The organism is Enterococcus sp. DIV0660C, assembly GCF_017316125.1.
Lineage (GTDB): Bacteria > Bacillota > Bacilli > Lactobacillales > Enterococcaceae > Enterococcus_B.
On sequence record NZ_JAFLWA010000004.1, the window covers coordinates 1 to 57671 of the forward strand.

General features: G+C 35.6%; 56 protein-coding genes, 4 pseudogenes and 1 other annotated feature (1 of these 61 running past the window's edge). Of the genes and pseudogenes, 14 read left to right on the forward strand and 46 right to left on the reverse strand.

Annotated elements, in window-relative coordinates:
• Positions 1-188 precede the first annotated feature (188 nt).
• The gene (locus DOK81_RS00830) at positions 189-827 is read right to left on the reverse strand and encodes a TetR/AcrR family transcriptional regulator (RefSeq protein WP_206907211.1); all 639 of its coding nucleotides are present in this window, start codon (positions 825-827) and stop codon (positions 189-191) included.
• A gap of 143 nt (positions 828-970) precedes the next feature.
• Between DOK81_RS00830 and DOK81_RS00835 the strand changes: the two genes are divergently transcribed.
• Positions 971-2320, forward strand: a complete 1350-nt coding sequence (locus DOK81_RS00835) for an MATE family efflux transporter (protein ID WP_206907213.1) — start codon at positions 971-973, stop codon at positions 2318-2320.
• A 609-nt stretch (positions 2321-2929) separates the two neighbouring features.
• On the opposite strand, the gene DOK81_RS00840 is transcribed toward DOK81_RS00835, so the two are convergent.
• The 4 genes from DOK81_RS00840 to DOK81_RS00855 form a co-directional block, all read right to left on the reverse strand.
• Positions 2930-4240 (reverse strand): C39 family peptidase, encoded by a 1311-nt coding sequence (locus tag DOK81_RS00840; protein ID WP_242589829.1) that lies wholly within the window; start codon positions 4238-4240, stop codon positions 2930-2932.
• Between the two features lie 228 nt (positions 4241-4468).
• Positions 4469-5281 carry an amino acid ABC transporter substrate-binding protein gene (locus DOK81_RS00845; protein ID WP_206907214.1) on the reverse strand — a complete coding sequence of 271 codons (813 nt, stop codon included), beginning with the start codon at positions 5279-5281 and terminating at the stop codon, positions 4469-4471.
• Positions 5282-5301: 20 nt separating this feature from the next.
• Positions 5302-5937: an amino acid ABC transporter ATP-binding protein gene (locus tag DOK81_RS00850; RefSeq protein WP_206907217.1), complete on the reverse strand. Its 636-nt coding sequence runs from the start codon at positions 5935-5937 to the stop codon at positions 5302-5304.
• 11 nt (positions 5938-5948) lie between these two features.
• The gene (locus DOK81_RS00855; protein WP_206907220.1) at positions 5949-6590 is read right to left on the reverse strand and encodes an amino acid ABC transporter permease; all 642 of its coding nucleotides are present in this window, start codon (positions 6588-6590) and stop codon (positions 5949-5951) included.
• A 157-nt stretch (positions 6591-6747) separates the two neighbouring features.
• Positions 6748-6981 (reverse strand) — a binding site (T-box leader).
• A 93-nt stretch (positions 6982-7074) separates the two neighbouring features.
• On the opposite strand from DOK81_RS00855, the gene DOK81_RS00860 reads away from it, so the two are divergent.
• The gene (locus DOK81_RS00860) at positions 7075-7560 is read left to right on the forward strand and encodes a prolyl-tRNA synthetase associated domain-containing protein (protein WP_206907223.1); all 486 of its coding nucleotides are present in this window, start codon (positions 7075-7077) and stop codon (positions 7558-7560) included.
• Between the two features lie 342 nt (positions 7561-7902).
• Here DOK81_RS00860 and DOK81_RS00865 read toward each other — a convergent pair whose 3' ends face one another.
• From DOK81_RS00865 to DOK81_RS00875, 3 genes are all read right to left on the reverse strand, one after another.
• Positions 7903-9975, reverse strand: coding sequence for a DNA topoisomerase III (locus tag DOK81_RS00865; RefSeq protein WP_206907225.1), 2073 nt, complete (start codon positions 9973-9975; stop codon positions 7903-7905).
• The gene (locus DOK81_RS00870; protein ID WP_067482663.1) at positions 9908-10285 is read right to left on the reverse strand and encodes a DUF1033 family protein; all 378 of its coding nucleotides are present in this window, start codon (positions 10283-10285) and stop codon (positions 9908-9910) included. The genes DOK81_RS00865 and DOK81_RS00870 overlap by 68 nt, the downstream gene beginning before the upstream one ends.
• Before the next feature lie 129 nt (positions 10286-10414).
• Positions 10415-10996: a TetR/AcrR family transcriptional regulator gene (locus DOK81_RS00875; protein ID WP_206907227.1), complete on the reverse strand. Its 582-nt coding sequence runs from the start codon at positions 10994-10996 to the stop codon at positions 10415-10417.
• A 151-nt stretch (positions 10997-11147) separates the two neighbouring features.
• Between DOK81_RS00875 and DOK81_RS00880 the strand changes: the two genes are divergently transcribed.
• Positions 11148-12446, forward strand: a complete 1299-nt coding sequence (locus DOK81_RS00880) for a multidrug efflux MFS transporter (RefSeq protein ID WP_206907229.1) — start codon at positions 11148-11150, stop codon at positions 12444-12446.
• A 216-nt stretch (positions 12447-12662) separates the two neighbouring features.
• Here the strand turns inward: DOK81_RS00880 and mnmA are convergent, their stop codons facing one another.
• Together mnmA and DOK81_RS00890 are read right to left on the reverse strand one after the other, a co-directional pair.
• Positions 12663-13784, reverse strand: coding sequence for a tRNA 2-thiouridine(34) synthase MnmA (mnmA, locus tag DOK81_RS00885; RefSeq protein WP_067482668.1), 1122 nt, complete (start codon positions 13782-13784; stop codon positions 12663-12665).
• A gap of 185 nt (positions 13785-13969) precedes the next feature.
• Positions 13970-14581, reverse strand: coding sequence for a metallophosphoesterase family protein (locus tag DOK81_RS00890; protein WP_206907231.1), 612 nt, complete (start codon positions 14579-14581; stop codon positions 13970-13972).
• A gap of 157 nt (positions 14582-14738) precedes the next feature.
• Between DOK81_RS00890 and DOK81_RS00895 the strand changes: the two genes are divergently transcribed.
• Positions 14739-15509, forward strand: coding sequence for a hypothetical protein (locus DOK81_RS00895; protein WP_206907366.1), 771 nt, complete (start codon positions 14739-14741; stop codon positions 15507-15509).
• Between the two features lie 219 nt (positions 15510-15728).
• Here DOK81_RS00895 and DOK81_RS00900 read toward each other — a convergent pair whose 3' ends face one another.
• From DOK81_RS00900 to DOK81_RS00965, 14 genes are all read right to left on the reverse strand, one after another.
• On the reverse strand, positions 15729-16736 hold the full coding sequence (locus tag DOK81_RS00900) for a sugar kinase (RefSeq protein WP_206907368.1): 1008 nt from the start codon (positions 16734-16736) through the stop codon (positions 15729-15731).
• 10 nt (positions 16737-16746) lie between these two features.
• Entirely contained in the window at positions 16747-17487 is a 741-nt protein-coding gene (locus DOK81_RS00905; protein ID WP_206907233.1) for a KDGP aldolase family protein, read from the reverse strand.
• Between the two features lie 25 nt (positions 17488-17512).
• Positions 17513-18607, reverse strand: a complete 1095-nt coding sequence (locus DOK81_RS00910; protein ID WP_206907235.1) for a DgaE family pyridoxal phosphate-dependent ammonia lyase — start codon at positions 18605-18607, stop codon at positions 17513-17515.
• The gene (locus tag DOK81_RS00915; protein ID WP_206907238.1) at positions 18591-19703 is read right to left on the reverse strand and encodes an amidohydrolase/deacetylase family metallohydrolase; all 1113 of its coding nucleotides are present in this window, start codon (positions 19701-19703) and stop codon (positions 18591-18593) included. The genes DOK81_RS00910 and DOK81_RS00915 overlap by 17 nt, the downstream gene beginning before the upstream one ends.
• Before the next feature lie 9 nt (positions 19704-19712).
• Complete coding sequence (locus tag DOK81_RS00920) at positions 19713-20801, reverse strand: MupG family TIM beta-alpha barrel fold protein (protein WP_206907239.1); 1089 nt, start codon at positions 20799-20801, stop codon at positions 19713-19715.
• Complete coding sequence (locus DOK81_RS00925; protein WP_206907241.1) at positions 20798-21061, reverse strand: hypothetical protein; 264 nt, start codon at positions 21059-21061, stop codon at positions 20798-20800. The genes DOK81_RS00920 and DOK81_RS00925 overlap by 4 nt, the downstream gene beginning before the upstream one ends.
• A 70-nt stretch (positions 21062-21131) precedes the next feature.
• On the reverse strand, positions 21132-22475 hold the full coding sequence (locus tag DOK81_RS00930; RefSeq protein ID WP_206907244.1) for a PTS sugar transporter subunit IIC: 1344 nt from the start codon (positions 22473-22475) through the stop codon (positions 21132-21134).
• A gap of 181 nt (positions 22476-22656) precedes the next feature.
• A complete protein-coding gene (locus DOK81_RS00935) occupies positions 22657-23358 on the reverse strand; it encodes a GntR family transcriptional regulator (RefSeq protein WP_206907245.1) in 702 nt (233 codons plus the stop codon).
• A 201-nt stretch (positions 23359-23559) separates the two neighbouring features.
• Complete coding sequence (locus DOK81_RS00940) at positions 23560-25002, reverse strand: glycoside hydrolase family 1 protein (protein ID WP_206907370.1); 1443 nt, start codon at positions 25000-25002, stop codon at positions 23560-23562.
• A 22-nt stretch (positions 25003-25024) separates the two neighbouring features.
• The gene (locus tag DOK81_RS00945; protein ID WP_206907247.1) at positions 25025-26884 is read right to left on the reverse strand and encodes a beta-glucoside-specific PTS transporter subunit IIABC; all 1860 of its coding nucleotides are present in this window, start codon (positions 26882-26884) and stop codon (positions 25025-25027) included.
• 125 nt (positions 26885-27009) lie between these two features.
• Positions 27010-27858, reverse strand: a complete 849-nt coding sequence (locus DOK81_RS00950; RefSeq protein ID WP_206907249.1) for a PRD domain-containing protein — start codon at positions 27856-27858, stop codon at positions 27010-27012.
• Between the two features lie 280 nt (positions 27859-28138).
• Positions 28139-28885, reverse strand: coding sequence for a class A sortase (locus DOK81_RS00955; protein WP_206907251.1), 747 nt, complete (start codon positions 28883-28885; stop codon positions 28139-28141).
• Between the two features lie 95 nt (positions 28886-28980).
• Positions 28981-29307, reverse strand: coding sequence for a nucleotide pyrophosphohydrolase (locus DOK81_RS00960; protein ID WP_206907253.1), 327 nt, complete (start codon positions 29305-29307; stop codon positions 28981-28983).
• A 36-nt stretch (positions 29308-29343) separates the two neighbouring features.
• Positions 29344-29802 carry a MerR family transcriptional regulator gene (locus tag DOK81_RS00965; protein WP_206907255.1) on the reverse strand — a complete coding sequence of 153 codons (459 nt, stop codon included), beginning with the start codon at positions 29800-29802 and terminating at the stop codon, positions 29344-29346.
• Between the two features lie 74 nt (positions 29803-29876).
• Between DOK81_RS00965 and DOK81_RS00970 the strand changes: the two genes are divergently transcribed.
• Positions 29877-30608 carry an SDR family oxidoreductase gene (locus tag DOK81_RS00970; protein ID WP_206907257.1) on the forward strand — a complete coding sequence of 244 codons (732 nt, stop codon included), beginning with the start codon at positions 29877-29879 and terminating at the stop codon, positions 30606-30608.
• A gap of 320 nt (positions 30609-30928) precedes the next feature.
• Here the strand turns inward: DOK81_RS00970 and DOK81_RS12250 are convergent, their stop codons facing one another.
• The 4 genes and pseudogenes from DOK81_RS12250 to DOK81_RS00990 all read right to left on the reverse strand — a co-directional run.
• Positions 30929-31222 (reverse strand): hypothetical protein, encoded by a 294-nt coding sequence (locus DOK81_RS12250; RefSeq protein WP_242589831.1) that lies wholly within the window; start codon positions 31220-31222, stop codon positions 30929-30931.
• A 235-nt stretch (positions 31223-31457) separates the two neighbouring features.
• The gene (locus DOK81_RS00980; RefSeq protein WP_206907259.1) at positions 31458-32195 is read right to left on the reverse strand and encodes an SDR family oxidoreductase; all 738 of its coding nucleotides are present in this window, start codon (positions 32193-32195) and stop codon (positions 31458-31460) included.
• A 66-nt stretch (positions 32196-32261) separates the two neighbouring features.
• On the reverse strand, positions 32262-32831 hold the full coding sequence (locus tag DOK81_RS00985; RefSeq protein WP_206907261.1) for a DapH/DapD/GlmU-related protein: 570 nt from the start codon (positions 32829-32831) through the stop codon (positions 32262-32264).
• A 28-nt stretch (positions 32832-32859) separates the two neighbouring features.
• A pseudogene (locus DOK81_RS00990) lies at positions 32860-32997 on the reverse strand (aldo/keto reductase); the annotation flags it as partial.
• 142 nt (positions 32998-33139) lie between these two features.
• On the opposite strand from DOK81_RS00990, the gene DOK81_RS00995 reads away from it, so the two are divergent.
• Together DOK81_RS00995 and DOK81_RS01000 are read left to right on the forward strand one after the other, a co-directional pair.
• The gene (locus DOK81_RS00995) at positions 33140-33586 is read left to right on the forward strand and encodes a MerR family transcriptional regulator (protein WP_206907265.1); all 447 of its coding nucleotides are present in this window, start codon (positions 33140-33142) and stop codon (positions 33584-33586) included.
• Positions 33587-33674: 88 nt separating this feature from the next.
• Positions 33675-34043: pseudogene (locus DOK81_RS01000) on the forward strand (helix-turn-helix domain-containing protein); the annotation flags it as partial.
• A 71-nt stretch (positions 34044-34114) separates the two neighbouring features.
• On the opposite strand, the gene DOK81_RS01005 reads toward DOK81_RS01000, so the two are convergent.
• Entirely contained in the window at positions 34115-34585 is a 471-nt protein-coding gene (locus DOK81_RS01005) for a hypothetical protein (protein WP_242589832.1), read from the reverse strand.
• Between the two features lie 15 nt (positions 34586-34600).
• On the reverse strand, positions 34601-35197 hold the full coding sequence (locus DOK81_RS01010; RefSeq protein WP_206907267.1) for a hypothetical protein: 597 nt from the start codon (positions 35195-35197) through the stop codon (positions 34601-34603).
• Positions 35198-35582: 385 nt separating this feature from the next.
• Here DOK81_RS01010 and DOK81_RS01015 point away from each other — a divergent pair, with 385 nt between their 5' ends.
• The 3 genes from DOK81_RS01015 (at position 35583) to DOK81_RS01025 (ending at position 38885) form a co-directional block, all read left to right on the forward strand.
• Positions 35583-35678, forward strand: a complete 96-nt coding sequence (locus DOK81_RS01015; protein ID WP_206907268.1) for a type I toxin-antitoxin system Fst family toxin — start codon at positions 35583-35585, stop codon at positions 35676-35678.
• A 971-nt stretch (positions 35679-36649) separates the two neighbouring features.
• Entirely contained in the window at positions 36650-37624 is a 975-nt protein-coding gene (gene bsh / locus DOK81_RS01020; protein ID WP_206907270.1) for a choloylglycine hydrolase, read from the forward strand.
• A 199-nt stretch (positions 37625-37823) separates the two neighbouring features.
• Positions 37824-38885 carry an FUSC family protein gene (locus tag DOK81_RS01025; protein ID WP_206907272.1) on the forward strand — a complete coding sequence of 354 codons (1062 nt, stop codon included), beginning with the start codon at positions 37824-37826 and terminating at the stop codon, positions 38883-38885.
• Between the two features lie 357 nt (positions 38886-39242).
• Here the strand turns inward: DOK81_RS01025 and DOK81_RS01030 are convergent, their stop codons facing one another.
• From DOK81_RS01030 to DOK81_RS01045, 4 genes are all read right to left on the reverse strand, one after another.
• Positions 39243-40265, reverse strand: a complete 1023-nt coding sequence (locus tag DOK81_RS01030) for an acyltransferase family protein (RefSeq protein WP_206907274.1) — start codon at positions 40263-40265, stop codon at positions 39243-39245.
• Positions 40266-40618: 353 nt separating this feature from the next.
• Entirely contained in the window at positions 40619-42016 is a 1398-nt protein-coding gene (locus DOK81_RS01035; protein ID WP_206907275.1) for a hypothetical protein, read from the reverse strand.
• A gap of 1217 nt (positions 42017-43233) precedes the next feature.
• Positions 43234-43428 carry a hypothetical protein gene (locus DOK81_RS01040; protein ID WP_206907277.1) on the reverse strand — a complete coding sequence of 65 codons (195 nt, stop codon included), beginning with the start codon at positions 43426-43428 and terminating at the stop codon, positions 43234-43236.
• A gap of 121 nt (positions 43429-43549) precedes the next feature.
• Entirely contained in the window at positions 43550-44005 is a 456-nt protein-coding gene (locus DOK81_RS01045) for a hypothetical protein (protein ID WP_206907278.1), read from the reverse strand.
• 141 nt (positions 44006-44146) lie between these two features.
• Here DOK81_RS01045 and DOK81_RS01050 point away from each other — a divergent pair.
• Positions 44147-44509, forward strand: a pseudogene (locus DOK81_RS01050) (hypothetical protein); the annotation flags it as partial.
• Here the strand turns inward: DOK81_RS01050 and DOK81_RS01055 are convergent.
• Positions 44441-44769 (reverse strand): annotated as a pseudogene (locus tag DOK81_RS01055) (nucleotidyl transferase AbiEii/AbiGii toxin family protein); the annotation flags it as partial. The pseudogenes DOK81_RS01050 and DOK81_RS01055 overlap by 69 nt on opposite strands.
• Before the next feature lie 435 nt (positions 44770-45204).
• On the opposite strand from DOK81_RS01055, the gene DOK81_RS01060 reads away from it, so the two are divergent.
• A complete protein-coding gene (locus tag DOK81_RS01060) occupies positions 45205-46413 on the forward strand; it encodes an MFS transporter (RefSeq protein WP_206907280.1) in 1209 nt (402 codons plus the stop codon).
• A 110-nt stretch (positions 46414-46523) separates the two neighbouring features.
• Here the strand turns inward: DOK81_RS01060 and DOK81_RS01065 are convergent, their stop codons facing one another.
• Positions 46524-47342, reverse strand: a complete 819-nt coding sequence (locus DOK81_RS01065; RefSeq protein WP_206907282.1) for a MurR/RpiR family transcriptional regulator — start codon at positions 47340-47342, stop codon at positions 46524-46526.
• A gap of 165 nt (positions 47343-47507) precedes the next feature.
• On the opposite strand from DOK81_RS01065, the gene DOK81_RS01070 reads away from it, so the two are divergent.
• Positions 47508-48197, forward strand: a complete 690-nt coding sequence (locus DOK81_RS01070) for an N-acetylmannosamine-6-phosphate 2-epimerase (RefSeq protein WP_206907284.1) — start codon at positions 47508-47510, stop codon at positions 48195-48197.
• An 11-nt stretch (positions 48198-48208) separates the two neighbouring features.
• Positions 48209-49723 carry a PTS transporter subunit EIIC gene (locus tag DOK81_RS01075; RefSeq protein ID WP_206907286.1) on the forward strand — a complete coding sequence of 505 codons (1515 nt, stop codon included), beginning with the start codon at positions 48209-48211 and terminating at the stop codon, positions 49721-49723.
• Between the two features lie 85 nt (positions 49724-49808).
• Here the strand turns inward: DOK81_RS01075 and DOK81_RS01080 are convergent, their stop codons facing one another.
• The 10 genes from DOK81_RS01080 to gnd form a co-directional block, all read right to left on the reverse strand.
• Positions 49809-50528 (reverse strand): HAD family phosphatase, encoded by a 720-nt coding sequence (locus DOK81_RS01080; RefSeq protein WP_206907288.1) that lies wholly within the window; start codon positions 50526-50528, stop codon positions 49809-49811.
• A gap of 216 nt (positions 50529-50744) precedes the next feature.
• On the reverse strand, positions 50745-51404 hold the full coding sequence (eda, locus tag DOK81_RS01085; RefSeq protein WP_206907290.1) for a bifunctional 4-hydroxy-2-oxoglutarate aldolase/2-dehydro-3-deoxy-phosphogluconate aldolase: 660 nt from the start codon (positions 51402-51404) through the stop codon (positions 50745-50747).
• Between the two features lie 30 nt (positions 51405-51434).
• Entirely contained in the window at positions 51435-52499 is a 1065-nt protein-coding gene (gene uxuA / locus DOK81_RS01090) for a mannonate dehydratase (RefSeq protein WP_206907292.1), read from the reverse strand.
• A 17-nt stretch (positions 52500-52516) separates the two neighbouring features.
• Positions 52517-52960: a PTS fructose transporter subunit IIA gene (locus DOK81_RS01095; protein WP_206907294.1), complete on the reverse strand. Its 444-nt coding sequence runs from the start codon at positions 52958-52960 to the stop codon at positions 52517-52519.
• On the reverse strand, positions 52954-53880 hold the full coding sequence (locus DOK81_RS01100; protein WP_206907296.1) for a hypothetical protein: 927 nt from the start codon (positions 53878-53880) through the stop codon (positions 52954-52956). The genes DOK81_RS01095 and DOK81_RS01100 overlap by 7 nt, the downstream gene beginning before the upstream one ends.
• Positions 53881-53965: 85 nt before the next feature.
• Complete coding sequence (locus DOK81_RS01105) at positions 53966-54472, reverse strand: PTS sugar transporter subunit IIB (protein WP_206898171.1); 507 nt, start codon at positions 54470-54472, stop codon at positions 53966-53968.
• 21 nt (positions 54473-54493) lie between these two features.
• Complete coding sequence (locus DOK81_RS01110) at positions 54494-55360, reverse strand: PTS system mannose/fructose/sorbose family transporter subunit IID (RefSeq protein ID WP_206907298.1); 867 nt, start codon at positions 55358-55360, stop codon at positions 54494-54496.
• 21 nt (positions 55361-55381) lie between these two features.
• Complete coding sequence (locus DOK81_RS01115; RefSeq protein WP_206907300.1) at positions 55382-56224, reverse strand: PTS sugar transporter subunit IIC; 843 nt, start codon at positions 56222-56224, stop codon at positions 55382-55384.
• A 77-nt stretch (positions 56225-56301) separates the two neighbouring features.
• Positions 56302-57300: a D-isomer specific 2-hydroxyacid dehydrogenase family protein gene (locus tag DOK81_RS01120; RefSeq protein WP_206907302.1), complete on the reverse strand. Its 999-nt coding sequence runs from the start codon at positions 57298-57300 to the stop codon at positions 56302-56304.
• Between the two features lie 13 nt (positions 57301-57313).
• Positions 57314-57671: the 3' portion of a phosphogluconate dehydrogenase (NAD(+)-dependent, decarboxylating) gene (gene gnd / locus DOK81_RS01125; RefSeq protein ID WP_206907304.1), read on the reverse strand. The gene runs 554 nt beyond the window's last position; 358 of the gene's 912 nt are visible here — the last part of the coding sequence; its start codon lies beyond the right edge, outside the window — the gene reads right to left on this strand; the stop codon is at positions 57314-57316.

The following is a 57671-nucleotide window of genomic DNA, read 5'->3' on the forward strand; positions in this document are numbered from 1 at the left end:
GAATAGTGGACGTTCTTTTTAGAAAATAGCTCATTTGAAAAAAAAGTGATAGTTTACACTCTCACTAACTACTTGATTTTTATTAAAATGTACCTAAATCACAATACGCACCTTAATTCTTGAGTAAGGTAGTTACTTTCAGGTAATGTTTCAGTTGTCATTTGCTCTTTTCCAATATTGATTTTTGTCTATTTTATCTTTTTTATCAACTCTCCTAGGCCTTCCACAAAAATCGTCAACCCCCACTCAAACGCTTCTTTACTTCCTAATGTATCTAAGACATTGCCTTGCAAAATTTGAAAAATTGGTTCATCAGATGCCATTCCAAACAACGATTGTTCTTCACCTTCGACCCTTTTGTTTTGATTTTCCTTTTGAGCAAGATAATCAATTTCAAAAGAAATGATGTAATTCATAAATGCATTGATACTAGTAAATTTTTGACTATATGTTAATGGTTGACTATCGATGATTTTTAATAATTCATTGTTTAATCTCAATAGCTCTGGATTATTCGGAGTAGTCCGTAAAAGTAAGTAAGCAGAATAAGGATATTTCCGTAATTTCTGAAAAAGTAGCTCACCGTAAAAGATTAATTGCTGTTGCCATTGATCTGCTATTTTGACTTCGTCTAACACTTCTCTTATAACTTGTGAAGCGAGTTTATCAAAAATTTGCTCTTTGCTTTTTACATACCAATACAAAGAAGGCGCTTTGATATTCAATAATTGGGATAACTTTCGCATACTAAAATTATTGAGTCCTTCCGTTGCCAATAATTTCCACGCTGCACCTAAGATTTCGTCTTCATTCATTTTATTTCTCAAAATACCTTCACACTCCTCGTATTCATTATATCAGAAAATCTACCAGTGTTAGTTTGTTCTTGCATTTTTTATTAAGAAGTGATAATCTAACACCGTTAGTTTAACTAACAGTGTTAGATTTATATTGAAAAGAGGTTTTTTAAATGGAACAAATGATGGAAAATTCAAATGAATACTTGTTAAAAGATGCTCCGATAAAAAAGGCAGTATTAAGTTTATCGGTCCCTATGATGATTGGAACTTCGGTCGGTGCAATCTACAGTGTAATAAATGCTTACTTTATTGGTTTGCTTCACAATACGCAGATGATATCAGCGATTACAATCGGAATGCCTGTGTTTATCGCATTGATGGCCATTGGGAATATGTTTGGGGTAGGCACGAGTACATACATTACTCGCTTGATTGCTGTTAAAAACACAGAAAAAGCAAAGAAAGTGGCTGGTTATGGCTTTTATATGAGTTTGATCGTAGCACTTTTATTAGGTGTAATCGGAGTAGTCGCAATCAATCCTTTATTAAAATTATTAGGTGTTGATATGCCAATGTACAATTATGCGATGCAATATGTCGTGACACTTTTAATCACCGGTTTTACTACAACGATCAATTTCACCTTAGAACAAATCATACGTTCAGAAGGGGCTGCGAAAGAATCAATGTATGGCATGATTATCAATGTTGTAGTGAATCTGATTTTTGATCCGCTATTGATTTTAGTTTTGCATTTTCATGTAATTGGGGCTGCTTTGGCGATCGCGGTGGCTAATCTGGCTTCGATGCTTTATTATCTTTATTATTTATCTAACAAAAGCGACCACTTAAAGGGTTTTGCTAGACACATTTTTTTATCTGTAAAAGATCAAATCGAAGTATTGAAAATCGGAGTTTCTGAATTAATGAATTCTGGTTTTATGATTATTTCAACATTATTATTAAATGTGTATGCTGTCCATTATGGTGATGATATTGTGGCTGGCTTTGGAATTGCGACGCGCTTAGTTCAAGTTCCACAATTTTTGGTAATGGGGATTTTCTTTGGAGTGATTCCTTTATTTGCTTACAACTATTCAAGTAAAAATAAAAAACGTTTAAATGCTAGTTTCAAAACAGCTTGTGCGTTTATTGCCTTGATTGTCTTCGTATTTGTATCCTTGACTTATCTTCTCCGTTATCCGATTTTGGGATTGTTCACGGACAGTCCAAGTCTAATCAAAGTAGGAGAATATATTTTGATAGCATCACTTGTAACCACAGTTTTTAATGGATTTACAGGATTGATTTTAGGTTTGTTCCAAGGTACTGGTAAAGGTCTACCTACAATTATTATTTCCATCATCCAAAGTTTATTGATTATTCCAATCATCCTTTATATGAATGCCAACTTTGGTTTGCATGGGCTTGTTTGGGCTTCTACAGTAACTGAATTCATCGCTTTTTGCATTGGTATTGGCTGTTACTTCTATTATCGCAAAGACTTTCACGCTGCTTGAATAGACTCAACTCAGTGGAGGGACTTATTGATTAGCTACTCAAAAAGTTTTAGAATGCTCTTCAACTATCCTAAAGTAGGAGCCTGCTAGTCATCATTACTATACGAAAAAACCTCTAAAGTGTTCTCTTTAGAGGTCATCTATATATATTATTACTTTTGACAGCAAAAGGTGGTCTATCTAATTGAAATTTAAGTAGTGATTATGCTCGCACTTCTGAAATCTGATGAAAGATAATACCATTTATCCATGTACGCGATAATTCAAACTCTTCTCATTTTTAGTATGTTTTCCCTTGCTTTGATTTATTTGATTGTGAATATCCTTAAAAAGAAATACGCGTCTACTTTAAGAAGAAATTGTCACAGCAGTCAAGCAGTCGTTTCGATACTTCTAATTTATCGTCGTCTTTAACGATGTGTCTAAGAGGACATAGTGACACTTTCCTCTTTTCATCTTCATTAGGACATGTTGTTTGACAATCAGAAGGGAAGTTCATCAAATTTATATCCATTTGCCACATAAACTCCGCGAACTATTTTTAGTTGGAATCTACTCCTGAATGAATTTGTTCTCAAAGTCCAGAAAAAACTAATTTTTTCTGGACTTTTATCTTACAACTACCGCGTATTTTCTTGCATTGTAAATATTCTCAAATGTTGTTCGGTTTAACCAATATGAACCACTGATTGGATCAGAAACATGAACTTGATTACTGCCTTTATTGTATCCGTCGAGAGTTACTGCATGATTATTATTGGCAGCTAGACCAAAGTTCCAATTTCCCCAGCGAATTGGTTGAAAATTGATTGTTACCCAAGCAACTACTGGGTTACCGCTTTTCACTTCATTTAAAAGAGTATTCATCGAACTTCCAGAAATATTTTGTACATTACCATACTTTTGTCCCCAAGTTGTTAATGGTGCAGGATAGATTGCGGAATAGGTCCAAGAATTTTCCACAAAGGGGCTACCAACAAAACCTGTATTTGGATTTCCATTTGTGGATTTAGGAATCGTATTTAAAAATTGAGTTAACCCCCAGTTAGTGATTTTCCCTTTGTATTGTAAAGCTTGCAGTAGTGAAGCACCTTCACAACCACTGGGTGCGCCTAAAGCATATTGGTTGTAATTTTTTACACCAAGAAGCTTATAGTCATCATTCGTTGGTTGGCCATTTCCTACCGCGTACCAGCCTACACCTTCATATGCCCAACCTTGTTTGCTAATCACATTTTTCTCATTTTCGTCTAGCGTGTAGTGATGCCAATTGACTTGTTTACTATACAGACGACTAACAGGAATCCCATTTGCACCTGTGTAAGAATACCAGCCAATGCCTTCATATTTCCAACCATACTTCGTGATATTATCGCGTTCTTTTGCATTTAACGTGTAAAAATGTTCCCCGTTGTAACGGTTATACAAACGATAGACAGGTGCACCCGTTGTTGGCGCTTGCCAACCAATTCCTTCATAATTCCAACCAATTTTTCTCAGTTTATCACGCTCACCAGTATCTCTTGTGTAGAAATGCTCACCACTATAGGGATTGAACAAACGATACATTGGAAATGTTTTAACTGAACTACGTGCATAAAGACTTGGTCCACCTTCTTGCAGCTCTTCTTTGGGTGCCTCCGTTTTCTCTGCCTCAGATTGACCTTCTTTGACTGGTGGTTCAACAGTTACTTGTTCTCCACTGACAATGGTTGTCTGCAATTCTTCATCCAGTGGGTCATTCTCTGTAACTGTACTACTTGTCGCCTGTTCCTCCACATAAGTAGACATTACCGTCTGCTCATCTGTTCCTGTATTCATTGTCGTATCAATTGTTTCTTCAGCAAAAACACTTGTCGTTGCTAGCATCATTGTCGACAATAATGTCACACATGCGAAATACCCTACACTCTTTTTCATTAAACCGTTCCTCCGTAAAAGATATGTTTCATTTATGATAACATTCTTTTTTATATTTATAAAAAAAGACATAAGTGACTCAAACAGGCATGTATCTATCACATCTTCCTAGGTGAATATATTCTAGTCACTTTATATAGTGAAAACTTGTCTTTCTTTTATTTACTTAAATATAAAAATAGCTTAAGAAACCCACCTTCCTGATTTCTTAAGCTATCCTTCATTTAGTCATTTTGGCGTCACATCTTCCCCAAACCATCGCTTCGACAGTTTTTGAAATTCACCTGACGCTTCCAACTGGTCAAAAGCCTGATTTATTTTGGTCACTAATGTCCGATCTGCCTTTCTTGCACCTACAGCAAAGTCCTCACTTGCATAATTCCCAGTTAAAATGTGATAGTCTTGCAATTGATTTTTTTGTTTCAAATAATAATTTGCATACACGCGATCCATCAATAGCCCATCAATTCGACCGCTTCTTAAATCAATCAATGCTTCATTAAAGCTATCATATAGCACAGCTTCCTGGTCTTTTACATAATCTTTTAAAACTTCTGGTTGTTTCGTAAAGACATCATAACCTGATGAACCATTCTGAGCACCTAAGATTTTCCCCTTCATATCTGCAAAGCTTGCGATTTCAGAACTTTTAGGGGTTATCAAGACTTGCGTATTTTCCATGTATGGCTGCGTGAACTGCACTTTTTTTTCACGTGCTGGGGTTTTCGAATAGCCATTCCAAATCAGATCAATCGTTCCATTGGTCAACTCAAATTCCTTCATTGACCAGTCAATCGGCTGAAAGTTGACTTTGATGCCATATTCTTTGAATACAGCTTTAGCTAACTCAATATCAAAACCAGTTAACTTACCCTCTTTATCACGAAACCCCATAGGGACAAACGTATCATCTAAACCGATTGTGATTTCTTTTTCTCGATCAATCGTTGTCCAACTATCTTCTGTTGGCTTTCTTCCACAACCAGAAAGTCCGAGTAAAATAAAAAGAACTAAAAATAATGCCCGAGTAATTTTTTTCATCTATTTTTTCTCCCTTTCTTTTACTGGTTTGGTGTTACCTTTAATAACTGATCACTCACATTTTCTGCAAAAACTAAATCATGGGTCACGATAATTTGAGTCACGCCTTCTTCTTTCAAAGATACAATCAGTTTTTCAACTTGTTGACGCAACTCGGGATCAAGTGCACTAGTTGGTTCATCGTAAGCCAAAACTCTTGGATTCATAGCTAACGCACGGGCAATTGCCACACGTTGTTTTTGTCCACCTGATAATTGGAAAGGATAACTATCTAATAAATCACTGATACCTAAAGATTTTGCCAGCTCTTTTGCCTTTTTGGTATACACTTCTTTCGACTGCTTTAATACATTCTTAGGTGCTAAAGTGATGTTATCAAAAATACTTAAGTGTGGAAATAATTGAAAGTCTTGAAACACCACCCCCACTACTTGCTCTCGATTTTTTAGTTCTGCTGGATTAAATGGTTCGTGATCTAAATAAAACTCACCACTATCTGCTTTTTCAAGACCAGCTAATACGCGAAGAAGCGTTGTCTTCCCACCACCTGAAGGACCAACGATAGCGAGTGTCTTACCATCAGGAATGACTAAATCTAACTCTTTGATTACTTGCTTTTTACCAAATGTTTTACTTACTTTTTTTAACTCGATCATCTTTTTTCCTCCTAGCGATAATAGTTCAACTTCTCTTCCACTTGTTTCATCACCAAAGTCAAGATTCCAGTTAGCGCAAGATAAATTCCTGCTACACCAAGTAATGGGAATAAACTAGCATCACGTTCCATAGCAATCTTCCCTGCACGCATAACGTCTCCCAAACCTAGAATATAAACTAACGAAGAATCTTTCACTAAGTTGATAATTTCATTCCCTACTGAAGGAAGAACAATTTTTATTACCTGTGGAATAACGATTTTCGTTACTGTTTGAAAAGGACTAAACTGTAAAACTTGTGCTGCTTCATACTGGCCTTGCGGAATAGATTGGATCCCACCGCGAAAGATTTCGGCAAAGTACGCCGCGTAATTCAATACGAAAGCGAGTAAAGCTGCCTCAAAACGATCAAAAACAATTCCAATCGTCGGTAATCCATAAAATACAAAAATCAATTGTAAAAGTAAAGGTGTTCCTCGCATAACCCAGACATAAGTTTGAAGAAGATAACGAACTGGCTTAAAGTTGAGTGATAACCCTAACGCTAAAATCAATCCGAGTGGTAGCGAACCGACCAATGTTAAACAAAATAATTTCAAGGTTGTCAGTGCGCCCACTAATAATTGCGGCATAACTTCAATTAAATCTTTCATTGTTTTTCCTCCTTTAAATAAAAAAGTCCTCTTGGCTTAATGCCAAGAGGACGTTCACACGTGATTCCACCTCTGTTTGCTTTTTCCTTGCAGAAAAAACCTCCAGCGGTCATGTTCCCAGAAAATAGTGAAAAAAAAAAGCCTTTGGTCATTATGACCAAAGGACGAATAATCGTGGTTCCACCTTTTTTTGTCGGCGCTTCACAGTCAGCCAACCTCATCTGGTCATCAAACAATGACCGCAGCTATAACGGGCTACCCGGGTTTTCCTACTTCTCGATTTCAGAAAACCGACTCCAAGATGTGTTTCACAATTAGTCGCTATCTCTTCGCACCAACCAGAGACTCTCTAAAAACTGCTAATGGCTACTCTTCTTTTCGATGTCATTTCATTTACTTACGTGTAATTTACAGGATTAATTTTCATTTGTCAAATTTTTTTTACCTGTTAAAATAAAAAGAAATGAAGGAGGTCGAATAAACCATGCCCCAAGCAACTGAACAAGAAGCATATGATTTACTTTCTCATCTCGAAATTTCTTATCAAAAAGTTGACCATCCAGCAATTACCTCTGTCAAAAATTTAACATTTGATTTGCCTGGTCCTCAAGTCAAGAATCTATTACTGAAATCAAAAAAAGGCAAGCAAATTTATCTTGTTATCTTGCCTGATGAAAAACAGGCTGATTTAAAAAAATTAGCCGAGGAATTATCTGAAAAACGACTTTCTTTTTTATCGGAAGAACAAATGAATCAATTATTAGGGGTTCCTGCCGGCACACTCACTCCTTTAGCGCTCATGCATGATACCGAAAATCAGATTCAAGTAGTGATTGATGCAGAAATCGACCAAAAAAACACCGTTGGTTTTCATCCAAATGTGAACACAACGACACTAATCATTGACTTTGTGGATTTCCAGAAAATTTTGAAGTATTTAAATCATCCGCCAATTTTTGAAAATTTATAGAAATTTGAAATTAAGTAAATAGTCTGATTTAACTTTTCTGTCTCGATCCTAAATAACCTGCTATCACATGACAGAAACTTCCATAAAAAAAGCCACGCAATCTCTCGTGCAGAAAATTGCGTGGCTTTTTCGTTTTTTTTTTGTTCTTCAGTTGTTTAAATGATTTTTTAGAAAAAGCATTCTTGCTTGTTCGAAGCTAACCTTTTGCACTACAACCTTTTTCCTCGGTGTTCAAGAAGTAACTCCTTCAAAATAAAACTAAATTACTCAAAAATTTGGGAAGCAATTTCTGAGAATTCATTCTTGTTTATTGGCGCTAAGCACTTCTCGCACACCCTTTTACTACTCTTTCATCGCAGCTCTTAAAGCAGCTGCTAATGGACTTTCTTCTGGCTCTTCCGCCTGCGAATATTTCTTCATCAGACGACGTTCCTCGTGCTTTGTCATCTTTTTCTTTTGCTCTTTTTTTCCTAACATTTTTTCTGTCGTTCCATCATATTTACAACGGAAATAAGCACCATTTTTTCCTTCAATGATTTCCATTTTCCGATGACATTGTGGACAGCGATGGTTAGACACCTTAGGATCTTTTCTTCGACGGTAACTACAGTCCACATTCGTGCATACATAGATTTTACCGTCACGTGTATTTTTTTCTCGTAAATTTGATCCACATTCAGGGCATTTCTTTTGCGTAATTGAAAAATCTTGATAAGATTGCTTGCTTGTTTTGATTTCTTGCACTAAACGTTTCGTTTCTTTTTCAATTCCTTGAAGAAATTGATTGGACTGTTTTTTTCCAGCAGCAATGGCTTCTAAATCTTTTTCCCAACTTTCAGTCAATTCCGGTGTAACTAATGAAGGATTGACTAATTCAAGTAATTGCTTGCCTTTTGGCGAAACTTGTAATCCCACTGGTGTACGTTCCATCAATTCTGATTTGATCAATTTCTCAATAATTTCTGCGCGAGTCGCTGGTGTACCCAAGCTGTATTTCTCCATAAATCCAAGTAAACTTGCTTCAGTCAATGGTTTTGGTGGTGCTGACAGTTCTTTTTTAACTGTAAAGTTTGGTGCAATGCGCTGTCCTTTTTTCCACTCAACTTCGTTCACTGCTTCTTCAGTTGATTGTTTCCAACCAGCTTGAACTACTCGATTTTGACGAAAAACAAAGATTTCTGTTCCAAAACTTACGGTAATTTTTGTCTGGCTCACTTTATATGGTTCCGCAAATAACATTAGAAAACGTGTGACGATCATTTGATAAATTTTCTGTTCTTCGTTACTCAATTTTTCATAACGTGGACGGTTTTCCGTTGGTAACAACGCATGGTGATCTGTTACTTTGTTATCTTGAAATACTTTTGTTTGTTTCACTACTGCGCCATTTTTCAAGTAAAGTTTTACTTCTGGTGCAAAATCACTAACAGCTTGTAAACGTTCTTTCATCGTACTTTTCATATCATTTGTCAAATACTTACTATCTGTACGTGGATAAGTCACGATTTTGTGTGTTTCATACAAACTTTGAACTAAACTTAATGTTTTTTTTGCTGAATAACCATATCGTTGGTTGGCTTCACGTTGGATTTCTGTCAAATCATAAGGAAGCGGGGCAGGCTCGGTTTTTAACTTCTCTTGAATCTCTGTTACCGTTCCATTCGACTGACTTAATGTTTTCACCAGTGCTTGTGCTTCTTCTATTTTTTTCAATGCAAATTGATTCTTTTGAACCATTTTCGCTTGTTCGTTGGCCACAGCTAAATGAATCGTAAAATAAGTTTGTGGTCGAAATTGTTCGATTTTCTTTTCTTGATCACGTACTAAAGCTAAAGTTGGTGTCTGCACCCGACCCGCAGATAAATTATCTTGATATTTAACTGTCAATGCACGTGTCACATTTAATCCAACTAACCAGTCTGCTTTTGCTCTTGCCAAAGCAGAAGCATAGAGTGCATCGTATTCTTTGGCTGGCTTGAGGTGTTTAAACCCATCTTTGATTGCTTTGTCTGTTTGAGAAGAAATCCATAAACGTTTCACTGGTTTATTAAAATGTACATATTCTAAAATCCAGCGAGCAACTAACTCGCCTTCTCTTCCAGCATCGGTCGCAATGACAACTTCCCCCACATCTTTTCGGGTTGCTAATTGCTTAATTGCCTTTAATTGATGCCCAGTTTTTGGTAGGGGTTTGATTCCTAGATTTTTAGGAATCATTGGCAATGTTTCCATCTGCCAACTCTGCCATTCTTTGTTTAAGTCTTCTGGCATTTTCAAACTCAATAAATGACCAAGGGCCCAAGTCACGATCACCTTGGGTCCTTCGTAGTAGTTTTTATGTTTTTGATTAGCTCCAAGCACCTTGCTTAGGTCTTTGGCAACGCTTGGTTTTTCCGCTAGAATTAGTTGTTTCATAAAATTCCTTTCCACTTTCTACGCTGAGTGGTTGATTCTCTTTTAATAAAGCTAACCCTTTATATTGTTGGAGATCATCATCACATTCTTCACACCAGCGCTCTTCTCCTTCATTCCAAAAGGCACTTAGAAAGTTGCTCTTCGCATTGATATATTCATATTTTTGATGGATTGCGATCCATTGTTTTTCATACTCAGCTTTGGCTTCTTCAAAAGAATCGAAGATCTTCTCATCTTGAATATCTTCTTCCCAATTTTCGAAAAACCACCATGGCTCATTATCACCAAACATGGTTATTACTTGATACATATTTGCGTTACCTCTCTTCAACTTAAATGTAAGCATTTTGTTCTGCTCGTTTCACAATAGCTACATCTTAGTCACTTTTCAAGAAAGTTGCAAGAAATCACTCTTACGAAAATCTAGCTAATTTTATTTTCATTTATCCAAACCTTTTTTAGATGACAATGTCGCAATAAAATCTTCAATCATCCAGCGGTAGCTTTCTTCTGGATCCACTTGTGGTTCACGCGTAAAATAGCCTAAAAAACGTAAAGATAAATAACCATGGATCAGACTTCTTAGCTCACAGCTGCGATGAACTTTTTCTTCATTTGTTAATTCGAACACTTCAAAAATCTGCAAGATAATTTGATTCGTTTCATGAATTCCATCAAGTAAAATTTCTTCATTTGTGTGAGGAATACTAATCAATAATTCATAGACTGCACGATTGGCAAAAGCAAATTCTTGATACGTTTTTGCATATATTCGGAGTGCTTCAGCACCACTTTTTCCAACTAAAGCTCGTAATAATTGGTCATTTAGTTCACGTAATAGCTGCGCCGTCAACGCCGTTTTCACCTCACGAATATTTTTAAAATAATTATAGAGTGAGGGCGATTTGATGTCTAAACGTTTTGCTAAATGTTGAAAAGTAAGTTGTTGCACATCCATTTCTTCTGCTAACTCACGAAAACAGTCGATGATTTTTTCTTGAGACAGATTTCTCTTTTTCATTTCTTTAATCTCCTCATAAGTAAAAAAATCCTTAACATTCATAGTTTAACATGAAAATCTAGGATAAAAAAGGGAGTTTTGTTGATAAACTATAGTCTGTAGTTTATAATAATCGACTGTAGATGAAAATTTTCAGAAAGAAGGATTTTGTTTGACTACACAAATAAAAAGAAAATTATTTAGAAAAAGAGAAGTTTGGGAACGTAATCTACTTGTTTTATGGTTTGGTACTTTTATGGCTGGTATTGGGTTTAGTCTGGTCATGCCATTTATGTCACTTTACATAGACACGTTAGGTCATTACAGTACCGCTCAGTTGAATTTTTGGAGTGGCTTGACCTTTTCTTCTACTTTTTTGGTAACGACGATCATCTCCCCATGGTGGGGAAAACTTGCCGATCAAAAAGGACGAAAATTGATGCTGCTACGTGCTTCTCTTGGCATGGCGGTCGTGATTGCACTGATGGGTTGTGTCAGCAATGTTTATCAACTTGTCGGCTTACGTCTCTTACAAGGTATTTTTTCAGGCTATATCAGTAACGCCACAGCTCTCGTTGCGACAGGGACGCCTAAAGAAAAAAGTGGTCAAGTTCTCGGAACACTGGCAACTGGATCAGTTACTGGAACATTGCTTGGTCCGCTGTTAGGTGGGATTTCTGCTTCAACATTTGGTTATCGCCCAACATTTTTTATTACTGGAATCATTTTATTTTTAGTTTTTCTACTTAGTTTATTTTTTGTTCATGAAGAATTTGTGCCTGTTAAAAAAGAAAACATGGTCTCTGCCAAACAAATTTTTCGAGAGCTTAAGTATCCTCAGGTTGTTTTAGGAATGTTCATCACAACGATGATCATCCAAGCATCTAATAATTCAATTAGCCCAATCATTAGTTTATATATCCGCCAGTTATTGAATGGACACGGAAATGTGACCTTAGTTAGTGGAATCATCGCATCCATTCCTGGGATAGCAACTTTGATTGCTGCACCCCGATTTGGAAGGCTTGGTGATCGAATCGGTAGTGAACGAATTTTAGCAATTGGTTTAGGTTTTGCTGTTTTAGTTTATATCCCAATGGCATTTGTCACCAATGTTTGGCAGCTTGCTGGTTTACGTTTTTTAGTTGGGATCTCAGATGCGTGTCTTCTTCCGGCAGTTCAAGCATTGATTACTAAATATTCACCACATCATGCTGCAGGTAGAATTTTTAGTTACAATCAATCCTTTCAAGCAACAGGGAATGTGATTGGTCCAATGATTGGTTCAAGCGTTTCGAGTGCTTTTGGTTATCGAGGTGTATTCCTCTCAACTTCATTACTGGTCATGGTTAATTTTGTGTTAGTCCGTCATAATACACAAGCTATCCACGAAACAGTTACCGAAAAAGCAACCCCTTTAGATGATTCAGCATTAACAGACCATTCTTTGAAAGAAAAACAGTTGCATTAAATAAAAAAATGAAAAGATTCATTGATAGTGATATCAATGAATCTTTTCTCACATCTATCTTCTTTTCTGTTAGTGGACAACAAAAATAGCTACTCCTAAGTTAGGAGTAGCTATTTTTTCTTTTTTATGACTTAGCGTACTCATGATTGCTTGCTCAAAACGATGTATACTGTTCTTCCTTATCGTCTCGGAGCTGGACGATTTGCGCCGCAACCTTTAGATATATTGCAACACTTTCGCTTCTTGGAAAGCATTATCAATTAAACCGCCACCCAAACATTCCATTCCATCATAAAAGACAACTGCTTGCCCCGGCGTGATTGCACGCACTGGTTCATCAAAAATGACTTCAGCACGATTTCCAGGAAGTAAACGAACCGTTACAGGGACATCTTGTTGACGATAACGGAATTTCGCTGTGCATTTGAATTCTTTTGGCATTTCATTGTTGGTTGTGAAATGAATTTCACTTGCTTCAAGGCTTGTTGCATACAATGCTGGATGATTAAATCCTTGTCCAACATATAACGTATTTGTTGTTAGATCTTTTCCTACAACAAACCATGGTTCTTGTGTCTTTCCACCGCCACCAATTCCTAATCCTTGGCGTTGACCGATTGTATAATACATTAAACCAGCATGTTGTCCCATGACTTCACCATCAAGAGTTACCATGTTTCCTTTTTTCGCTGGTAAGTAGTTGCTCAAAAATTGTTTGAAATTCTTTTCTCCAATAAAACAGATTCCTGTTGAATCTTTTTTCTTTGCTGTCGCTAAGCCAGCACGTTCAGCAATAGCACGTACTTCTGACTTTTCCATGCCACCTAGTGGGAACATTGTTTTTGCTAATTGTTCTTGTGACAATTGACTCAAGAAATAGGTTTGATCCTTGTTGTTGTCCACACCACGAAGCATGTGAACGACACCATTTTCATCACGAGACACCTGTGCATAATGTCCAGTTGCTACATATTCTGCCCCTAAATCCATTGCATAATCTAAAAATGCTTTAAACTTGATTTCTTTATTACACATTACATCTGGATTCGGTGTTCGCCCTGCACGATATTCTGCTAAGAAATATTCAAATACTCGATCCCAATATTCTTTTTCAAAATTTACAGAGTAATAAGGAATCCCGATTTGCGCCGCAACTTTTGCAACATCTTTGTAGTCTTCCGTTGCCGTACATACGCCGTTTTCGTCTGTATCATCCCAATTTTTCATGAAGATACCGACTACATCATACCCTTGTTCCTTTAGTAAAAGTGCTGTTACTGATGAATCGACTCCACCGCTCATCCCTACGACAACGCGTGTTTTGCTGTTGTCTGTCATACTATCACCATCATTTCAATTAGATTTTCTGAAACATCTACGAGTTGAAGGTCGCAACTTTTCAGTGCTTTCCATTATACGTCATTTTTTTGAAAATTTCATCTCTTTGTTCTTAAGATTTCACCAAAAATAATTTCAATAACTTGTAATCAAAAAATCATCGTTTTATATAAAATAAGTTTTTCTTATACTCGGTTGATTTTTGCTAGTTCTTCTTGTTTTGCTTGAAAAATTTCATCAATATTGACTTCTGACAGCGGCGATCCAAATGGCAATGCTCTACCTAACAGTTCTCTTTCCGGAGCATCCACACCAACATTTACATCGTTTCCAATTGGAACACTGTAATTGTGGATGTGTCCATGTAAATTACGGACTGCATCATTTTGTCCCAACAGTAAAGGATAGTGCGTTAAATAATATTGATGATGATTAAATTTAACAATTGCGCCGACATCATGAAAATAAAACTTCTTATCTTGATTCATCATTCCAGGATCATTTTTTTCTAAATAACGAAAAAAGGCACGGCTGTCATGGTTTCCTTTAATAAAATGGATTTTTCCATTTAGTTGTTCCACTTGTTCCAGTACTTCTTGACTTCCTTTTTCATACTGGGGGTGCATAGCAAGATCACCTAAATGATAAACGGTATCGTGCTCTTTTACGATAGCATTCCAACTATCAATAAGTTGGGCATTCATTTCGTCAACTGTTTTAAATAAACGTGGAGCAAAATCATTTTGTCCTAATAGAGCCTCATGAAAAAAATGAAGATCACTAATAAAATAATTCATGTTCTCGCCTCTTTCTAAACTTCTCAAGTTCTCTTTATTTTAGCGTTCTTTTGCTAAAATCACCAAAGTTAGAGCCGAATAAAGAGAAGTTGTTTTTCATTCATGCTAAACTGAACGTAGCTATTGCCAAACTAAACAAGAGAGAAAGGTGAACATTATGACAATTTCATTCACTGGAACAATCAAAAAAGATCAAACAATTATCGAGTTAGCTGATGGACAAGGTACCTTAACAATTTCAAGTAAGAAAGTGGCACCTGCAGACAACTCTTTTGAATTGTACTTCCAAAATCGTCACTGTATTGGAATTGATTCTGCACCTAAAGAATTTGATACGCTTATTTTGGTATCACTCCCTTGGGAAATGGAAGCAAATTATTTAAGCCATTCCTTTTTCACACTTGCAGAAGAAAATAACTTAACGGTTTCAAAACCAAAAGATATTGCAAAGCAAATTCCTGCAAATGTTTTACCAAAAATTGAGGAATCACGCGAACAATTTTTACGTTTATTAACAACACTTGGTTACTCCTTCTTGCCAACAGAAATAAAGAAAAAGAAACCAGGAAAAGCACGTCATCGATGGTCAAAAGAAGTCAGTAAAATTCCTTTCACCGTTCATTTTCGTGACAGTAAAGCCACTATTTACTGGAAAAACAGAAATGAAATGTTAGTTAAAAAAGGAGCAATCATGATGACAGAAGCCCCTCTCAATAAAGATGGATCGGTGAGTTACGCTGCAAAGTATGGTGACAAATTACGTGCCGATCATCAAGAAAATATTTCTGGTAATAAAACAACTGCTGATATTATTTTGAAAAGTGTCAATGAAGTCAGTTTGTTTCTTTACTTTGGAGGGACAAACAGTTGGTTGGAAATTCTAGATGAGAATGGAAAAAGTCTAGATGAATGGACTAGAGTAGATTAGTTTGCTGATACAAACACTTGAAATAAAGAACTAGCATCAACAATAGCAAAACAGGAGCTGTGACAATCCTTTTGTCACAGCTCCTGTTTTTGAATAGGTGGTGTTCACAAAACTACTCCTCGTAATAATTCACAACTGTTACAAAATATGAAAGGCTATTTTTTTCAGAGTTGTTCTTTATTTTTTCGGAGCTGATCGCTTGGCGCCACAACCTTTTTCTTAACGAATCAAGTCTGTTTCTGGATGTTCCAGTAATTGCTTGACTTGTTTTCGCGTTGTTAGCGGCACATCTCCTTGGATTGCATGAGCAAGTCGAGCATTAGCAATGGCAAATGCCACAGTTTCTTCCAAGGACCAGCCTTCAGCAAAGCCAAGTAGAATTCCCGCAGCATACGCATCGCCAGCACCAATTCGATCTAAAACTTCCAATCGTTGCTTAGGTAATTCGAATGTATCTGTCGGCGTCATCAAATAACCACTCAAAAATTTTTCATGATCAATCACTTGACGTTTTGTTCCAGCGAACCATGTAATGTCATAATGTGCTAAAAATGATTGGATAAAAGCAGGTTCACTTTCTGTAACGGAGACGCTCGATTTCCATTGCATCAACTCAACCAGATCTCGGGTCGAACCAAAAACAATCGTACAATAAGGTAATATTTTTTCGTAACGCTGCTTCATTTGTTCTTTTTTCCCTGCTTCTTGATTTAAACTGGGGCGAAAATTGAAATCAAAACAAACGATTTTTCCTGCAGCATGTGCTTCTTTTGCCAACGTAATCGCCGTTTGCGCTGTAATCTCAGTCAAACTCAGACTAATTCCGCAGATATGAACCATATCTACTTGTTCAATGAATCGCTTCACACCATACGCTTCGATTGAAGACAAACTAAACGAACTGCTTTTCCGATTTTGGTAAGTAACTTCAGTTGGCCTTGCGCCGAATCCCATCTCTGCAAAGTACGTACCAATGTGTTGATGTTGTTGAATGATATATTCTGTTTGAATACCTAAACTTTTTAAATTAGCTAATGCAGCTTTTCCTAAACGATTGTCTGGTAAAGCCGTCAACAAATAGCTTTCTATTTCAAAATGTGCTAAATTTCCAACCAGATTCACACCTGTTCCCGTATATGCCATTCGCAACGTATGTGTTTGTTCTAATTGCAAATGTTCTGGGGGCGTCAAGCGTAACATCACTTCTCCATATGCACCAATCTTCATTTTTTTCACTTTACTTCACCAGCTTCTCCATCATTTCCAATAACGTTTCAACATCTTCGACTTTTGTATCGCCTGTTTCTGGATCAATAATTGAGCTATAAACATGAGGAATAATTTTTTTCACGCCAGCATCAACGGCAATCTGCACGATCTCTTCGAAATTCGTTAAATCAATACCTCCTGTTGGTTCCAACGCAAAATCGAATTTTGCACAAGCTTTTGCGACTGCTTGATATTCTTCTTTATGCGTAAGCCCCTTCATAGGAAAATATTTAATGGATGTCCCACCCATATCTTTTAATAACTGAATAGCTGTTTCAATTGGTACTTCAGCTGCAGGTGCTTGTGCACTTAATGGCCCAGTTGCGATATTGACATAGCCTACTTTTCCAGTCGGTGACACGAGACCATTTATAACTGTTTCTTCTTGTTGTAGTAATGCTCGTGAAGCACCTACCCCCGTAAATACTTGGTTCACATGTTGTGGTTGCAAAACAGCTGATAATCTTGAAACCATTTGACTTTGGTTGGGATCACCCGCACCTAAGCCAACAGACAAAGCATTATTGGTTGCTTCTTGGTATTTCTTCATATCAGCAATCGCTGCTTCATCAGTTTCATAATTTTTCGAAAGAACGCCTAAAACAATATGACCCTTGGCTGCTTCATAACATGCTTTTGCGTTTTCGACAGAGTTTGCTAAAACGTTTAGACAAATTCGATCGGCTAAATAATTTGGACTAAGTGACATTCTTCATTCTCCTCATCAATTGGTTTTAGTTTAAAATTTCCGTTAATCGTGTAACGATTTTTAGCATCTCAGCATTAGTTACTGAACGAATATCAAATTCGATCACACCATTGTTTGCCTGATATTCCCGAGTATAGATAGCAGGATCCTTTTCCTTCAATTCAGTAATCACTTCTTTAGCTGATTTTTCACCTGAAACTTTGATGCTTGCTCGATAAATATCTCGACCAGCGCCGTCCTGTACAATTTTCGCTTCAATGCTTGGTAATTGGTTCATCGCCTCAACAAAAGGAACTAACCTTTCTTTCATTGCTTCTCCTGTTTCACTTCCTGTAAGTAAATAGTCCTCAACAGCTTGGGTGAAGCCTAGTAAGTTATCTTTACCGATTTTCATTGCTCGTCCGATTCCTTTACTTTGTAAACGAACCCACTCCACATATGTCTTCTTACCAATCACTAAGCCAGCACTAGGTCCTTCAATTGCTTTCGCGCCAGAATAAATCACTAAGTCGGCGCCCAATTGACTGTAAGTAAACAAATCTTCTTCTGCTGCTGCATCGACAATTAACGGAAGGTTATGTTGATGTGCCACCGCTACAGCTTCTTGCACACTCAGCATACTTTTTTGAACAGTATGATGGCTTTTGATATATAAAATTGCTGCTGTTTCTTCAGTAATCATCATTTCTAGATGGTCAGGTGTACACATATTGGCATAGCCTGCCTCCACAACTTGTCCACCGCCTTGTTCGACCATCACCTCAACAGGAGTACCATAATCGACATTATGGCCCTTAGGTAAAATGATTTCTCGCTTAGTAATTTTTTTAGTATATGGATGGTACACGTGATAGGTACTTCCTTGCCCAATAATGCCAGCAACTGATTGTGCAATTCCAGCTGAAGCACTCGAAACGATTTGCGTATCTTCGACTTGAAGTAACCCAGCTAAGTAGCTCCCTGTTTCTTTCACTAATTCACTCATTTCAAAAAAGTGTTCACCGCCAAAACGTTGTGCTTCTAGCACTTTTTCCGAAACCTTTGATACACCTAAGATAGTCATCTTGCCGGAAGCATTGATGACTTCTTTTAAGTGGAATTTTTCATAGCTGACAGTCATAAATTTCCCCTCCAATAATGGTTTTGACTGGTTTGATTTGACTATTCGTCGTCCGAGTAAAACCATTGGAATCTGTTAACACTTTTGGTTCTTCTAGAAATTCAAAAATCGTTAGATCTGCGTCGAACTTTTCTTTTAACTGACCTTTATTTGCTAAGTGAAAGTTTTCCGCAGGTATCTTTGTTACTTTTTCAATGATTTCTTCCCAAGAATAGCCAATGACATGTAACTTTTCCATCGTAGTTGCTAAATCATAAACTGGTCCATTTTCCCGATTACGAATATAGATATCCGTACTAATTGATGACGCTTTGATGTTTGCTTGTTGCGCGACTTCTGCCACATGAAAATTAAAGCTATCTGTCCCATGACCAATATCAAAAATGATTCCTTTCGCAAAAGCTTCTTTGGCAATCCGTTTGATTTCATTTGTTTCTGAATCAAGGATACCATTACTTTTCCCATTGAAACAGTGAGTCAAGACATCTCCTTTTTCCATTCTGGCTAAAACATCTGCTAATTCTGGTGGTGCTGAACCAATATGAACCATTAAAGGTAAATGCTGATTCTCATTTTGGATTTTTTTGGCTAAATCTAATGGAGTGATACCATTTTTTCCTACTACGGTTTTACTCATTCGCGCCTTGATCCCAACAATAAATTCAGGAAGTTCATTGATTTTGTTCTTTACTAATGCTTCTTGCACTTTACTTAAGTCAGCTAGTTCATCTTGCGTGACGATTCCCCATTTAGAGATATTCAACAACGCATAAACATTCGTTTTTGCTTGCTTAGCATACCTGTAAAACGTTGCAATATTTTCTGCACCAGTTGTTCCGGCGTCAATAACAGTCGTCACACCTTTTTCAACACCGATTTTATCTGGATAGTCATAATAAAGTGTCATTTCTTCAAAACAATGTACATGATCGTCAATCCAACCAGCCGATAAATACTGCTGTGAGGTTAAGGTCAATGTTTCTTTTGACTCTCCTGTAATTTTGGGCGCAATTTGACTGATTTTTCCATTTACAACACCAATTTCAAAGGAAGGACCTTTAAGTTCTTTTGCATTTTTTATTACTAAATCAAACATGGCGACACCCTACTTTTCAATAAATTTAAATTTTGACCAAGGATGGATAAATGGCAATAAAATAAGCTCTTCCTCACGAATTGTACCTACTTTATTTTTTCTTGGATCACTATGAGGCTCTAAAACGACTTGTAGTTCATTTTTGTATTTGCCAAATTGATCATTACCAATCACAACATCCCCCACTTGGAATTCAAAACTTGCATCATGAACAGGGTTACTTTTATTTTTATATTTTTTTCGTACTTCCGTGGAACGAATCACTTGATTCGTAATATCTCCCCGACGAACATGCTGTTCATTCAATACGATTTGTCGTTCTACTTCATTTACTTCTGCTACAAATTCAATTGCAAAAACACTTTGATAACGATCAATTTTACCTAAAGCTTGTAGCTCTTCTTCTGAAGCATACGCATTTCCGATAATGACATCATCAATCAAATCTGTCGCAAATAAATGTTTTGCAGCAACTTCAACAGGTAGATGACGATGCATTTCTAATGTTGGTAACCCATCGTTGATATCCCAAGGACCAATTTCTCCAACTTGTGAAGTAATGAATGCCGCTGTGCGAATGCCTTGACGTTTAAAACGTTGGCTACATTTTTCAAAAAATTCAAATGGTAAAGCTGTGCCCTCTTGAGGATAAAAATTATGACAACCATATAAGAATGGTGTATTTGCTTGATAAGTCAAAATGTTATCTAAGTAAGCAACGTCATTACTCATATTTAATTCGATTGCTAATTCATAAGGATTATACGTTAGCATTGCTTCCTTGTTCCCATCGAAGCCCAGATCTAAACGAATGCCGTCCGCACCTAATTCGTGGAAAAAGCTCAAATCATCATAAGAAATACCAAGCTGTTCAAAAATCGTTGGTGCAACATCTAAAATCGTTTCATACCCAAGTGATTTGGCGAAAAAAATCAAATTTTTGAATTTTTCTTTGACAACTTCACTTTCTTCATTGATTTCTAACATACTCATAAAAATTCGACGGAAACCATAGCGATGCGCCAGTTCAATATAAGCACGATCTGTTTCACTGTCACTGTGGTCTGGATAAACTGAAATACCTAAAACTCTTTTCATACTTCTTCTCCTCGTTCCATTTTTTCAAATTTTTTTCTGTACTTATAAGCAATACTTGTGGCAAAAAGAATGGTCACAATTCCTACAAGTTGATGTAGACTAGCAAAAAGCCCACTCAAAATAATCACAGTTGAAATACCAATGATTGCAATAACTAGAAAATAACGTAATTTCATCTGCTCCATTTTTGGAGGTAATCCTCTTTTTTCCAAATAAGTATGTGCAACAATCAACACAACTATGCCAACGATCAGTTCCATTTTTTCACCACCATTTACTTTTGCTGATTCAATTGAATAAAGGGCAGGACTGCATCCCGCCCTTCGTTGTTTATTGTTCTTGCGTGATTCCAGTATTCAATACTTCTTGTGTTGCTTGTTCTTGTGCATGTTCTTCAGCTTCTCTTGCTAGCTGTTGTTTTTCAAATACTTTAAAGAATGGATAGTAGATTCCTAACGTAATGAAAAAGTTCACTACTACTAAGACTCCTGCGGCTACGCTCCAATTCGTACTCATCCAAGCAGCAATTGGGGCAGGCATCGCAAATGGTAAGCGTGCAACCATCATTGGAACAACTCCACTAATTGTTAAGACATAAGATAAAGTCGTGGTAATCAATGGTGCTACGATAAACGGGATACCTAAAACAGGATTCATCACGATTGGCGCACCGAAAATCACTGGTTCATTGATGTTAAATAACCCTGGAAGAATCGATAATCGTCCTAAACTCTTCAAATATTTTGATTTTGAGAACATGAATAACACGACTAAAGCAAGGGTTGTGCCAGCGCCACCAATCCAAATGAACCATTGTAAAAATTGCTCTGTGAAAATATTTGGCATGTTTTGTGCACTTGCTCCAGCATTGAATGCATCAATGTTTTCAGCAATTGAAATATCCCAAAATGGACGGATAACTGGTCCCATGATTGCTGGACCATGAATCCCTAAAACCCAGAAGAAACAGATTAAGAAAACAGTTAGTAAACCACCAAACAAGCTATTGCCAGCTAGAATCCCTTTTAAAGGCATCAAAATTTGACTCAAGAAGCCATTCAAATCAAATCCTAACATATGACGAATGACCCAGAAGAAAATCAAGATCACCGCACCTGGGATCAAAGCGACAAATGAATTGGTTACTTCAGGTGGCACACCATCTGGCATTTTGATGGTAATTTTCTTTTCAATAAAGAAACGATAAATTTCTACAGAAATAATTGCAGTTACGATTGCACCAAATAATGAACCTGAGCCTAAATTAGCAATATTGATATAACGTCCTGCACCAATCACGCTATCTACATCTTCAAACACACGTGTTGGCGGTGCTGCAACAATCAAAAATGACATTAGTGCTAAAATTCCAGCTGTTAATGAATCGACTTTGTAGCTTTTTGCTAATGATGAAGCAATCCCAAAAGTTGCATATAATGCTAAGATCCCCACAGTATAGCGAAATGGAATGTCTAAAATTTCTCGGTATGGTTCGATCATTGCAGCAACTGATTCGATTGGAATATTTAACAAAATAGTGAAAAATGAACCAACAATCGTTAATGGCATTGTTGCGATGATTCCCTTTCTGATTGCAGTCATGTGTCGTTGTGTTCCAATTCGATTGGCTACTGGCATAATTTTTTGCTCAATGATGCCTACAAATTTATCCATGTTGCTCCCCCTCTAGTCCCTTTTGTTGTTATAACATTATAATGTTTACACAAAGAGAATAACACATCTCGTTTGCAATGTAAACGCTTTTTAAAATTCAAAAAAAGAAAAAGTGAAACGATTGACGTTCCACTTTTTCTTTTTTGGGGATAACATCCCTTGCTTTTTTGCTTCAACACACTTATGTTTCGTAGTCGATATGATAAGGATGTAAAGCCGTGTGATAGATAGCTTCTGAGTACTCAACTAGCTGTCCTTCTTCTGTCAATGAACGCCTAATGCGTTTCATTCCCAGTGGTTCATTTGTTTTCAAGATTGCTTGTTCTTCTTCACTTAAAAATACCGCAGAGAAATCATCTGAAAATTGGTCAATTGCATAACCTTTTTGAGTTAACAAACGATATAAAGACTCTTGATGGAACATTTTTTCGTCTAGCTCAGTGACTGTTTTTGGTAAATAATGCACAAAATAAATGTATGGTTTTTCATTGAGGTAATACAATCGTTTGAAGCGTACCGCATGATTTCCAAAAGAAGAAAATAGCGGATCTTCCTCAGCTAGATCAATTGAAGTAAGCTCTAATGTTTCTTTGCGTACCTCGTGTTGTGAATTTTCTAAAATTTGTGTAAAACTTGCTGCTTTCGATAAACGATTATAGGGACGATTACTTAAAACTGTTGTACCACGTCCACTTTTCTTTTCCACATATTCATCAGAAGCTAGCAATTCGATTGCCTTACGCACAGTGATTTTACTTACCTGAAACATTTCTTCTAGTTCATTTTCTGTCGGTAGCATGGAACCTACAGGATACCTTCCAGAGAAAATATCTGCTTTGATTTTGTCTGCAACTTCTAAGTATAATACCCGCGTTCTCTTCATAGTTTCACCCTTTATTTTACTCTTAGTAAAAGAATAGCATATAAAAAATAAAATACAAAAAGAAGAACATAAAAGTCTGGGATCTAGTAGATTTCCCAGACTTCTTTATTGTATAGAAAGTAGTGATTTTGTTTTTCTTTTAAGTGTCTGCTCGCTATCTTTTCAGAGTTAAGCGTTTTACACCACAACCTTTTCACAGCTTTATACTCTTTCACCATTCGTTCTAATAACTTCCTTATACCAATCAAATGATTTTTTCTTCGAACGATTCAGCGTACCAACACCATTATCATCAAGATCAACATAGATAAATCCATAACGCTTGCTCATTTCACCAGTAGAAGCACTCACCAAATCAATACAGCCCCATGGGGTATAGCCCATCAAATCAACACCATCTGCCACTGCATCCGCCATTGCATCAATATGTCGACGTAAATAATCAATTCGATAATCATCATCAATCGTTCCATCGGGATTGACTTCATCAATTGCACCTAAGCCATTTTCTACGATAAACAATGGCTTTTCATAACGATTATATAACTCGTTCAATGCAATTCGAAGACCATCTGGATCAATTTGCCATCCCCACTCACTTGCTTCCAAGAATGGATTTTTGACTCCACCTAATAAATTACCAATTGATGTGTCTGCTTCTGGACTAACTTCATCAACTGCACTAGACATATAGTAGCTAAAGCCAATATAATCGACAGGATATTGTTTCAACAACTCAAAGTCTTCCACTGTTTGTTCTAAAAGGCTAGCATCAACACCATATTTTGCATAAGTTCGAGAGGTATATGCAGGATATTCTCCACGAACTTGCACATCCGTACAAAAGAAATTAAATTCTTGATTTTGGATCATTGTTGCCACCTGGTTCACTGGGTTCGAATCAATACTATAAGTAGTAGCATAAATAATCATGCACCCAACTTCAATGTCTGAACGTAATTCATGAGCAAGCTTAACTGCTTTACTGCTAGCAACAAATTGATTGTGCCACGCTTGGAAAATATTTTGATAATCTGCTGCCCCATTGCTTTTAACAAGTCCTTGGCTTAAAGCAGGAAAGTGAAAAGCTGAATTGATTTCATTGAACGTCATCCAGTATTTTACTTTTTCATGGTAACGAGTCAAGACTGTTTCTGCAAATCGTTCGTAAAAAGTAATCAATTCGCGATTTTTCCAACCACCATATTTTTTGGCTAAGTTCAACGGCATTTCATAATGAGAAATCGTGATTACAGGCTCAATACCATACTTCAAACATTCATCAATCAACTGATCATAAAAACGTAACCCGGCTTCATTTGGCGTCAACTCGTCTCCTTGAGGGAAAATTCGTGACCAAGCAATCGAGAAACGATAACATTTGAAATTCATTTCTGCAAATAAAGCAATATCATCTTTAAAATGATCGTAATGTTCGATTCCTCGATGATTTGGGTAAATATATTTTTCTTCATCCATCGTCCAATCAAAGTCTTCACTACCAATAATCGCAAATCTTTGCTTTCCGCCCGGCATTGCATCAGCAACGGATAAGCCCTTGCCATCACGATCAAAAGCACCTTCTAATTGATTCGCAGCTGTTGCGCCGCCCCATAAAAATTCTTTTGGAAAACGTGTTGTCATCATTTGTATCCCCCTAATATCTTTATTTTACAATTGCTAAAAAATCTTCAGTTGAGATAATTTCTTCTTGATCCAGTTCCAAAACATCAGTAAATTGATCGGTATTCGTAATCACAATTGGTGTTACGGTACTGTAACCCGCAGCACGAATCGCGTCAATATCAAATTTTACTAATAAGTCCCCCGCTTTTACTTGGTCCCCTTGCTTCACAAACGTTTCAAAACCAGCACCATTTAATTCCACTGTATCCATTCCAATATGCATCAATATTTCAATACCATCAGTCGTTGTCAAGCCAACCGCATGACCAGTTGGAAAAATCGTAGTGATTTCACCATCTGCTGGCGCAAGAAGTTCTCCTTTTTCTGGTTCAATCGCGATTCCTTTTCCCATCGCACCGGATGAAAAGACCTGATCAGCTACCTCACTTAATGGTAACACTTTTCCTGTCAATGGGCTCTTTAGATTATGACGACCAGAAGAAAGTGTTTCTCCGGCTGTCGCTTTCATTTTCTTTGTTTCTTCTGCAGGATCTTCAAATCCAACCAACAAAGTTCCTAAAAATGCAAGAATGAAAGAAATTCCTGTTGCAATGATTGCCATCGTTACATTGGATTCTACACCATCAATCGTACTAATGAATGACGGAATCGTTAATAAGCTGACTAAGCCACTAGCAAAAGATTTTACACCTGCAAAACCAATCAATGCCCCACCAATACCTCCAGAGACACAAGCGACGATAAATGGTTTTTTCAATGGTAAGGTTACACCATATACAGTGGGTTCTGTAATCCCAAACAACGCAGTGATTGTTGATGAAATACCTAGTGAACGTAATTTACTATCTTTTGAGCGAACCGCCACAGCTAATGCGGCACCACCTTGTGCCAAAACAGCTGGCAATAACATCGGCATCAAAATATCATAACCAAATTGATCAATATTCAAGAACATGATTGGTACAAATCCCCAATGCATCCCAAACATAACAAAGACTTGCCAAAAACTTCCCATAATCAAACCAGCCACAATCGGACTAAAACCATAAATCGAATTGAATAGACTACCCAGTGCATTCCCAGCAACTGTTCCAATCGGCCCTAAAGCTAAGAAAGTCAAAGGAACCATAACTAACAAAATGATTAAAGGAACTAAAATCATTTGCAAAAATTGGGGAATGATTTTTTTCACAAGTGGTTCAAATTTACTTTGCACCCAAACAGCCAAGATAATTGGGATAACAGAAGAGGTATAACCAGATGGAGATAAAATAACCGAAATTCCAAAGAAATCTAATGCTGTTCCTGCACCAGCTGCCGCCGTGATTGCTGGATACACCAATGCCATCGCAATAGCTACTGCTAAAAACTGATTTGTTTTGAATTTTTTAGCCGCTGTAAAAGCCAGCATTACTGGTAAAAACGTGAAGACGCCATCTGCAGCTGCAAATAAAATCTGATAAGCTCCACTCTCTGCAGCTAACCAGCCGAGAACGGTTGCCAAAGATAGAAATCCTTTTAAAACCCCTGCTGCTGCCATCGCACCTAAAAACGGTGTAAAAATACTTGAAATAATATCAATAAACTTACTTAAAATATTCCCAGATTTTTCTTCTTTTGCTACCTGATCCGCTAAACCTTCTTCATCCACAATTGCTTGATAGACATCAGCTACATTACTGCCAATCACAACTTGGTACTGACCACCACTTTGAACAACTTGGATCACATCCGGGTCACCCTTTAATTTTTCTGTGTCTGCAATCGATTCATCTTTCAATTTAAAACGTAATCGTGTGGCACAGTGGACCAGACTATTGACGTTTTTTTGCCCCCCGACTGCTTCCCATACACGTTTGCCAACTGCTTTGTTATCCATCTTTTCTTCCTTCTTTCTACTAAATTTTGATAAAATAAAAAACCTAGATTGAAAAAACGGTCACGAATTGCTTGCTCGTGTCCATATTTTCAATCTAGGTTTTGCCTGCCTGACAGTAACAACCCTTATGATTGGATCTGTTTTTCATTCACTACACGTTGGATATGAATCGTCAAATAGATTTGCTCTGCAACTTCCATTTCTTGTTGTTGCGTATGAACCAAATAATCATTGATTCGTTGCACACAACGGAAAGCTTGAGGATATTTTCCCTGAACTAATGCATAAAGAAACTCATCTTTTTCGTCAGAATTTTCACCTTTTAGATAACGCTGTGCAAAAAATTGTAGATGTGTAATGATTCGTTGATAGTTCAATGATTCTTCATCAAAAACAACACCAAAAAATTTACTAATAATGCTTAAGATATCACGTACCATGGTTGTCGCAGTCATCGTCACTTGCATATCACCATTTCCTTGCTGGCTATTCACAAAATGAAAAGCGATAAATCCCGCTTCATCTTCAGGAAATTCAATACCAGTTTTTTCTTCAAGAAAATACAAGGCTTCTTTAGCAACCTGATACTCTTTAGGATAAAACTTTTTTGTTTCAAATAATAACGGATTTGGTAATTGGACTTTTTCTTTTGCCCGCCCCATCGCGTAATGAACATGATCCGTTAGTGTTAAATAAATATTCGGTGAAAAGTTCACAGCCAATTTTTCCTCTGCTAAGTCGACTATTTGTTTGACTAATTCGACTTCTTCAGAAGGAATGTCAGCCATTAGCTGTTGAAACTGGCTTCTGGAAAAAGAATCTTTGAGTACAAACTCTTTTTGGATTGCTTCAGATGAAATCGAATCGCCAGGCTTCTTTTGAAATGCCAATCCTTTGCCCATATAGACTATTTCTTCACCTAATTCATTTTTCGAAATGACGACATTATTATTCAGTACTTTTTCAATAATCATCTCGTCTTCTCCTTTCCAAAAAATAAAAAAAACCTAGAATTCGCCTGTCAATCCACAGCTGAATTCTGGTTTTGCCTGCCGAGCAGTAACAATCCATTTCTTAACTGAATTTATGATAACACTTTCTCCCCCTCTTTGCAATCCCTTTCAATTTTTTATTTTGACTTTCTTCTATTGTTAAACGTTGACAACGATTAAACAAAAAAACTGAGAACATGCGCTCTCAGTTTTTAAACTTTTCTATTTTCCTTCAACGCACACACTTTGAGTAGATTTTGTACTAAAAAGTTTTTGTTTCTAAATGAAAAGCTTGTTCCATTTCATCCGTTGCATCTTTCATTGGCGTTACTTTTTCCAATGCTCCTTGTACAACTAAACGAGTTACTGCATTGTTATCCCCACAAGTAATCAAGGTCACGATTTCTTTACCATCCACTACATCTAATAACTCGGTTTCTGTTGGTGCCACTTTTTCTTTGAAAAAAGCTTTATACGTGTACACATTTTCTAAATCAGTCAAATAGATCGTTGCACCCATTGAAAGATTTTCTAAAGGAGTGAACAACAACTCTGGATTCGTGGAGCGATGACTAGCCAATGCATAATTTCCTTTTCCCATTTGTTGATCAGGTGATAAAGTTCCTGCACCATACAATAATGCTGTGTTTGAAAGGCCCTTAAAAATCGGCAAGTTAATTGACACAGATGGAACTGCCACACTAGCAATCACTGGCAGGTCCTTACTTTCTGAGCTGGCCTCTGCCCGAATCACTCGTTCAGAACTCATTGGTTCAACTGCATCAAAGTCAAAGGTTGTTTCTCGCTCATTATTTTTTTGTAAATCTTCTTTCGTTACATTGGCTATCGCGTATTGATCCCCAGTATTCTTCACAAAAAAGTCTTTGATTTGTTCATTAAAAATCAGAGCAATTCCTACTAGCAAGAGTAACAACAAAAGCAAATTCATCAGCCATCGTCTCACTCGGTTGCCCTTTTTCTCTTTATTCGTGTTTTTGTCAGTCGTCATTTTACGACCTCCTCTTCCCACACCATATTTTCTTCATTTTAATGGATATACCTACTTCTGTCTATCATTCAATCATAGATTATTGTCCATTTTCTTTATAGTTCCGTGTATTTTTCGCGCTTGCCTACACTCTTTTCGACAGGATATTTGATATTATTTTTGATTAACTTTTCTTCAATGATCTCCTCCAAATCAAAATCGAGATTGTCTGCTAGCATGTACGAATAGATCAAGACATCTGCTAGTTCTTCTTTGATTCGTTCCACTTGATTTGCTGTGACTTCCTCAGATTGTTTCCATTGAAAAAGTTCCAATAGTTCTGAAGCTTCCAAAGAAATCGAAATCGCTAAATCTTTTTCGTTATGAAATTGTCGCCAATTCCGATCATCACGAAATTTATTTACTTTTTCCATACTGTTCATCTGTCAAACCTGCTTTCTTTTTATCACTAACTTTATTTAGTAGACAGTCTTGGATAATTGATCTTCATATTCTTGATGCCATTTTTCGCTGACTTGTCTTGTTCCTGGTTCAAAAAAAATTGTTTCTGTTCCAACTTCATTTGCTTTTTGATAATACCATTTCTTCCAACGCAAAAAGGCCAAATTAGCTTCTAATACTTGGATTTTTGCTTCTAAAATCGTCTCTTGTTCGACAATGAAGGCGTAACGATCAGGTAGAGTTCCATCGCCTTGCATACACCACTCCATAAATGTTGCGATATCCTTTACTGGAATAGCCGATTTTTTTAAGCACTCAATGACATTCAAGTATCCTAAATCATCTTCGGTAAATACACGTCTCCCCGCGGAATTTTTCTTCACGAATGGTAACAAACCTTCTTTATCATAATAGCGTAAGGTATCTGTTGATAATTGATACTTTTCTGCAATTTCACCAATTGTATAAGTTTTCATTTTTCCTCCTTGACTTGGAGCTAACTCCAAGTTGTATACTACGTTTATCTTAACAGAAGAAAGTAGGAAATGAAATGAATAAACCTTTAATCGTGATTACTGGAGCAAGTTCAGGCTTTGGAGCAGAAATCGCTAAACTATTTAATAAAGAAAACTATCCCATGTTATTATTGGGTCGCCGTACAGAAAAAATTTATGCTTTACCGCTTGATTTTGATCAAGTCCTTGTCGACTCTGTCGATGTAACCGATGCGCAAGCTTTCAAAGCCAGTATTGCCTTAGCAGAAGAAAAATTTGGAAAGACTGATTTATTAGTAAATAACGCTGGTGTGATGTTATTAGGAAATGTTCAGTCACAGTCTCCATTGGAATGGAAAACGATGATGGACACAAATGTTTTAGGGGTGTTAAATGGTATGCAAGCTGTATTAGCAGATATGGTTGAAAGAAAACACGGTACGATCATCAATATGTCTTCCTTAGCTGGACGTAAAACTTTTATAAACCATGCCGCTTATGTTGCCTCAAAATTTGGTGTCCATGGTTTAAGCGAAACCATTCGCGAAGAAGTTTCAAAAGATAATGTTCGTGTAAGTTTGGTTGCCCCTGGTGCTGCTGAAACAGAGTTATTAACTCATGTTACAGATACTAATGCTTTGTCAGATTATCAAGCATGGAAAGAAACAATGGGAGGAATTACCCTTGACCCTGCCCATGTCGCAGAAGTAGTTAAATTTATTTATGATATGCCTCAAGAAGTGAATATTAGAGAAATTGACATTGCGGCAACACGCCAAGATGGCTAATCATTCTGATACTAAAAAAGTCGGAACCATTTGGGAACTGATCTAAAGTTGTGAGACAGTAATAAAAAAACATTTTCCTAGGTTGCTGATTTCCGATAGTCAATCGGTGATTGGTAGCCTAGTTTTTATTGAATACGAGAGCATAGTTCCTATGATGAACTGTTAAAAAGACAGTGACTTCGATGTAAATAAACGTTTAACTATCTACGCGCCGCTCAAAGTGCCAGATGGTTATTTTTTAGCTCTTATAGTCGATTCATGTCTCTTTTGTCTTCATATAATTTTTTTATCATTTGTAATATATGGCTGAAAAAACTCAGTTAAATGACTTCTCTATGTGGATTGCAGAGGAGTTTTTTACAATACCAAAAATATTTTAGTAGTGAAATAACTTTATTAATTACAGACCCCCTTATTCCTTTAGTCAACGAGCTTTGCTCGGTTATTTCACTCTTTAACACTGCCACTCGATAGCCCCATTTTTGTGAACGTCTGCTGTAAATCATATGAGTTAGGAATTTTTCAGTTCGTTGTTGCTCTTTATAGTTGAAAATGTCTTCTTCCGTAATTTGATACTCAAACATTAATTTGGGGAATTTGGCTAACGTACTCATCGATTCTTCATCGTTTGCATCCGTAAGTAGTATTGATCTTATCTTTTTTTCATTTATACGTTCCTCCTTTCTTTACAAGCTATATTGTTTATAATTCGCATTCCTAACATCATTTGACAATGAGCCATAAAAAAACCTTGAATGGAGAAGAATATTCTTCATTCAAGGCTTAAATTGATGGTCATTTGAATAACTATTTAACAAGTAATTCTCTCTGAAGATCATCCGTTATGGATTATACTTCTTGTGTCGTCGGACGGATAATCATGTTGCTGACGGACATCCGGTCTGGCGTTTCTATCGCAAATGCTACAGCAGAAGCTATATCTTTGGCTGTCAATCCCCATTCTTTTTGTGCTTCATGAAGTTCAAGAGCAGCCTTTTTGTCGCTAATGGTTTGATATAATTCAGTTTGAACAGCTCCTGGAGAGATAATCGTAGATTTGATGTTATTTTGCCGTTGCTCTTGACGTAATCCTTCCATGATTGCACGGACAGCAAATTTTGTCCCACAATAAACAGCGGAATCAGGATAAACAACATGTCCTGCCACAGAATCAGTTGAAATGATATGCCCAGATTTTTGTTTTTCCATTATTGGAAGTACGGCGGAAATTCCATTTAACACACCCATGATGTTGATATCAAGCATATTTTGCCATTCATCACGGTGGCCTTCAACTAATGGAGCGGTTGGCATGATTCCTGCATTATTGTACAATACATCGATTCGACCGAACTTTTCCATCGCTAAATCGATAACTGCTTGGACTTGTGCAAAATCTCTTACATCTGCTACTTGAATATATAGCTCTGCATCTGGTAAAGATTCTTTTATTGCTTTTAAACGATCTTCTCGGCGTGCAGCTATAACTAGTTTAGCTCCTTTTTCTGCTAACAGCTTCGTTGTTGCTTCACCGATTCCGCTTGAAGCGCCCATGATGATAATCACTTTTTCTGATAAATCATTCATTCTATTCTCCTCCTGTTTTGAAAAATCTTTTGCTTATACTCACTATCCTTTATTTCATCTTACTGTTCAAATAATCCGTTCGACAGATTTGACGATTTTGGCAGGGATTCCTGCAACGATGGTATTGTCTGGGACATCTTTCGTAACAGTTGCATTTGCTGCAACAATGGCATTCTCGCCAATTGTTACGCCTGGCAAAACAGTTGCTCCTGCTCCGATCCAAGCATTTTTCTTGATGTGGATTGGCTTTACTGACAAGCCTCTTCGTTCTGTTGGATCAGTTAGATGGTTTACCGTGATGAGATTGACACGAGGACCAATCAATACTGAATCTTCTAAACAGATACCACCCAAGTCGACGATCATCGCTTGACGATTGATAAAGACATTTTTTCCTATACTAATATGTTTGCCGAAATCTGTATAAAAAGGCAACAGAACAGTCACCGTATCATCTACTTTATCACTAATGATTTTTTCTAGCCGTTTGCGAATATCTGCTGGTTCATGGTACCCAGTATTCAGCGCTGCTAAAGGCTCTTCGTTTTCCGCTTGAATCTGATGGATCACTTCAAAAAGTGGATCTGTCACTCGAATCTCTTTATTAACGATTTGTTTTTCGATGGCACTTGTCATTTTGCTCCCTCCTTTTATCTTTACTTTATGCACTTGCTGTATCTAATAAACGATAACCAGTTTTAATAGCCTCAAAGACAGAATTCTCACATTCTTTTAAATCACTAACTCGGTAAACACCAAAACCTAATTCAGGAATGTTCACACCATTATTCCATTTGTACATTTCCGTTACTATAATCTCCCTCTCAATTATTTATCAAGTCCTTTCTATGGCTTAATTGGTTCAAAAATATTTTTATGTTACTATACTAATACCTCAAGTTAGCTTCAGGTCAAGCAAAAAGATATAAGAAAGGAAATGAGTTATGTATACTATTGGAGAAGTATCAAGAATGTTCCATTTACCTATTTCTACCTTACGATACTATGATAAAGAAGGATTTTTTCCTGATCTTCAAAGAATTTCAGGAATACGTAAGTTTTCAGATAATGAATTAGAGATCTTACGAGTGATCGAATGTCTCAAAAAATCTGGTTTAGAAATTAAAGAAATGAAACAGTTTTTTGTATGGTGCAAACAAGGAAGTAAAACGTATCAAATACGCAAAGAATTATTTGAAAAGCAAGAAAAAATTATTGAAGAAAAAATTACTGATCTCAATAAAATATTAAACATGGTCAAATACAAGCAATGGTATTATGACGAAGCGATTAAAACAGGATCTGAGGATTTAGTCGAACAACAAGTTCCTGAAAAATTACCTGAAAAAATAAAAAGATATTATGAAAATTCACATACATTCTCTATTTGAATTATGTATGAAATAACTTTATAAACTATGAAAATCAATATAGATTCCTTAGTAAAAGGTATTTTACTATTAAGTGATAAATTTTTACCATTTAAAGAAAAAAAATGTGCAGCTAATTATCACAAGTTTACCAATCATGGCTGAAGCAATTGGCAATCCACTACTAGATAAATTCATTAAAGATTTAATCATTCAAATCTTGTCTATGATTGCTGAACAAGAGCGTACCGAATCTAAACGACGTCAGGCACAAGGCATTAAGCTTGCGAAAGCCAACGGTGTTTACAAGGGACGTCCTAAGTTATATAGTGCAAACACAAAAAATCCTCAACGACGCTTAGTTTATGAAAACATCGTTAAGGATTTAAATGAAGGAATTGCGATTTCAAGAATTGCGAAAGATTACAATGTTACTAGACAGACAGTTTATCGAATAAAACAGGATATTGTAATTTAATAGTTATCTATACCACACTGAATTTTTAACTTGATTTTTATTAAAAATAATAAAAAAACTATCAATATGAATTAAGTTAAATCACATTTCTGCTCAAAAGCAGAAATGTAATCTTTAAAAATTAAATCTTCTTTTTCAACATTCTTTTTGGAAATACCCGTAAGTATTCTAACATCTAAAGCTAAAAGACTACTATTCGTTTCAAGAATGCCCACCGATTCATCATAAAAAACATATATTCTCTCGTCTTTCAATAATGGATCTGTGACACTTTGAATAAAGTATGGATGTTGGTAATATTTTTTACTCTTTTCATTGTGAATCACAAATAACAATTTTACTGAAGTCTTATTTGATTCATCAAAATATATTGAATTTACTATATTTTCTTCTAATAACTTAATCCGTTTTTGCGAAAGAAAGTCAATTGATTTTTCTTCTACGTCAACAAGTTTTTTCAAAATATCACTTGTTTTTTCTCGCTTATCAGTATATATAAATGCATCTTGGTACTTTTTTAGTAACTCGGAAAAATTTCTCAAAGCTTTCTCCTCTCACTAATTAATAACTACAGTTCCATTATTAATTATACCTGATCTCCATCCATAGCTAAGGTAATAAGCTTGTAAGTTTGTTGCAGAAACTTTAGTAGGAATGGACATCGTTCCTACATAGCTAGTTCCAACTGGACTAGCAGTTGTTGTCTTATAATAGTTATTCATATTTAGATATGTTACTGGACCGATCAAATTCAGATTCGTCGCTTTTATATTATTCGCACGCCAAATATTGATTGAATCTGTTCCAGCCCAAGAAATATATAATTGGCAAGTTGTTCCACTCATACGAATAATGTTGGCTCCAACAACAGTTGTTCCTCTTAATGATCGATCATCGTTTTGAGACTCTAAAATACCTGTTTCTACAGTCCTACTATTTTGTTTAGTTATATTTTCCAGTGTTTTTTCTATGGGAACATTAGAAGGTAAATCTTCTTTATTTAATATTTTTGTATCTAATGTAAGAGGTTCTTGAACATCTGCTTTTGCTACCATTGTAGGATAAAACAATAACGACAATGTACCTATCATTAGTAACAAATACCAAAGCCACACATTTTTATAGCGATTACTTTCGTTAAGTGAGTTATTCATCATTAAGATTTTCTTTTTATTTATTTGTAATATACATATTTACACACATAGATTATTTTGTATACATTTATTTTCATAAATAGTTATTTTATAAACATAAGTGCATTGCTTTGCTAACAACTATTCTCCTTTTAATACCTAGCTCAAAAGACCGACCTGCAATTCGTTTAAATCTCAGATAGAGTTAAAGTTCAACAGAGTATATCCTGTTGAACTTTTTTATCTGCATTATTTTTTTAGGTTTCATCTAATTTATTGATTACAAATTTTAACCGATCTAGAGCATAAGTGTAAGTTAAAAGTAATTCTCTGAGTTTCTTTTATACCAGACTTTTTTAATGGTATAATTTTTTTGGCAATTTGCCCCTGATTGGGGGTGTTTTTCGTGAAAAAGCTTATCTCATTGGTTATCGCACCAATTTTTGTTGGACTGGTCAGCGAACTGGTTTCTCACTGGCTAGACGAGAAAGACGATAACTAAAGCAAGTTGTCTCTAACCCACATGTTCGGAGTCGCAACGAACATAAAGAAAGCCAACCCTACTCGCAATAGGGTTGGCTTTTGTGCTATTCGTGTATAGCTTATCTCATTTCGTAACTATAATATAGCATCAATAATTTAAATGCTCAACTTAAATGTCCATATACAATTAGTAATCTATATTCAATTTGTCTTTTGATCATCCAGGTATACTCTGTTGTCTCCAAGAGTATATGACTTTCTGACCTAATTAATTGAGCCCCTGAAAGTGCTGTGAAGTGAAGAATAAAAAAAGGGTCAGAAACTTTTAAGTTTCTGACACACCCGAAGAATTATGCCGGATAAAAAACATTTAATATTTAAATCAAACAAAAGAATAATTATGATTCCAAAGTAAAAGTTTTATGAAAAAAATATATACCACTAAACATTATGAGTAATTAGATACTTCCTATATGACATTAAGCTCTCTTTTAGTTTTTCAATTTTTCCATTTCTTTTTCGTCATATTTATCTATTTCATGCAACAAATGTTTAATCTCGTGTATTGATTTTTTTCTTCAATCCATTTTTTTGAAATAATATTTCTTGTCTTTATCTTCATTAAGTATGTTCGGAAGGGGGATCGTATATCCAAAAATTGAAGAAATAGTATCAAGATATCAATTAGATGAAAATGAAGTTGTATTTATAGCGATAATTTATGGTTTATTAGATCAAAATTTTCATAACTATCAGTATTTAATTATTGATTATAGAGTTCTTAGAAAAAATATCGTATATAACTGTTTCAGGTAACTATATTATTGGAGAAATAATGACTGTATTACAGAATACTGTCATCGTTTCAAATGGAATTGAAACAGAAATCATAAGAAAAAAAGATTTACAAGAAACATCTTTACTATCAAATATTTTTATATTAAAAATATAAGAGTAATCAGAAAAAAATCTATTTTAGGAGGAACTTATATGTGTACATCGATTACTTATACTACTAAGGATCACTATTTTGGAAGAAACTTTGATTATGAAATATCTTATGATGAAGTAGTTACTATCACTCCAAGAAACTATAGTTTAGATTTTCGAAAAGTAAAGAACTTAGATACTCACTATGCAATGATTGGAATTGCAGCTGGAATTGCAGACTATCCACTTTATTATGATGCCACAAACGAAAAGGGTTTAAGTATGGCAGGATTGAATTTTTCTGGTTATGCAGAGTATAAAGAGATACAATCAGAAAAAGATAATGTGTCTCCATTTGAATTTATTCCTTGGATTTTAGGACAATGTTCAACTGTAAATGAAGCGAAAAAGTTATTAGAAACAATCAATTTAGCGGCTATTAACTTTAGTGAAGATCTCCCATTGTCGCCTTTACATTGGTTATTGGCAGATAAAGAAAAATCAATCGTTATCGAAAGTATGAAAGACGGACTTCATATCCACGACAATCCTGTAGGCGTTTTAACCAATAGCCCTTCATTTGACTATCAATTATTTAATTTAAATAATTATCGTGTATTATCTAATAAAACGCCTAAAAATAATTTTTCAAATAAAGTTGTTTTGAATGCTTATAGTCGTGGTATGGGTGGAATAGGATTACCTGGAGATTTGTCGTCTACCTCTCGATTTGTTAAAGCAACATTCACTAAACTTAATTCGGTATCAGGTGACTCAGAATCTGAGAGTATTAGTCAATTTTTCCATATTCTGGGATCCGTTGAACAACAAAAGGGATTATGTGATGTTGGTGGCGGAAAATATGAATATACAATTTATTCGTCATGTTGTAATGTAGATAAAGGCATTTATTATTATCGCACGTATGAGGATAGCCAAATTACAGCGGTAGACATGAATAAAGAAAATTTAGATAGTGATAAGTTAATCAGCTATCAAATAGTTGAAAAACAACAAATTAACTATATCAATTAGATTTTAAGCAAAAAATACTATATTTTCAAAGGAATATAGTATTTTTTTGCTCTTTGTTAATAAGGAATTGAAGTAGATATATACTTCAATTGGTTCTTTTTTATATCAACTATAACCAAATTAAATGAAAAAGATTATAAGTATTTATCATTGTTAGATTTAGCTAAGTAATAGTAATATCAGTAAGGAGATATGAAGAATGACTTTTTATCAGTTACTACAATTGGATCCTTTAATACTTAAGCAAAAAATAAAAAATACAAAATCAAGTAGTAAGCGGAGAAAATATTTTTTATCCTTAGTATTAAGATCTTTATTAATTGTTGGATCTGCTATTTGTGTGATTGTTACATCTACGAAGTTTTTTGGTGAATCCAATAAGCCATATGCTATTGTTTTTTTCTGTATGATGCTTAGTCTAAGATTTGTCGACTTCGGATATAAATTTACTCAATCAATTTTAGGATTGGGCATTGTCCTGGGTGCGTTGTTTGTTGCACCATTTGTCCACTTATTACCGTATTTTATTTTGCAAGTATTGTTGCATTTCTTTTTACTGGGAGGGATACTAATTGCTACTCTAAGTGATCCCAAAATGGGAAATCCGTCATTATATGGATTTTCCTATATATTTGTTGTTTATTCAACAATAACAGAACATATAACGAAACAATTACTGAATGGTCGCCTTCTTTTCTTTGGTCTCTTTTATCTAATATTTTTGTGGATAATTTATCACAATCATCGAAATAAACATAAAGAAAAGACAATGTTCAAGGCTTTGAAAGAAAAGAGTGATTCATTGAAAATCTGGTTGTGTTCCTATGTAATTTTCATTAGCTTATTATTAGCTATTAGCCAGTATCTATCTTTTGAACGATTTATGTGGTTTGGATTTGCCTTTTCTTCTTTATTTGCGAGTTATGGATTTTCAATAATTGATTTAAACACACGTGCAACCGACCGTTTATTAGGCACAATTATTGGTATGTTTTCTTTTATTCTATTAAGTATGTATTTACCCATTGAGATACTTAGTTTATTAGGTGGTATTTGTTTAGGATTTTGTTCAAGTTACCGTTATAAGACGGTTTTTAATTGTATTGGTGCGTTAACGATAGCTAGTCAAATGTATGGAATTCCACAAACATTAGTAATGCGGTTTACTTATAACTTGTTAGGCGTAAGCTTAGCTGTTTTAGGAATTTTATTTGTAAAAATGTTGATAAATCATAGAGACATTATAAAAGAGACCAATTGATAAAAGTGCTTGTTCATATCGTATAGTAAGTATAATAACTATTCGAATAAAAATAAGAATAGAAAATAAATTGACATTATTATCTTGTTTGTCAATCAGATTGGTTGATACAGAAACAGTCTTATTCTAAAGAATAAGGCTGTTTCTTTATGAGAGATAACATACAAATATATATTGTTTGAACAATTGTCACTTTTCTTTATAATTGGCAAAAACTAATGATCATTTGTCTTTCTATTTTTATCCTCCATTTTGTCTAAATAACGATAAATCGTTATCGATGGCTATTTCTAATACAGGCCGATTTTATGAACACTTTTTGGTCACATTTACGGGGTTTATGGTGACGTGATTGGATTAGGACAAATTGACAACTGCAACTCCACTGACAAAGAAATTCAGGAAGCTATCAAAAAATTGCTTTATTGGGGTACTGCTATTCCAAGAAATGAAGCAACAAAATAATTTTGAAGAAAAAGAGAATACTAAGCTAATTATTAACACAACTAATGCATTAAACGGGAAAAGGCGATACATTTGGCTACGATTAAACACTTGAATAATTACAAGATGTAAAAAAAATATAGAAAATGAATAATCGCCTATATATTTTAAAACATCAATTTTTATTTTCTTTTTACATTTAATAACCTTACTTATCATCATCAAAAATACCATGCTAGCTAATACAGAACTTAACTTCAAGGCAGATACTCCAACTTCGGGAGAATATTGGAAAAGCAAATATCCTTCAAAAAATGAAAGAAATAATAAAATCACATATAAAAGAATCATTTTTTTCTCTTTCTTTTTCTTCATATAAATTTTATTATTCCCTACAAGATAGCCTAAATAAAAAAAAGAAAACCAAGGTAAACAACTGTTTATTCTAATATTCGCCATTAAATTTGAAAAATGATAACCAGAAAATATTGGAATAATTCTACTAAAGAATGTTTCTATTGGTGATATCAACAAAAATATACTTTTATAACGAGAGCTTCCCATCTTATCAATAATTGGAATCAATAGAGTAAGCTGAATATATACAGGAATAAAATACATGCCTGAAGCAGAATTAAATGTAACTAAACTTAAAAAAAACTTTCTGAACAATTGTGGTTCTCCATAATTATATAACAATGTATAAATCAAACTCCAAATGATATAGGAAAAAACGACTTTTTTTACTCTTTTTTTGGGTTTGTAATTCTCCATACTAGAATTAATTCCGCTTAAATAAAGAAATAAAGGAACAGCATGATTTAAAAATGAACGTATGAAAATTGAATCAACACTTTGAGGAAGACAGTGAATCATTACTACACAACAAATAGCGAATCCTCTCAGTACTTGAATTGTATAATTTTTATTCGACACCCTTTCTATACTCCTGTTACATTAACTCTGTGATTGAAATCCTTAATGATTAATAACAACATAATTATCTAATTTCTTTTATTATCCTTTTTCAAATGAAATATTCGTTTATAACTGTAACTTCTTATTTACTAGTTTTTCTTATCGTAAATGGACGTTTACGATTTGTTTGTTGATTTTTCTCAGAAGTTACAATACTTTTTTCCTTTGGTATAGTGATATAGTCTGTTTTTTTGAAGCCTTTCGCAGCTTTTTTCAAAAAAAATGGTTTAAATTTTGGTTGGATAAAAGATACTTCTTTGTTCAATTCTGTTGGTTTATAGAACGGCTTAAAATTTCGTTTTTTATTTTTTCTACTTACTCACTATAAAAACCCTTGCGATAGGTCTCTGGCTAGGAATTGATTCTTTATATTCACAATGATAACCTTTTATAGAAACAGGGTTATCCATACCAGTTATCAATACATAATCCCCTTTTTTGTTTTGAAAAAATTCTTTTATATTTTTGTGATTATACGGATTTCCTTGTTCACTTGCACGCGTATACACTACTTTATCCTGAATATACCATGATAAAACTAATGCGAATTGATCATTTGCAAATTTATCAATAATATAACCATCATAAGAAGAATATTTTTGAATAAAATGAGTGTCTACTAATTGATTTTCAGGGGAATGAACCCTTCGATAGAAAGTGAAAAAATTACCAAAAAACAAGATTATCATACAACATATTATTAGAGTCGACTTCATTTTTTTCTGTTTACCACAAATAATTGCTAGAAAAAGTACATATAAAGGAAAGCATGGAATTAAATATTTAATAATAAATATTGGTTGAATAACAATGGATAGAAAAATACCAATTAAGAAAGTTCCTAACGGCACTAACAAGCAGAAGATTGCTTTAAAATTATTTTTTTGTTGATACACGCAACAAATAACTAGAATAGAAATAATGATAAACACAAAATATGCCAAAATATTATTACTAAATTCACCAGCTATAACTGTATAGATCATCTTTATCAAACTAAATCCAGTTATTTGAGGAATCCAAAAATCATTAGAAACATCTTTTGCTTGTAAAATGAAAATTTTTATCCAAGGCATGTATCCAATAAATAGTATAAATACAGAAAGAACATACTTGTAGACATTACGTTTAGATTTGATTATACATAATAGTAGGATTCCATAAATAATCATTATAGAAATTAAAGCAAAATAATGGGTGTACATTGCACATAAACTATAAATAGACAACTTTATACAGTTAGCATAATTATAATTGACAAAAAAATCATAAGCAGATATAGCTGAAAAAAATACAAAACACGCTGCTAAAGAATACATTCTTATTTCAACAGCGTATCTTAACAAAAAAGGCGAGCAAACAAAAAATAAGGCAAATAGAGTTGCTATTTTTTCTCCTAATGTCCTTTTAACCAAAATTGTTCCATTTACCAACACTACTAGATAAGGCAAGATAGAAAAGATTTTTGACCACAACAATTTATTATGAAAAAAAGTAAGGAAAATTTTTAATAGTATATAATACAATGGCGGATGTACATCTTCTGAAGTTATTTTTATTATGTCTTTAAAAGTATTATTAACTACTCCTAAAGTGTATGCTTCATCACCCCAAATATTATTTCCTAAAAGACTCACATACATAATAATACCAAAAAAATATATTAAGTATCTCACCCATTCCATACTTATATGAAAACCTTTTTTCAAAATTAAAACACCCTCCAAAAAAATTATGACATAGCTTTTAACTACTATTCCCCTTAATTTATATATGATTGTATCAACTAATATTTTTTATTTTTAAATACCTTGGTTGAAAATAAAAAGCTTTGGCATTCATACAACACAAAAAAGCCCACTTTATTGCAATAAAGTGGGCTTTTTTGTTACTCATATAAAACTAAATTCTCAACTACATCATCCTTGTATAACATTTTACATGCAATTTTACTTTAATTTTTTTGTTTTCAAGTTAAATTTTAAAAATGGTTGAAACTATTTTCTTGTTATATTTATATCATCCATAACACTTTAATTTTTTATCATTTTTTCACAAAGTCATCAAATAATTTATTTGGTGACTTCTCTCTTTTGTTAGCTAAAATAGCACATCCTATGCCACTCATGACAACGATTCCTCCAATTAAAGTCATCCATCTTCCAAAATATAAGACAAAACAACAATATAGCTACAAAATCAATATATTTATGTTATTTACTCCAGCATGGCGAATAATCATTTCGTCCACAAACAACACTAGAAATAGTGGAATAAGTTTATTCATTACAAATCCCTTCTTTTTTAGTTAACGAGCCTTGCTCACTTATTTCACACATTTCCACTTTTCGGTATAAATAATTATCTATCATTTTCTACATTGAGTTGTTCCTCTACGCCCTAAACAAAATAGCCCAAATCTTTTTATTCAAGTCTTGATAAATTTATTTTAAAGAAATACCTAGTTAGAAAACGTCCACACTTTTTTAGATAAAGGGTGGACGTTCGTTGATTTTACAGTTTTTTGCAATTTCATAGATTACGTCAACTGTTACTGACTGTCGTGCAGTTTGCTGAACCTGACAATATGAAACCGTCCACAATTGCTTCATGGGTTACTGGAGAAAAAAGTGTCAAAAGCTTGCCTGCTGTATTCATCTATTCTTTATCATTATCAACAGGAAAAGATATGTCTGAAATATATAATGATTTACTAGCTATTCAGACCAAAAAATGGTGTTCGATGCAAAGAAAACACCACAAAAAAGAGAGAGTAGACTCGTAACCTCTCTTTTTATTGTTCGCTATGTAGTCTATTAATCAACCAAACGTGACTATTGTTATTCGAGGTTAGCTTGAAAATTGGCCATTCCCCATGTCGAAATAGTTCGTATTTTTTAACTGCTAGTAGTTACTTTACAATCAATTATTCTTTATTTTTAGTATGACTTTTTTTAAATAAATAACTTACAATTGTTTCATATCCCCAAGCAATAATCACTAGTAATATAATACGTATATAGATAGGAAGCTGATTAATAATAAATGTATTCACCAATTCAAAAATCACCATTAGTACTAAGAAATAAAGAACTTGTCCTATCTTAGATAAATTTTTCAAGTAATATTCCTCCAATCAAAATCAGCAATTTTATTGACTGCGTACACCTATAATTACCAAACGATCTATATTTGATCCCCATTTCCAACCAGGCTGTTTATTTATGCGAACAATGATCCCTTTACTCGTATTGATATTCGCTGCAATTGAACCTGTCACAGCTTGTGCTAGCCAGCCTAGTCCTACATAGTGGACTACAAACCCAAGTGTTTTTGCTGTAGTAGCTATATAAAAAATTAATATAGACATCCTTAGTTTCATTATTAACATTCAATACTGTATTTCTGCCTGCTCTTAACATTTCTTGACTTCTAGCTGAGGCTATTTCCTGAGCAGTAAAAACTGTAGATGGGTCAACGCCGTGTTGCTTTAACATAGTAATAAGATCATCAATTGTCAAACTAGCTAATTGATTAAACCCTTCAGTAAGTTCTTGCTCAGTGATATTTTCATTTATTGGTTGGCTTAAAGTAACTTCTGTGTTTTCATTAGCAAACACAGGTGTGCCAGCTGTAAATAATAAAGAACTGGAGATTAATAAAATTGAAGATGTTAAGAAAATTTTTCTTTTAATCATAAAATTCACCTCTACTTTAATATTAGTCTTTTGAAGACCTTTTAATTATATCGTCAATAACCAACCAAAAAAAATTTGCAAAAAAAGGGAGCCTAACCTCAAAAACGTTAACTAACGTTGACTCTTTGTCAATAAAGACTAATCATGGCTGAAGCAATCAGAAATCCACTCATGGACAAATTCATTAAAGATTTGATCATTCAAATTTTGGCCATGATTACTGAACAAGAACGTACCTAATCTAAACGATGCTACTAGGCATAAAGGATTTAAATTGCTAAAGCGAATAGCGTTTACAAAGGACGTCCGAAGCTTTATATTATAGACGCAAAAGATCCCCAACGTCGCCTTGTTTATAAAAGCATTGTTGAGGATCTTAAAAATGGAGTTGGCATTTCAAAGATTGTAAATGATTATAACAATACCAGACAAGTGGTCTACTTCAGGACAAATCGAATCTCCTATTGTCACATCCATTTTAAACGGCACACGTGCTTTCTCTAAATTAGCCATCAATTTAATTTTTCTTCAGTTAATTTCCTATTTCTAAATGTCAGATTGCTATCAATTATTGTTCTTCTATCGATTCCATATTTTGATCCTAATAAAAAGCCGCCTTTTAAAATGAAGTCATTTTTATACTTTGATTCAGAAATTTGTTCAATTAAACCATCCATCATAAAATGCCTTTGCACTAACTGTACATTTAATCCTGTACTCTTTGCTAAATTTCTGGTTTTTGCTCCAAAATGTGTCGGTGTCATTTTTTCCTCCATCAACATAAGCTTTGCATATGGTATTTCATTTCGGGTTCACTTTCATCTCTCGGATTCCAAATATCACAAAGTGTACGTTCTTTGTTTTCATTCAGTTCTAAAGCGACTTTTCAATAGCTTTTCAGAAAATAAATGGTCGGATTTTTTTCCATTGTCTTACTCTCCTCCAAAAAAGATACGTCCAAATACTAGCACCTTCTACTAACTTTACAGAGCAAAAAAAATTTTTTACAAGGACTATAAATTGGCAGTCAGTGTCTTAAATGAGAATTTTCTAATGTCCCAATGAAATGATTTTTTTCGCGTACTTACGCAAATGTTACCAAATAGTATCTATTGCACTAAAAAGTAGGTACTTTCTACTTTCGTAAATAAGGTCTATATTTTCTATTCGTCAGGTAACAAACTTTTAGGAGGACAAAAATGAAAAATAAAATCTCACCCACGCTTACGTTGATGGCATTGGTTATCAATGCCTTTGCAATTGGTTCAACTGAATTTATCAGTGTTGGTCTCATGCCTTTAATTGTTGAGAGCTTTCACGTTAGTTTGGCACAAGCAGGACTGACAGTTTCCCTTTACGCAATTGGCGTTACTGTTGGTGCACCAGTCTTAACTATTTTAACTGGAAAATGGAATCGAAAATTTTTAATGATGATGATTATGTCTTTATTCATTATTGGAAATCTATTTGCTGCGTTTGCTGCAAGTTTTACCATGTTACTAATTGGTCGTGTTATTTCTGCCCTTGCACATGGTATCTTTATGTCAGTTTCAAGTGTCATTGCAGCAGATGTTGTTGCACCACATAAACGTGCCAGCGCAATCGCTATTATGTTTACTGGCTTAACTGTCGCTACTGTAACAGGCGTTCCATTAGGTACATTTATAGGGCAACAGACGAGTTGGCACATGACATTCATTTTTATTGCAGTTGTCGGTGCTATAGGGTTACTTGCCAATTTATTCTTGATCCCAAGTGGTTTACCCGTCCCAGGATCGATAGATTTAAAAGGTATTCTACGAATTTTTAAAAATAAATTTTTAGTTGGTTCCTTTTTGGTTACTGCTCTCGGCTATGGCGGAACTTTCGCTGCGTATACTTATCTCACACCAATTTTACAAGATAAAATTGGTTACTCTGCACATGCTGTCGTTATCTTATTAGTTATTTATGGGCTAATGGTAGCCATTGGAAATACGATTGGTGGGCATTATTCTAATCAACAACCTTTGAAAGCTCTAGGTATTATGTTTGGTTTGCTAGTACTTTCTCTTCTATTTCTATTTTTTACGATTTTAAGCGGAAATAAATTATTAGCAACAGTCGCCACTCTCGTCTTGGGACTCTTCTCATTCATGAATGTACCCGGATTACAATTTTATGTTGTCCAACTGGCGGAAAACTATACACCAAAAGATATTACCTTGGCCTCAGCATTTAATATTTCTGCATTCAATATTGGAATTGCATTCGGCTCATTTATTGGGGGACAGGTAACTAAAACCGTTGGTGTTAGCTACACACCAATTTTTGGAGCAATCATCGTCTTACTGGCTGTTTTTTTAGTTTTCAGATTGATTACCGAAAATAAAAAAGCGAAACAACTTTCTTTACACATAGAGGAATGAATCCTAAGCATTTGATTGCTGTCACAAGATAAAAAAGAGGACGAGCGCTAAGCTCGTCCTCTTTTTGCTGTTTTATTTATTTTTTTACCTTTCTTCTTTTATTTAAGGGATTAATCGATACTTTTATCGATGATTGCTCGCAATACCTTTTCCCTTAACTCGATTGAATCAATGTTATTTTTTCTTTCATAACCTTGAACTAGAATATCACAAAGATAAAGCTGAGAAATTTTTCCAGCTAAAGAAGCTCCATTCAAAAATTCTTCAATAGCCGTTTGCAGAACAAAATCTGCTGTCCGCCCAATTGGAGATTGAAGATAATTCGTAATTGCCAAAATTTTGGCACCATTTTTTTTCGCAAGTTTCATTGAGTCATACGTATCTTTTGTTTTTCCTGACAATGAAAAAACAATGACTGTGTCTCCTTCATCCAATAGTGAAGCAACCTGCGCTTGAATATGCGGATCTATTACTGCATGCGCTTTTACACCAACACGTAGAAACATAGTAGCTAAATCTAAACTAGTTGTTCCGCTAGATCCCACCCCAAAAATATAAATATTCTTTGATTGGCTAATCAATTGAATAGCTTCTTGTAACGTTTGCTCATTAAGTAAGGATTCGGTCGCATTCAATGCTTCTTTTACGCCACTAGCGATTTCAGTAAAATAGGTTATTTCTTTTGGTTGCTCTTTTTTTTGGCTAAAATCCTCTTTCGCAATTTCGATTTTCAAATCAGAAAAGCCAGAAAAACCTAATTTTTGACAAAAACGAATGATTGTTGCATCACCAACTTGCGTTTTCGCTTTGATATCACTCATTGTATTGTAAATAACTGATTTTCCAGCATCCAAAATATAATCAGCTACTTTTTTCTCAGATTTTGTTAAAAATGGATAATGCTCATGGATTAGGTATATATAATTCATCGGTTCTCCTTTGCTCCAACTTATTCAGTTTATTATACTCCAAAACAAGTAAATAAAAAAATCTCCAAAATTCTCCATTTTGGCCTTTACACGCATGTAAGCGGATGCTATACTTCAATCGGAGTTAAACTCCAAAATAAAAATAAAAACGGAGAATTAAGGAGAATGAAAAAACAACTATTTTTAGAGACTATTTCTCATGGATTGATTGTTTCTTGTCAGGCTTTACCTGGCGAAGTATTTTACAGTGAAACAGGAGGCTTAATGCCTTTATTTGCTTTAGCTGCCCAAAAAGCAGGAGCTGTCGGGATTCGCGCAAATTCTGTTCGTGATATTTTAGAAATCAAAGAACAAGTTGATTTACCGATGATCGGTATCATCAAGCGTGATTATTTACCTGAGGAACCATTTATTACTGCCACAATGCGCGAAATTGATGAACTAGTTTCAACTGGTGTGGAAGTAATTGCCCTCGATTGTACGTTGCGTAAACGTCACGATGGTTTAACGATCAATGAATTTATTTCTCAAGTCAAGGACAAATACCCCAATCAACTATTGATGGCGGACATTGCCACATTTGCAGAAGGTATCAACGCTGCTGAAGCTGGTGTTGATTTTGTCGGAACAACGTTGAGTGGTTATACAGCAGATAGCAAACACCAAGATGGCCCCGATATTGAGCTTATCAAAAAACTAGTTGAAGCAGATTTATATGTTATTGCAGAAGGAAAGATCCACACACCCGAACAAGCAAAAAAAATCAAAGATTTAGGTGTTGCTGGAATTGTTGTTGGTGGTGCAATTACGCGACCGCAAGAAATTGCTCAGCGTTTCGTTGATGAATTAAACTAGGAGGAATCACTATGTTCAAAAAATTTTCAAAGCTTGGTCGTGCGTTTATGCTTCCGATTGCTATCTTACCTGTTGCTGGCCTTCTTCTTGGACTGGGGGGTGCGTTAACAAATGAAAGCGCCATAAACGCCTATCCCCTTTTATCTCAACCTTGGTTACACACGATTTTAAGTATCATGAGTGTTGCTGGTAATGCTGTCTTTGCAAATCTAGCGTTAATTTTTGCAATCGGTATTGCAGTTGGCTTAGCAGATGGTGATAAAGGAACGGCCGGGTTAGCTGGTGGTGTTGCCTATCTCGTGTATACAGCAACAATTAGTGGATTTCTAGAACTTTTTTCTCCTGAAGGTGCCACACTTGATACTGGAGTCGTTGGCTCGATTGTCATCGGTGGCACGGTCGCCTTTTTGCATAATCGTTATCGAAAAATCGAATTACCACAGTTTCTTGGTTTCTTTGGTGGCTCTCGTTTTATTCCAATCGTTTCGAGTTTAGCTGCAATTCTCATCGGCTCATTTTTTTATTTAATCTGGCCTCCAATACAAAATGGCTTGGTTATTGCTGGTGAACAAATTGCACAAATGGGTAGTCTAGGTACATTTTTATATGGTTTTTTACTTCGTTTAACTGGTGCAGTTGGCTTACACCACACAATCTATCCATTGTTCTGGTATACTTCATTGGGTGGAACAGAAACCGTTGCTGGTTCAACGATCTCAGGTGCACAAAATATTTTCTTTGCTCAGTTAGCAGACTCAAGTCACACGGGTCTTTTCACTTATGGAACTCGCTTCTTTGCAGGAAGATTTGCTACGATGATGTTTGGGTTACCTGCTGCATGCTATGCAATGTACCGTGCCATTCCTAAGCAAAACCGTAAAAAAAATGGCGGATTGTATTTTAGTGGTGCATTGACTTCTTTCTTAACTGGAATTACTGAACCTGTTGAGTATATGTTTTTATTTGTAGCACCGTGGTTATATGTCATTCACGCATTTTTGGATGGTCTCTCTTTTTATTTTGCTGATATCTTGAATATTCGGATTGGTAATTCCTTCTCTGGAGGACTTATTGACTTCTTGTTGTTTGGTGTTTTACAAGGAAACGACAAAACAAATTGGTTGAAATTACTACCTTTTGGTCTTGCTTGGGCAGTTATTTATTATATTGTCTTTTCCTTTTGTATCAAAAAATTCAAGGTCGCGATTCCAGGAATGGAGTTAGCTACAGATGAAACACCGAAGGAATTTGAGAAGCAAAGCGAAAAGAAACCAACTACTTTACATGAAGAATCACTAACTATCATTACTGCACTTGGAAACCAAGAAAATATTGAATCAGTCGAGGCTTGCGCTACTCGTCTACGTATTTCTGTCACCAACGGTCAGCTTGTCAATAAACAAGTTATCCAGGAACTAGGTGCTACAGCTGTTTTTGAAGTCAAAGGTGGTATTCAAGCCGTTTTTGGTGGTAAAGCAGATCTTTTGAGTCAAGAGATCAATCAAATTTTAAATAAAGATAATTAACAGTTTACAACTTGTTGCTTGCATAAAAAAAGAAGCTCAACTGCCGATTGTGAGGCAGCTGAGCTTCTTTCAATTTACTAAATGCTTATAAAAACAACTCTTTTTTCGCCAAAAAATTTCTCGCTTGCAGCAAATCATGAAATTGATAGTCTGCTGGTGCAGGACGTTCACGTAAACGTGAAAGGTCTTTTTTCAGCGGGTAGCGCCCTTTTCTAACTGGCAAATCTGTAATATCATCTTCAACTAAAACAGAACGAATTCCTGCACGACGTGCTGCTTCGATCCCCACTCTTGAATCTTCAAAGACAAGAGCATGGGTTGGATCGATACCAGCTTTTTGACTTGCTTTTAAAAAAATCTCTGGATTTGGTTTCCCTGCTTCAACCTCGTCTCCTGCCAATATCACATCAAAATAGTCAGTGATTCCTTCCATCTCTAAGTAAACCAAGACTTTTTCTCGCTTTGATGACGAAGCAACAGCAATTTTAACTCCTTGTTCTTTGGCAAAATCTAGCAACGGCACCAAGCCATATTTTTTATGAACAGTTTTTTCTTTCGCCAGTAGTTCATTTTTAAACACATTCATTGAATCACGCCATTCATTGTAAGGAACGTCCTCACCGTAGAGTTCTTTCATCCCCAAACGAATATCAGAATCTGTTTTTCCTGTCAAATAATAATAAACATTATGATTCAATTCATAATCATGTTTTTCTGCAGAATTGAAGTAGCCTCGATAACTAAGACGACCTGTATCAAACATAAGTCCATCCATATCAAAAATAAATAATTCGATTTTATTCATAATAGCCTCCAATAACTTGAGTTGATTCATTCTACCCCAAAAGGAAAAGAAAGGACAGCAGTAAGCGATGAAGGAAACAGCTAATGAAAAAGTAAAATAGGTTGTAAATTTCCCTTGCCTAATTCATCAAGTAGTCATTCTCGTCAAAAAGGTGGGCAAAACGCCTAGTCGTTTTGTCCCACCCATTTTCTTACCTCTTGGATCCATTCCACAACCTTATCCACTTATCCTGAAAGATTGTCCCTTGACTGTTTCTATTAATTCGTTCAGGTGCTGACTGGCAGTTACTCCATCATCTTGTTTCAAACTTGTTTCTGAAAGAATAAATGACCCGCCAACTGCTATTACCTGAGAATGGTTCAAGTAATCGAGAACATTGGTCTCATCAATACCACCGGTGGGCAAAAATTTCACGTCATAAAAGGGCCCACTCAACGCCTTGATTGCCTTTAGCCCACCATAGATATCTGCTGGAAAAAATTTGACAATATGAATGCCATAATCCACTGCCTGTTGGATTTCACTAGGGGTTGCTGTTCCAGGGAATACAGGGATATCTTGAGTTAAACTATATTCGATAACTTCTGGGATCACAGCTGGTGACACAATAAATTTCGCACCATTTTTAATTGCTGCCTTTGCCTGTGTCAATGTTCGCACAGTGCCCGCGCCCACCAACAGTTTTCCAGATTTTGCTAATTTTTTGATGGCTGCTTCTGCCAATTCACTACGAAATGTGACTTCAACTAACGGTAACTGATTTGCTAACAGAATTTCTTCCAAGCGATCCAGATAGTCAAGATTCGTTGCAGTATAAAGCGGCAATAACTTTGCTTCCTCTATTTTTTGATAAACTTCGCTTTGAACTGTCTGCATTTTCAAACTCGCTCCCTCACAAAACGTGATCTATTTTTTTGCTTTTGTGATTGCTTCGTGTAACCCTTGCATATAAGTGATTCCCATCGCTCGGTCATATAGACCATAACCCGGCATCGCTACTTCGCCCCAGATCGTTCGGCCATGGTCAGGGCGAATCACGCCATCAAAACCAACATCCACTAAGGCTTGCATCAATGCATACATGTCAAGTGAACCTTCTGTTGACAAATGTGCTGTTTCTTTAAATTTTCTTTCTCCCATAAAGCCAACATTTCTAAAGTGAACAAAGTTGATTCGTTCCCCAACCTCATGAATGATTTCAACCAAGTCATTTGCTGGATCTGCTCCCAATGAACCAGTGCATAACGTGATTCCGTTGTAAGGAGAATCAACAATTGATAAAATTCGTTTTAAGTCTGCTAGGTTTTTTGTAATGCGTGGAAAGCCAAAGATTTCCCAAGGTGGATCATCCGGATGAATCGCCATTTTCACATCCATTTCTTCACAAACCGGAATAATTTTTTGCAAGAAATAGGTTAAATTGTCAAATAGAATTTCTTCCGTTACACCTTCATAAATTTCTACCAATCGATTGAATTTATCTAGACGTTCTTTCTCCCAGCCAGGTAAACGAAATCCTTTTGATTGGCTATGGATCAATGTATACATTTCACTTGGTTGCATGTCATCCACAACAGACTGATCATAAACTAATGAAAAGCTGCCATCTGCATTTTCATAAAACAAATTGGTCTTTGCCCAACCAAAAATTGGCTTAAAGCTATAACAAATCAAATGCACGCCACACTTGGACAAATTCTTGATTGTCTGGATATAATTATCAATGTAATGATCTCTCTCATCAGTCCCTGCTTTGATTGCATCATGGATGGCTACACTTTCAATCCCCAATAATTCTAAGTTACCAGCTTCAACAGAATCTTTTAGTTTCTGAATTTCATCAACTGCCCAGACATCACCGGGTAGCTTATCCAACAAAGTACCTACGATTCCATTGATACCCGGAATTTGGCCTACATTTTCCAGCGGAATCGAGTCTCCTTGACCATACCATCTAAATCCCCACTTCATCTTGGCTTACGCCTCCTTTAAAAGTCATCTTCTTCATCATTTTCTTCAGTCATTGATGTATGCCATGCTTGTAAACTATCTTCTCCTTGTGCAAGAATTGCCGGAGCAACTTGTTCTAAAGGCGTTTCAATCAATTGATGATTGATCGTTTCCAATAGCATAGGTAGGTTAACACCACCGATGACATACACTTGTTCTTGAAGTGTTGGTTCTAATTGACTAACAGCTAGTACTGACTGATTATAAGGACTAGCACTTACTAAATCTGTTAACACAATGACGCCATTCTCTTGATTGACTTCGTGAATTGCTTCTCCAATTTTTTTGCCCAACAGTTGCACATCATCTGCTTGGTTCAAACTAACAGTTGCTGTATTATTCGTTGCCCCAATAATCACTGTGGCAGCATCTTTTAATCCCTCACTCAATGTACCATGTGTTGCAATCACGATCCCTAACATGCTGTTTCCTCCTCGACAGACAATTTTGATTCATTTTTTTTGAAAAAAGTCATCACTTTTGCGATATTTTCCATATTAAGTTCTTTTTGATCGAGCACCGCTCGACTTAAATAAAAGTCAGTTGTTTCCGCTTGATTTTCACCACTAAATAAATACATCGGCTGTTTTTCTAACAATCCTTCGGACACAACCTCAATACCGACTTTTTTAGCAACTTCACTGGTTTTCTTAGGCGCACCTAGTACTCTCAATGGTGCCTTTGCCCCAACACTATCCAATACGTACACTTCACAATTTTTCTTGATGACACTTTGTAATACAGCAACTCCTTGCTCACCGAAACATCCTTCATCAAGCAATGCGTAGGCTGTTTTTTCATCTGGTTCTTCCATCATTGCTAGCAGCGTCAAGATAGATGACGTATTCCGAACAAGATTTTTACGATTCGATAACCCTTGAGTGACCTTGCCTAAAAAATAAAAATAACTGGCAAAGACAGCAATTACGAGCCAAGAACTCAAAGTAGTCACATCAAAAGTCAATGTTTGTTTCATTAAGTAAAGAATCGTCGCTATTAAGCCGATAAAAATCAGACTAACTGTGCCTAATAAAATAAATTTAGTCGTAGCTTTCGCTTGTTCTTTTCGTTGAAACAAAGCATATGCCCCAACATGTCTAGGCGGGGTGTCATAATACGTGCAAATCACTCGCTCGGCATTTTCAACATCGCCAACGTAAATATTTCTGGAAGAAGTTCTTTTTTGTTGGTTATATTCAATGATTTGTACGTCTTCTCGCATCGGTAAAATATCTGCAATGGCTGCTGAGATAAATCTTGTTTTTTGTTTGTGTGTGCGCCGTAAGCGATAGATATATTGGTAACGAAACAACCAATCTTGAAAACGTTCCTTTTTTTGCATCGTACTCCCACCTAACCTTGCTCGTTTATTTTAGGAGTCTGGCGTTCAAATCCCAGACTCCATTTGCTGATCTTTCTACGTGATCTCACAAATCAAATTTGCTTAAAATATCTTTTAACGTTGACTTTGGTGCAGATGGTGTTGCTTGGAAATAAATGTTTTCAACCCCATAATCTTCGTTCAATTCTTTTAGTTTTTGCGCATCTTCTTTATTTAAATAAACAGATTTGGTTACTAATAAATCTTTTTCTGGATCCTTTTGAGCAATCCCGCCAATATTTAGTTCTTTCATTGGCACACCATGTTTGACTAAGTCATAGATCACACTTACTGTTTTAGCAATCAAGATACAGTTATATTCTTTAAATTCATATTCATCCCAGTAAAATTTCGCTTTATCACTTGTGATAACAATCGTTTTTTGACCTGTGCGACTTCCCGCGTTTTTATAAAGGTCGCGCATGAATTTATCTTTTGCTACAACGTCATCCACTACAAAAATGGAATTGACACCACTCTTTTGTGACAAAGTCACCATTACTTGACCATGGATCAAACGTTCATCTACACGTGCTAAGTTTACTTTTCCCATCAAAAACACTTCCTTTAATTTTTATAAAATTCCGATACCTGCTAAGACAATCAAAATCAAGGTTAGCCAGAGTAATGCTTGGGTTACCTTCAATCCTTTTTTGGTGTAGAACCAATACACACCCATCACGACTGCCAATGGCAACAAGCCTGGAACAATTTGGTCCAAGATGTCTTGAATGACGAAATCTTTACCAGAAATAACAAACTTCAAGGTTGATTCGACTTTGACATAATTACCAGCTAGGACGCCCATCATGAATAGTCCTAAAACAGATAATGTTTCAATTGCTGTTTGAATACCGGTACTTTGCATCAAACCAGTAGCATTTCGCCCCATTGCAAAAGCTTGTCTTGCAAAGAACACGCCTAAAATCGCTTGATACGTAGCAAAACAGATGAATGGGAACAACGCACCTAATGGGCTCCCTTGTTGGGCCCATGGAACTGCGATTGCGATAAAGATATATTGAACAGTTCCTGAGTCAATTGCATCCCCGATTCCTGCCAACGCCCCCATCAAACCAGCTTTTGTGTTGTACATCAAATCATCTTGCATCAAAACTTCGCTGTCAGTATATTCTTCCTCTGCGCGTTGTTGTTCCATCGAAGACATCAAACCAGTGATTACGCCACCACCCCAACTCAACTGGGTATTGAAAAATAATAATTGTCGCTTATAAGCAGCTCTTCTAGCATCGTCATCTTTATACAATTTTTTTAAAATTGGCATCATTCCATACAGTAACGATGGTGCCAAATAGCGTTCAAACGAGTGCGGAATTTCATTCGCAAAATGCCAACGTAAATAGGCTTTCGTCACATCTTTTTTGGTAATTTCTTCTGGTGCTTGACTGTTTACTTGTGTTTTTTCAATTGCTTCTGTCATCATTCTTCCTCCTTACTTCACTTAGAATCCATCATCGTAGTCATCGTCATCATCATCAAATGTTGTTGTCGCTGCAGTACCATTATCAGTAGCTGCTTGGACATGTTTTCCTTGTTGTGACTTCACGAAAATCAAAGCAATCAATACACCAAAGATTGCGTAAGTTACCATCGTGATTTCTAATGATTTGAAGACAACACTTAAGAAATAAGCCAAGAAGAAGAACACCATGTAATCTTTTCGACCAATAACATACACTGTCGTAGCAATCCCGATTGCCGCTAAACCACCACCAACGACCTCTAAAATATGGATGACGACAGTTCCTTCTAAAGCAGTAATCACATCGGCAATAATTGGTGCCCCTAAGTAAAGCGCAATAAATACTAATGGTACGAATAACAGAAATGAAGCCAAGGTTGGATATAAGATAATCGAACGTTTGATTGCTTTATCATTCAAATCTTCAACAGCTTTATCCGTGTACTTCCCTAAAAATGTGTTGATAAAAAAACGTAATTGATATAAATAACTTCCTAATAATCCTACTGGAACCGCTACTGCAATCGCTGCTTCAGGTGAAAGATCTCCTAGAAGTGCTACTGGAACGGCAACTGCTGCTGCAATAGATGGTTCAGCTGGCATTGAACCTCCAGGTGAAAAGACACCCATATAAATCATTTGTAATGATGCCGTGATAATCATTGCTTGTGCCACATTTCCCATGATGACTCCGACAACTAATCCTGTCATCAATGGTGAGAATCGAAGTGTTAATGTTGCTCCTCCACCAAGCCATCTTGACATGATAGCTGCAACCCATAAGGCGATCAATAAGCTTTGTATGATACTTAAATTTTCCATAAGTCCTCCCCTAAACCTTCGTTCATTTTTTTGACCTAACGACCTTTATTCCACAAATTGATTTTATCAACTGATTTTTATACTAAATAATAGCTCTGACTTTGGACCGATCGTTCAGGTAACCGACCAGCAACAATTCGCTCGACATCTTCAACACATTTTTTCCCCATCTCTTCTAAGCATTCCCTTGTATAAGCAGAGGTGTGTGGGGTCATTACAACATTTTCAAATGATAGATAAGGATGATCTTTTCTTCCTGGTTCTTCCTCCAAGACATCTGTAGCAAAACCAGCGATTTTTCCTGATCTTAGCCCTGCAACCAATGCTTCCTCATCGATCAAAGCACCTCTAGCACTATTTGATAGATAAACTTGATCCTTCATTTTTTTGATTTCAGCCGTTGAAATCATATGATAATTTTCTTCTGTGAGATTCGCACATAAACAGATAATATCGGCTGAAGCAAGTAATTCACTCAATTCGACTTTTTTTGCACCAAAGCTTTGTAAATACAAATCTGATTTATAAGGATCATATGCCAAAACTTCGCAACGAAAACCATTTCGTAAAATTTCGACCACACAGCTCCCTGTGTTTCCAACTCCGATTACGCCAACTGTTTTGTTGAAGAGTGCCCGACCAACAAATTGTGCACGATTTTCCCAGTGATCCTTTTTCACACTGGCATCTGCTTCAACTGTACATCTTAAAATAGCTAACAAGTTTGTGATATTGTTTTCGGCTACAGCATCACGCTCAACCAATGCTGGAATGATCGAAACGATCGTTCCTTTTTCTTTTGCTGCTTCGAGGTCGATGTTGTTATATCCAATACCATGGCGAGAAATCAAACGTAATTCATCTTTGTACTCAAAAAATTCTTTCGTAAAAAACGGGGTAACACTAGCAATAATCACATTGTAGCCATGCAACACTTCTGCCAGTTCTTTCCCAGATATCTCACCATCTACAGTAAAATGTTTGACAGTTCCTAACGCTTCCAAGCGTCGTAAATGTTCAGGAAATATTTTGCCAAAGCTACTCGAATTCACAATTGCGATTTGATACTTAGACATTTCCTTACTCCTCTCATTCTTTTTTGATAACTTCATGACCTCCAAAACCATTTCGCAAAGCAGAAACAACTTTTGCGGAAAAACTATCTTCTTCCTGTGATAGATTTCTCATGAATAAACTCATGGCAATCACTGGAACGGGGACATCCATTGCTAGCGCTGTTTCTACTGTCCACTTTGCCTCACCAGAAGCAGCTACGATTCCGCGATAATCTGCCAATTTAGGACTTTGTCGAAATTGTTCTTCTGCGATTTCCATTAACCAGCCTCGAATAACGGAACCATGATTCCAAACACGAGCTACTTTTGCCAAATCGAAATCATAGTCACTTTGTTCGACTAATTGGAAGCCTTCACCAATTGCTTGCATC

Bases quoted from the DNA above. Each gene is read 5' to 3' on its own strand.
- DOK81_RS00835 (WP_206907213.1), top strand. From the start codon at position 971: ATGGAACAAATGATGGAAAATTCAAATGAATACTTGTTAAAAGATGCT.
- DOK81_RS00860 (WP_206907223.1), top strand. From the start codon at position 7,075: ATGCCCCAAGCAACTGAACAAGAAGCATATGATTTACTTTCTCATCTC.
- DOK81_RS00875 (WP_206907227.1), bottom strand. From the start codon at position 10,996: ATGAAAAAGAGAAATCTGTCTCAAGAAAAAATCATCGACTGTTTTCGT.
- DOK81_RS00950 (WP_206907249.1), bottom strand. From the start codon at position 27,858: ATGATTATTGAAAAAGTACTGAATAATAATGTCGTCATTTCGAAAAAT.
- DOK81_RS00930 (WP_206907244.1), bottom strand. From the start codon at position 22,475: ATGGATAAATTTGTAGGCATCATTGAGCAAAAAATTATGCCAGTAGCC.
- DOK81_RS00925 (WP_206907241.1), bottom strand. From the start codon at position 21,061: ATGGAACTGATCGTTGGCATAGTTGTGTTGATTGTTGCACATACTTAT.
- DOK81_RS01105 (WP_206898171.1), bottom strand. From the start codon at position 54,472: ATGGGAAAAGTAAACTTAGCACGTGTAGATGAACGTTTGATCCATGGT.
- mnmA (WP_067482668.1), bottom strand. From the start codon at position 13,784: ATGACAGACAACAGCAAAACACGCGTTGTCGTAGGGATGAGCGGTGGA.
- DOK81_RS00955 (WP_206907251.1), bottom strand. From the start codon at position 28,885: ATGACGACTGACAAAAACACGAATAAAGAGAAAAAGGGCAACCGAGTG.
- DOK81_RS00890 (WP_206907231.1), bottom strand. From the start codon at position 14,581: ATGAATTATTTTATTAGTGATCTTCATTTTTTTCATGAGGCTCTATTA.
- DOK81_RS00910 (WP_206907235.1), bottom strand. From the start codon at position 18,607: ATGACTGTCAGCTATGAAAAATTCCACTTAAAAGAAGTCATCAATGCT.
- DOK81_RS01100 (WP_206907296.1), bottom strand. From the start codon at position 53,880: ATGCAAAAAAAGGAACGTTTTCAAGATTGGTTGTTTCGTTACCAATAT.
- DOK81_RS00920 (WP_206907239.1), bottom strand. From the start codon at position 20,801: ATGAAAAGAGTTTTAGGTATTTCAGTTTATCCAGACCACAGTGACAGT.
- DOK81_RS01070 (WP_206907284.1), top strand. From the start codon at position 47,508: ATGAAAAAACAACTATTTTTAGAGACTATTTCTCATGGATTGATTGTT.
- eda (WP_206907290.1), bottom strand. From the start codon at position 51,404: ATGCAGACAGTTCAAAGCGAAGTTTATCAAAAAATAGAGGAAGCAAAG.
- DOK81_RS00965 (WP_206907255.1), bottom strand. From the start codon at position 29,802: ATGAAAACTTATACAATTGGTGAAATTGCAGAAAAGTATCAATTATCA.
- DOK81_RS00870 (WP_067482663.1), bottom strand. From the start codon at position 10,285: ATGTATCAAGTAATAACCATGTTTGGTGATAATGAGCCATGGTGGTTT.
- DOK81_RS00945 (WP_206907247.1), bottom strand. From the start codon at position 26,884: ATGGATAACAAAGCAGTTGGCAAACGTGTATGGGAAGCAGTCGGGGGG.
- DOK81_RS00845 (WP_206907214.1), bottom strand. From the start codon at position 5,281: ATGAAAAAAATTACTCGGGCATTATTTTTAGTTCTTTTTATTTTACTC.
- bsh (WP_206907270.1), top strand. From the start codon at position 36,650: ATGTGTACATCGATTACTTATACTACTAAGGATCACTATTTTGGAAGA.
- DOK81_RS00865 (WP_206907225.1), bottom strand. From the start codon at position 9,975: ATGAAACAACTAATTCTAGCGGAAAAACCAAGCGTTGCCAAAGACCTA.
- DOK81_RS00915 (WP_206907238.1), bottom strand. From the start codon at position 19,703: ATGTTTGATTTAGTAATAAAAAATGCAAAAGAACTTAAAGGTCCTTCC.
- uxuA (WP_206907292.1), bottom strand. From the start codon at position 52,499: ATGAAGTGGGGATTTAGATGGTATGGTCAAGGAGACTCGATTCCGCTG.
- DOK81_RS00985 (WP_206907261.1), bottom strand. From the start codon at position 32,831: ATGACAAGTGCCATCGAAAAACAAATCGTTAATAAAGAGATTCGAGTG.
- DOK81_RS01115 (WP_206907300.1), bottom strand. From the start codon at position 56,224: ATGGAAAATTTAAGTATCATACAAAGCTTATTGATCGCCTTATGGGTT.
- DOK81_RS00970 (WP_206907257.1), top strand. From the start codon at position 29,877: ATGAATAAACCTTTAATCGTGATTACTGGAGCAAGTTCAGGCTTTGGA.
- DOK81_RS01120 (WP_206907302.1), bottom strand. From the start codon at position 57,300: ATGTCTAAGTATCAAATCGCAATTGTGAATTCGAGTAGCTTTGGCAAA.
- DOK81_RS01075 (WP_206907286.1), top strand. From the start codon at position 48,209: ATGTTCAAAAAATTTTCAAAGCTTGGTCGTGCGTTTATGCTTCCGATT.
- DOK81_RS00960 (WP_206907253.1), bottom strand. From the start codon at position 29,307: ATGAACAGTATGGAAAAAGTAAATAAATTTCGTGATGATCGGAATTGG.
- DOK81_RS01095 (WP_206907294.1), bottom strand. From the start codon at position 52,960: ATGTTAGGGATCGTGATTGCAACACATGGTACATTGAGTGAGGGATTA.
- DOK81_RS01025 (WP_206907272.1), top strand. From the start codon at position 37,824: ATGACTTTTTATCAGTTACTACAATTGGATCCTTTAATACTTAAGCAA.
- DOK81_RS01110 (WP_206907298.1), bottom strand. From the start codon at position 55,360: ATGACAGAAGCAATTGAAAAAACACAAGTAAACAGTCAAGCACCAGAA.
- DOK81_RS00905 (WP_206907233.1), bottom strand. From the start codon at position 17,487: ATGTCACTTAGTCCAAATTATTTAGCCGATCGAATTTGTCTAAACGTT.
- DOK81_RS00980 (WP_206907259.1), bottom strand. From the start codon at position 32,195: ATGAATGATTTATCAGAAAAAGTGATTATCATCATGGGCGCTTCAAGC.
- DOK81_RS00850 (WP_206907217.1), bottom strand. From the start codon at position 5,937: ATGATCGAGTTAAAAAAAGTAAGTAAAACATTTGGTAAAAAGCAAGTA.
- DOK81_RS00855 (WP_206907220.1), bottom strand. From the start codon at position 6,590: ATGAAAGATTTAATTGAAGTTATGCCGCAATTATTAGTGGGCGCACTG.
- DOK81_RS00940 (WP_206907370.1), bottom strand. From the start codon at position 25,002: ATGACAACACGTTTTCCAAAAGAATTTTTATGGGGCGGCGCAACAGCT.
- DOK81_RS01080 (WP_206907288.1), bottom strand. From the start codon at position 50,528: ATGAATAAAATCGAATTATTTATTTTTGATATGGATGGACTTATGTTT.
- DOK81_RS00995 (WP_206907265.1), top strand. From the start codon at position 33,140: ATGTATACTATTGGAGAAGTATCAAGAATGTTCCATTTACCTATTTCT.
- DOK81_RS01065 (WP_206907282.1), bottom strand. From the start codon at position 47,342: ATGAATTATATATACCTAATCCATGAGCATTATCCATTTTTAACAAAA.
- DOK81_RS01045 (WP_206907278.1), bottom strand. From the start codon at position 44,005: ATGATTAAAAGAAAAATTTTCTTAACATCTTCAATTTTATTAATCTCC.
- DOK81_RS00900 (WP_206907368.1), bottom strand. From the start codon at position 16,736: ATGAAGATTGGTGCATATGGAGAAGTGATGTTACGCTTGACGCCCCCA.
- DOK81_RS12250 (WP_242589831.1), bottom strand. From the start codon at position 31,222: ATGAGTACGTTAGCCAAATTCCCCAAATTAATGTTTGAGTATCAAATT.
- DOK81_RS01060 (WP_206907280.1), top strand. From the start codon at position 45,205: ATGAAAAATAAAATCTCACCCACGCTTACGTTGATGGCATTGGTTATC.
- DOK81_RS00840 (WP_242589829.1), bottom strand. From the start codon at position 4,240: ATGAAAAAGAGTGTAGGGTATTTCGCATGTGTGACATTATTGTCGACA.
- DOK81_RS00895 (WP_206907366.1), top strand. From the start codon at position 14,739: ATGACAATTTCATTCACTGGAACAATCAAAAAAGATCAAACAATTATC.
- DOK81_RS01010 (WP_206907267.1), bottom strand. From the start codon at position 35,197: ATGAATAACTCACTTAACGAAAGTAATCGCTATAAAAATGTGTGGCTT.
- DOK81_RS00935 (WP_206907245.1), bottom strand. From the start codon at position 23,358: ATGAAGAGAACGCGGGTATTATACTTAGAAGTTGCAGACAAAATCAAA.